This is a genomic window from Streptomyces monashensis (assembly GCF_001866665.1).
GTDB lineage: Bacteria > Actinomycetota > Actinomycetes > Streptomycetales > Streptomycetaceae > Streptomyces > Streptomyces monashensis.
In genome coordinates this window covers 1-57,671 of sequence record NZ_MLYO01000067.1, presented here as the reverse complement: position 1 = coordinate 57,671, position 57,671 = coordinate 1, and the positions used below count along the sequence as shown (strand labels likewise).

The 57,671-nt window shown below is 68.1% G+C and carries 48 protein-coding genes and 9 pseudogenes (1 of these 57 running past the window's edge); 28 read left to right on the top strand and 29 right to left on the bottom strand.

Going from position 1 to position 57,671, the window contains the following annotated elements:
• From BIV23_RS35665 to BIV23_RS35650, 4 genes and pseudogenes are all read left to right on the top strand, one after another.
• Nucleotides 1-137, top strand: the 3' portion of a protein-coding gene (locus BIV23_RS35665; protein WP_245790816.1) for an integrase core domain-containing protein. The gene continues 775 nt to the left of window position 1, outside the view; only the last 137 of its 912 coding nucleotides appear in the window; its start codon lies off the left edge, out of view; it ends in the stop codon at nt 135-137.
• 32 nt (nt 138-169) lie between these two features.
• A pseudogene (locus BIV23_RS52645) lies at nt 170-520 on the top strand (tyrosine-type recombinase/integrase); the annotation flags it as partial.
• 244 nt (nt 521-764) lie between these two features.
• Nucleotides 765-1,148 carry a hypothetical protein gene (locus tag BIV23_RS52640; RefSeq protein ID WP_245790808.1) on the top strand — a complete coding sequence of 128 codons (384 nt, stop codon included), beginning with the start codon at nt 765-767 and terminating at the stop codon, nt 1,146-1,148.
• Entirely contained in the window at nt 1,145-1,732 is a 588-nt protein-coding gene (locus BIV23_RS35650; protein WP_071385107.1) for a DUF6262 family protein, read from the top strand. The genes BIV23_RS52640 and BIV23_RS35650 overlap by 4 nt, the downstream gene beginning before the upstream one ends.
• 85 nt (nt 1,733-1,817) lie before the next feature.
• Here the strand turns inward: BIV23_RS35650 and BIV23_RS53385 are convergent, their stop codons facing one another.
• On the bottom strand, nt 1,818-1,940 hold the full coding sequence (locus tag BIV23_RS53385; protein ID WP_281250192.1) for a hypothetical protein: 123 nt from the start codon (nt 1,938-1,940) through the stop codon (nt 1,818-1,820).
• Between the two features lie 52 nt (nt 1,941-1,992).
• Between BIV23_RS53385 and BIV23_RS35645 the strand changes: the two genes are divergently transcribed.
• A complete protein-coding gene (locus BIV23_RS35645) occupies nt 1,993-4,110 on the top strand; it encodes a WD40 repeat domain-containing serine/threonine protein kinase (protein WP_071385106.1) in 2,118 nt (705 codons plus the stop codon).
• Between the two features lie 295 nt (nt 4,111-4,405).
• On the opposite strand, the gene BIV23_RS35640 is transcribed toward BIV23_RS35645, so the two are convergent.
• The 5 genes and pseudogenes from BIV23_RS35640 to BIV23_RS52635 all read right to left on the bottom strand — a co-directional run bounded on the left by BIV23_RS35640 (nt 4,406) and on the right by BIV23_RS52635 (nt 8,543).
• Complete coding sequence (locus tag BIV23_RS35640) at nt 4,406-5,647, bottom strand: hypothetical protein (protein ID WP_143079180.1); 1,242 nt, start codon at nt 5,645-5,647, stop codon at nt 4,406-4,408.
• Nucleotides 5,648-5,952: 305 nt separating this feature from the next.
• Nucleotides 5,953-6,329 (bottom strand): annotated as a pseudogene (locus tag BIV23_RS54130) (IS1634 family transposase); the annotation flags it as partial.
• Between the two features lie 70 nt (nt 6,330-6,399).
• A pseudogene (locus tag BIV23_RS47425) lies at nt 6,400-6,600 on the bottom strand (trypsin-like serine protease); the annotation flags it as partial.
• 361 nt (nt 6,601-6,961) lie between these two features.
• On the bottom strand, nt 6,962-7,681 hold the full coding sequence (locus BIV23_RS35630; protein WP_143079179.1) for a hypothetical protein: 720 nt from the start codon (nt 7,679-7,681) through the stop codon (nt 6,962-6,964).
• 520 nt (nt 7,682-8,201) lie between these two features.
• On the bottom strand, nt 8,202-8,543 hold the full coding sequence (locus tag BIV23_RS52635) for a hypothetical protein (protein ID WP_245790807.1): 342 nt from the start codon (nt 8,541-8,543) through the stop codon (nt 8,202-8,204).
• Between the two features lie 669 nt (nt 8,544-9,212).
• Here BIV23_RS52635 and BIV23_RS53380 point away from each other — a divergent pair.
• Entirely contained in the window at nt 9,213-9,338 is a 126-nt protein-coding gene (locus tag BIV23_RS53380; protein WP_281250190.1) for a hypothetical protein, read from the top strand.
• Nucleotides 9,339-9,503: 165 nt separating this feature from the next.
• Here BIV23_RS53380 and BIV23_RS35620 read toward each other — a convergent pair whose 3' ends face one another.
• On the bottom strand, nt 9,504-10,034 hold the full coding sequence (locus BIV23_RS35620; RefSeq protein ID WP_071385101.1) for a hypothetical protein: 531 nt from the start codon (nt 10,032-10,034) through the stop codon (nt 9,504-9,506).
• Nucleotides 10,035-10,802: 768 nt separating this feature from the next.
• Between BIV23_RS35620 and BIV23_RS50785 the strand changes: the two genes are divergently transcribed.
• A complete protein-coding gene (locus tag BIV23_RS50785; RefSeq protein WP_177240152.1) occupies nt 10,803-11,249 on the top strand; it encodes a glycoside hydrolase family 75 protein in 447 nt (148 codons plus the stop codon).
• A gap of 390 nt (nt 11,250-11,639) precedes the next feature.
• Nucleotides 11,640-12,233, top strand: coding sequence for a cadmium resistance transporter (locus BIV23_RS35610; protein ID WP_079173619.1), 594 nt, complete (start codon nt 11,640-11,642; stop codon nt 12,231-12,233).
• Nucleotides 12,234-12,291: 58 nt separating this feature from the next.
• On the opposite strand, the gene BIV23_RS35605 is transcribed toward BIV23_RS35610, so the two are convergent.
• From BIV23_RS35605 to BIV23_RS53375, 3 genes and pseudogenes are all read right to left on the bottom strand, one after another.
• Nucleotides 12,292-14,064: a DUF1003 domain-containing protein gene (locus BIV23_RS35605; protein ID WP_071385099.1), complete on the bottom strand. Its 1,773-nt coding sequence runs from the start codon at nt 14,062-14,064 to the stop codon at nt 12,292-12,294.
• 355 nt (nt 14,065-14,419) lie between these two features.
• Nucleotides 14,420-14,530: pseudogene (locus BIV23_RS52630) on the bottom strand (IS5/IS1182 family transposase); the annotation flags it as partial.
• Nucleotides 14,531-14,722: 192 nt separating this feature from the next.
• On the bottom strand, nt 14,723-14,857 hold the full coding sequence (locus BIV23_RS53375; protein ID WP_281250194.1) for a hypothetical protein: 135 nt from the start codon (nt 14,855-14,857) through the stop codon (nt 14,723-14,725).
• Between BIV23_RS53375 and BIV23_RS35600 the strand changes: the two genes are divergently transcribed.
• On the top strand, nt 14,823-18,020 hold the full coding sequence (locus BIV23_RS35600) for a GH92 family glycosyl hydrolase (protein WP_245790815.1): 3,198 nt from the start codon (nt 14,823-14,825) through the stop codon (nt 18,018-18,020). The genes BIV23_RS53375 and BIV23_RS35600 overlap by 35 nt on opposite strands.
• Nucleotides 18,021-18,417: 397 nt before the next feature.
• Here BIV23_RS35600 and BIV23_RS35595 read toward each other — a convergent pair whose 3' ends face one another.
• The gene (locus BIV23_RS35595) at nt 18,418-18,783 is read right to left on the bottom strand and encodes an ArsR/SmtB family transcription factor (protein WP_071385098.1); all 366 of its coding nucleotides are present in this window, start codon (nt 18,781-18,783) and stop codon (nt 18,418-18,420) included.
• A 554-nt stretch (nt 18,784-19,337) separates the two neighbouring features.
• On the opposite strand from BIV23_RS35595, the gene BIV23_RS49880 reads away from it, so the two are divergent.
• From BIV23_RS49880 to mgtA, 3 genes are all read left to right on the top strand, one after another.
• On the top strand, nt 19,338-19,607 hold the full coding sequence (locus tag BIV23_RS49880; protein ID WP_143079178.1) for a hypothetical protein: 270 nt from the start codon (nt 19,338-19,340) through the stop codon (nt 19,605-19,607).
• A 539-nt stretch (nt 19,608-20,146) separates the two neighbouring features.
• A complete protein-coding gene (locus BIV23_RS35590; protein WP_071385097.1) occupies nt 20,147-20,509 on the top strand; it encodes an ArsR/SmtB family transcription factor in 363 nt (120 codons plus the stop codon).
• On the top strand, nt 20,502-23,159 hold the full coding sequence (gene mgtA, locus BIV23_RS35585) for a magnesium-translocating P-type ATPase (RefSeq protein WP_071385096.1): 2,658 nt from the start codon (nt 20,502-20,504) through the stop codon (nt 23,157-23,159). Before BIV23_RS35590 ends, mgtA begins: the two co-directional genes overlap by 8 nt.
• Before the next feature lie 28 nt (nt 23,160-23,187).
• Here the strand turns inward: mgtA and BIV23_RS35580 are convergent, their stop codons facing one another.
• A complete protein-coding gene (locus BIV23_RS35580) occupies nt 23,188-23,607 on the bottom strand; it encodes a Sec-independent protein translocase subunit TatB (RefSeq protein WP_143079177.1) in 420 nt (139 codons plus the stop codon).
• Between the two features lie 260 nt (nt 23,608-23,867).
• Here BIV23_RS35580 and BIV23_RS35575 point away from each other — a divergent pair, with 260 nt between their 5' ends.
• From BIV23_RS35575 to BIV23_RS35560, 4 genes are all read left to right on the top strand, one after another.
• The gene (locus tag BIV23_RS35575; protein WP_071385095.1) at nt 23,868-25,238 is read left to right on the top strand and encodes a hypothetical protein; all 1,371 of its coding nucleotides are present in this window, start codon (nt 23,868-23,870) and stop codon (nt 25,236-25,238) included.
• Nucleotides 25,239-25,444: 206 nt separating this feature from the next.
• On the top strand, nt 25,445-27,133 hold the full coding sequence (locus BIV23_RS35570; RefSeq protein ID WP_177240151.1) for an LCP family protein: 1,689 nt from the start codon (nt 25,445-25,447) through the stop codon (nt 27,131-27,133).
• A 225-nt stretch (nt 27,134-27,358) separates the two neighbouring features.
• A complete protein-coding gene (locus BIV23_RS35565; protein WP_071385093.1) occupies nt 27,359-27,577 on the top strand; it encodes a cold shock domain-containing protein in 219 nt (72 codons plus the stop codon).
• Nucleotides 27,578-27,856: 279 nt separating this feature from the next.
• Nucleotides 27,857-28,243 (top strand): ArsR/SmtB family transcription factor, encoded by a 387-nt coding sequence (locus BIV23_RS35560; protein ID WP_071385092.1) that lies wholly within the window; start codon nt 27,857-27,859, stop codon nt 28,241-28,243.
• Between the two features lie 212 nt (nt 28,244-28,455).
• On the opposite strand, the gene BIV23_RS35555 is transcribed toward BIV23_RS35560, so the two are convergent.
• On the bottom strand, nt 28,456-30,072 hold the full coding sequence (locus tag BIV23_RS35555; RefSeq protein ID WP_071385091.1) for an LCP family protein: 1,617 nt from the start codon (nt 30,070-30,072) through the stop codon (nt 28,456-28,458).
• Nucleotides 30,065-30,592: a DUF6542 domain-containing protein gene (locus BIV23_RS53675; RefSeq protein WP_342746399.1), complete on the bottom strand. Its 528-nt coding sequence runs from the start codon at nt 30,590-30,592 to the stop codon at nt 30,065-30,067. Before BIV23_RS53675 ends, BIV23_RS35555 begins: the two co-directional genes overlap by 8 nt.
• 546 nt (nt 30,593-31,138) lie before the next feature.
• Here BIV23_RS53675 and BIV23_RS50780 point away from each other — a divergent pair.
• Together BIV23_RS50780 and BIV23_RS35545 are read left to right on the top strand one after the other, a co-directional pair.
• Complete coding sequence (locus BIV23_RS50780; RefSeq protein WP_177240147.1) at nt 31,139-31,312, top strand: hypothetical protein; 174 nt, start codon at nt 31,139-31,141, stop codon at nt 31,310-31,312.
• Nucleotides 31,309-31,524, top strand: coding sequence for an IS5 family transposase (locus BIV23_RS35545; protein WP_071385089.1), 216 nt, complete (start codon nt 31,309-31,311; stop codon nt 31,522-31,524). The genes BIV23_RS50780 and BIV23_RS35545 overlap by 4 nt, the downstream gene beginning before the upstream one ends.
• Here BIV23_RS35545 and BIV23_RS35540 read toward each other — a convergent pair.
• Together BIV23_RS35540 and BIV23_RS35535 are read right to left on the bottom strand one after the other, a co-directional pair.
• On the bottom strand, nt 31,517-31,846 hold the full coding sequence (locus tag BIV23_RS35540) for a DUF6193 family natural product biosynthesis protein (protein ID WP_079173617.1): 330 nt from the start codon (nt 31,844-31,846) through the stop codon (nt 31,517-31,519). The genes BIV23_RS35545 and BIV23_RS35540 overlap by 8 nt on opposite strands.
• 26 nt (nt 31,847-31,872) lie before the next feature.
• A complete protein-coding gene (locus BIV23_RS35535; protein WP_071385087.1) occupies nt 31,873-32,463 on the bottom strand; it encodes a hypothetical protein in 591 nt (196 codons plus the stop codon).
• 26 nt (nt 32,464-32,489) lie between these two features.
• On the opposite strand from BIV23_RS35535, the gene BIV23_RS50775 reads away from it, so the two are divergent.
• The 4 genes from BIV23_RS50775 (at nt 32,490) to BIV23_RS35520 (ending at nt 38,816) form a co-directional block, all read left to right on the top strand.
• Complete coding sequence (locus BIV23_RS50775; RefSeq protein WP_177240150.1) at nt 32,490-33,230, top strand: hypothetical protein; 741 nt, start codon at nt 32,490-32,492, stop codon at nt 33,228-33,230.
• Nucleotides 33,231-33,655: 425 nt separating this feature from the next.
• The gene (locus tag BIV23_RS53370) at nt 33,656-36,397 is read left to right on the top strand and encodes a PKD domain-containing protein (RefSeq protein WP_079173616.1); all 2,742 of its coding nucleotides are present in this window, start codon (nt 33,656-33,658) and stop codon (nt 36,395-36,397) included.
• A 77-nt stretch (nt 36,398-36,474) separates the two neighbouring features.
• A complete protein-coding gene (locus BIV23_RS35525; protein ID WP_071385086.1) occupies nt 36,475-37,437 on the top strand; it encodes an ABC transporter ATP-binding protein in 963 nt (320 codons plus the stop codon).
• A complete protein-coding gene (locus tag BIV23_RS35520) occupies nt 37,434-38,816 on the top strand; it encodes an ABC-2 family transporter permease (protein WP_071385085.1) in 1,383 nt (460 codons plus the stop codon). The genes BIV23_RS35525 and BIV23_RS35520 overlap by 4 nt, the downstream gene beginning before the upstream one ends.
• Here the strand turns inward: BIV23_RS35520 and BIV23_RS50765 are convergent.
• From BIV23_RS50765 to BIV23_RS52610, 3 genes and pseudogenes are all read right to left on the bottom strand, one after another.
• Entirely contained in the window at nt 38,810-38,950 is a 141-nt protein-coding gene (locus BIV23_RS50765) for a hypothetical protein (RefSeq protein ID WP_177240149.1), read from the bottom strand. The genes BIV23_RS35520 and BIV23_RS50765 overlap by 7 nt on opposite strands.
• Nucleotides 38,951-39,350: 400 nt before the next feature.
• Nucleotides 39,351-40,202 (bottom strand): YVTN family beta-propeller repeat protein, encoded by an 852-nt coding sequence (locus BIV23_RS52615; RefSeq protein ID WP_245790812.1) that lies wholly within the window; start codon nt 40,200-40,202, stop codon nt 39,351-39,353.
• Nucleotides 40,203-40,463: 261 nt separating this feature from the next.
• Nucleotides 40,464-41,864 (bottom strand): annotated as a pseudogene (locus BIV23_RS52610) (alkaline phosphatase family protein); the annotation flags it as partial.
• Between the two features lie 1,605 nt (nt 41,865-43,469).
• Between BIV23_RS52610 and BIV23_RS35505 the strand changes: the two are divergent.
• The 3 genes from BIV23_RS35505 to BIV23_RS35495 all read left to right on the top strand — a co-directional run bounded on the left by BIV23_RS35505 (nt 43,470) and on the right by BIV23_RS35495 (nt 45,639).
• Nucleotides 43,470-43,967, top strand: a complete 498-nt coding sequence (locus tag BIV23_RS35505) for a DinB family protein (RefSeq protein WP_071385083.1) — start codon at nt 43,470-43,472, stop codon at nt 43,965-43,967.
• A gap of 295 nt (nt 43,968-44,262) precedes the next feature.
• Nucleotides 44,263-44,730 carry a MarR family winged helix-turn-helix transcriptional regulator gene (locus tag BIV23_RS35500; protein WP_071385082.1) on the top strand — a complete coding sequence of 156 codons (468 nt, stop codon included), beginning with the start codon at nt 44,263-44,265 and terminating at the stop codon, nt 44,728-44,730.
• 144 nt (nt 44,731-44,874) lie between these two features.
• Nucleotides 44,875-45,639, top strand: a complete 765-nt coding sequence (locus tag BIV23_RS35495; RefSeq protein ID WP_071385081.1) for an SDR family NAD(P)-dependent oxidoreductase — start codon at nt 44,875-44,877, stop codon at nt 45,637-45,639.
• A gap of 135 nt (nt 45,640-45,774) precedes the next feature.
• Here BIV23_RS35495 and BIV23_RS54125 read toward each other — a convergent pair.
• The 4 genes and pseudogenes from BIV23_RS54125 to BIV23_RS53365 form a co-directional block, all read right to left on the bottom strand.
• Nucleotides 45,775-46,486 (bottom strand): annotated as a pseudogene (locus BIV23_RS54125) (UTRA domain-containing protein); the annotation flags it as partial.
• Nucleotides 46,420-47,796 (bottom strand): IS1380 family transposase, encoded by a 1,377-nt coding sequence (locus tag BIV23_RS35490; protein ID WP_071385080.1) that lies wholly within the window; start codon nt 47,794-47,796, stop codon nt 46,420-46,422. The pseudogene BIV23_RS54125 and the gene BIV23_RS35490, both read right to left, overlap by 67 nt.
• A gap of 126 nt (nt 47,797-47,922) precedes the next feature.
• On the bottom strand, nt 47,923-48,858 hold the full coding sequence (locus BIV23_RS35485; RefSeq protein WP_071385079.1) for a hypothetical protein: 936 nt from the start codon (nt 48,856-48,858) through the stop codon (nt 47,923-47,925).
• Between the two features lie 252 nt (nt 48,859-49,110).
• Nucleotides 49,111-49,233 carry a hypothetical protein gene (locus BIV23_RS53365; RefSeq protein WP_281250189.1) on the bottom strand — a complete coding sequence of 41 codons (123 nt, stop codon included), beginning with the start codon at nt 49,231-49,233 and terminating at the stop codon, nt 49,111-49,113.
• A 320-nt stretch (nt 49,234-49,553) separates the two neighbouring features.
• Between BIV23_RS53365 and BIV23_RS50755 the strand changes: the two genes are divergently transcribed.
• Together BIV23_RS50755 and BIV23_RS49865 are read left to right on the top strand one after the other, a co-directional pair.
• Nucleotides 49,554-50,312, top strand: coding sequence for a hypothetical protein (locus BIV23_RS50755; RefSeq protein WP_071385078.1), 759 nt, complete (start codon nt 49,554-49,556; stop codon nt 50,310-50,312).
• A gap of 1,019 nt (nt 50,313-51,331) precedes the next feature.
• Nucleotides 51,332-51,763 carry a hypothetical protein gene (locus tag BIV23_RS49865; RefSeq protein WP_143079175.1) on the top strand — a complete coding sequence of 144 codons (432 nt, stop codon included), beginning with the start codon at nt 51,332-51,334 and terminating at the stop codon, nt 51,761-51,763.
• Nucleotides 51,764-52,380: 617 nt separating this feature from the next.
• Here BIV23_RS49865 and BIV23_RS47390 read toward each other — a convergent pair.
• The 6 genes and pseudogenes from BIV23_RS47390 to BIV23_RS35460 all read right to left on the bottom strand — a co-directional run.
• A pseudogene (locus BIV23_RS47390) lies at nt 52,381-52,524 on the bottom strand (TerD family protein); the annotation flags it as partial.
• Nucleotides 52,525-52,587: 63 nt separating this feature from the next.
• Nucleotides 52,588-53,304, bottom strand: coding sequence for a hypothetical protein (locus BIV23_RS35475; protein ID WP_071385077.1), 717 nt, complete (start codon nt 53,302-53,304; stop codon nt 52,588-52,590).
• A gap of 359 nt (nt 53,305-53,663) precedes the next feature.
• Complete coding sequence (locus tag BIV23_RS52600) at nt 53,664-54,314, bottom strand: LCP family protein (protein ID WP_245790810.1); 651 nt, start codon at nt 54,312-54,314, stop codon at nt 53,664-53,666.
• Between the two features lie 21 nt (nt 54,315-54,335).
• A pseudogene (locus BIV23_RS52595) lies at nt 54,336-54,923 on the bottom strand (LCP family protein); the annotation flags it as partial.
• Nucleotides 54,924-55,179: 256 nt separating this feature from the next.
• Nucleotides 55,180-55,521 (bottom strand): hypothetical protein, encoded by a 342-nt coding sequence (locus tag BIV23_RS53360; protein WP_143079174.1) that lies wholly within the window; start codon nt 55,519-55,521, stop codon nt 55,180-55,182.
• A gap of 655 nt (nt 55,522-56,176) precedes the next feature.
• On the bottom strand, nt 56,177-56,962 hold the full coding sequence (locus tag BIV23_RS35460; RefSeq protein WP_079173615.1) for a DUF1345 domain-containing protein: 786 nt from the start codon (nt 56,960-56,962) through the stop codon (nt 56,177-56,179).
• A gap of 147 nt (nt 56,963-57,109) precedes the next feature.
• Here BIV23_RS35460 and BIV23_RS35455 point away from each other — a divergent pair.
• Nucleotides 57,110-57,493: pseudogene (locus tag BIV23_RS35455) on the top strand (FtsW/RodA/SpoVE family cell cycle protein); the annotation flags it as partial.
• Nucleotides 57,494-57,671 lie beyond the last annotated feature (178 nt).

Here is a 57,671-nt window from a genome sequence, read left to right as displayed (position 1 = left end):
ACCGAGCGCTGAAACAAGCCGCACCGCTCCGACCACAAGCCGAACCGATAAACGTGCCAGCGCAGGTCAGGCACCTGGAGGTCCGCCGACGAGACCGACTCGGCGGAACCCTTCACGAGTACCAACATGCCTCCTGAGCAGGCCGGATGATTAATCGGCACCCGCAGGGCTGCCCCTGCCCTGGCACGACCAGACCAAGGTCGGCAACCTGAACGCGGCCGTCCGCATCCCCGACCACCTCCTTCACCGGCTCGAAGAACGCCGCCAAAAGACCCTGACCCACTTCGCCGAACGTCACGCTGGCCGCCCGCCCACTGCTGCTGAGCGCGCTCACCTGGCCCTGTTCCCCACCGACATCCTCAACCCCGACGGCCGCCGCGCCCTGTCCTACACCTGGTTCCACACCGGCTTCCGCGCCTGGATCGCCGGCCTCGACCTCGGCGGACACTACGTCGCCCACCAGGCCCGGCACACCCTGGCCACCCGGCTGCTGCGGCACGGCGCGACCCTGACTCACATCCGCCGCTACCTCGGCCAGGTCTCCGACCGCATGGCCGAGCACTACGTCCACCTGACCCAGTCGGACCTGGACAACGTCCTCCAGCACGTGTGGGTCGCCGGACCCGGCACCGCCCGTCCCGGCGACCTCCTCACCAGCGACACAACACCACTCACCCGCGAGCAGGCCCACGCCCTGGCCATCGACCTGTCCCGCCGCAGCACTCCCGCCGAGGGCGGGTTCTGCACCTTCCAGCCCGTCGTCTATGGAGGCGCCTGCCCCTGGAACCTCGACTGCCACAATTGCGACAAGTTCGTCCTCTCCGGCGCCGACCTCCGTTACTGGCGGCGCAAACGAGAGCAGTGGCGGCTGCTGGCCGAGGGCGCCCGACGACGCCACCGCCGACTACCTCCACCGCTACTTCGAACCCACCGCCCGCGCCATCGACGGCCTGGAGAAGGCCCTGGCCGGCCTCGGTCTCCTCGACGACGCTCTCGCCCTGGACCTGTGCAAACCCCAGGACTACTTCCACCGCGTGTGGTCCACCGCCTTCCGCGCCGCCGACCTCGCCGACGCCGCACAGGACAGCGGCGAGGACAGCGACACGTACACAACCGAGGACACCGGCCCCGAACAGGACGTCGCATGAACACCGCCGCCATCCCCGAACCTCGCACCGCTGCGGCCCTGGCAGCCCGCCGCCGCAAGACCGAGACCGCCCTCCACCGCGTCCACGAGGCCGTCACTCGTCTCCGGCGTGAGAAAGCCCCGGTCAGCGTCGCCGCCGTCGCCCGCCGCGCGAACGTCTCACGCACCTTCCTCTACGACAACCCCGAGGCCAGGACTGCGGTTGCCCCCGCCATGGCAGAGGCTGGTGAACGCCGATCCCAGATGCTCGCCGAGCAGGGCGACGAGCGCGAAGCGACGTGGCGCGAACGCGCACTGAACGCGGAAGACGCGTTGAAGGCTGCCCAGACAGAGATCCTCACCCGGCGCACCCGGATCGGCGAACTCCTTGGCCAAATACGCGACTTGGAAACCGAGTGGAGCGAGGCGGCCATCCAGCGGATCACCACCGAGAACACCGCGCTCAAGCAGCGAGTCCGCCAGCTCATCGCCGACAACCGCACCCTGGACGAGCGGCTCCAGGCCGCCCGCTCCAACCTTCGCTTCCAAGACCGCCGCGTCGCCGACCTCGAAACCCGCATTGCCGATGGGCGCAGCTCTCCTTGAGTGGTCATGACCACCCGGCGAGTGTGAGGACGTTGTGAGAGCGGAGGTATTGGGTGCATATGGGTTCGCGCCGGCATGGTAGCCATTACGCGTCGAAGTTGCCGTTCCAGACCAGGGTGCGGAGTTTGACGAGGGCCTCGGCTCCGGTGACGTCCATACGGTCTTTGACCAGGCGCTGGCCGGGGGCCGTGGTACAGGTGATCGTCACGCTGCACAATGGCCTCTGCAACGCGGGCAGTTGACTACGGCAGGGGGGAATCGTGCGGGCGGGGGACCATCTCTCCGGTAGGTACAGGCTGAACGTGCGGCTTGGGCACGGTGGCATGGGCGAGGTGTGGCGAGCATTCGACACCGAGCTCGGCCGCCCGGTCGCGGTGAAGGTGTTGCTGCAGTTCCACGCCACGCATGAGGAGCTACAGCGGTTTCGGCGCGAGGCGTCGATCGGCGCCCGGCTCAAGCATCCCGGTATCACGGTCGTGTACGACGTCGGGCAGCACGAGAACCGGCAGTTCATCGTCATGGAGCTGCTGGAAGGGATGGACCTTTCCCAGCTCCTGGCCCGCTCGCCCGGCGGTCTGCCGGTGGCCGAGGCGGTCGGTCTCGCGCTGCAGACCGCAGAGGCGCTGGCCGCCGCACACGGCGGAAAAGTGGTGCACCGCGACCTCAAGCCTGGCAACCTCTTCCTGCAGGACGACGGCCGGATCAAGATCTGCGACTTCGGGATCGCCCGGGCCGCGGACACCACCGGCAGTATCACGGTCACCGACCGGCTGGTCGGCACTCCGGCCTACATGGCGCCGGAGCAATGGCGCGGCGAGCACGTCGACGCGAAGTGCGACCAGTACGCACTCGGCTGCGTGCTGCACGCCCTACTGGCCGGCACCCCGCCGTTCCCCGTCTCCGAGCAACCCTGGGTTTTGATGCACCGGCACCTGGAGGAAACACCGCCCGCTTTGCACAGGCTACGAAACGACGTGCCGGCGGAGATCGCCGAGCTGGTTACTGCGCTCCTAGCCAAGCACCCGGACGCTCGGCCGGACGCGGCCAGCACCGCCCAGCGCCTGCACTCGATCCAGCGGCATGCGCCTGGACCGGACTCGACCTCCACCCGGGATGCAACGCCACCCAGCCGTGGCCCCGCACCAGCATCAGAGGACCCGACCACACCGGTCACCGCCACCGCGCCCAACCACGACACCGCGCCCGCCCCCACCCAGCCCATCGTCCCGCCGCTCGCGCCCGCAGCCCTTCGCCACCGCCCACGCCGCCGCGCCCTCATCCTCGGCTCACTGGCCACGGCATCGGCCGGGACACTCGCCGCACTGGGACTGACACTCGCCGACAGCGCGGGCACCCCCAAGAAAGGCGGCAGCCCGAGCCCGGGCCCGAGCCGGCACCCGGCCAGTAGCCCCGGCAGCCCCGTGACGCTCCGAGGCGGCGGCAATGCGGTCGTGCGTTCAGTGGCGTTCAGCCCGGACGGCAACACCCTGGCGAGCGCCGACGACGACGGCGAGGCCAGGCTGTGGAACGTGGCCACCAAAACGTTGGCCAAGACCTTCACGCACAAGCCCGTGAACCCATGGCCTAAATCACTCGCTCAGGTCACCGCTTTCAACCCCGCCTTCTCGACGGCCTTGTCCGTGGCGTTCAGCCCGGACGGGGCCAGATTGGCCGTCGGCAACGGTGACGGGACGGTCAGCGTGTGGAACGTCGCCACCGGCGCCGAAACCACACTCCCGTACCTCGATCCTGTCGAGTGGAACGGCTCCGTCGCTTACGTGGCGTTCCATCCGAGCGGCGGGATGCTGGCAGCGAGCTACGACGCCCCTGCCTTCAGGTTGTGGAATCTGTCCACCCGGACGGCCGGCACGCCGCTGACCACCGGCGATACCTCTTGGATCTCAACTCTGGCGTTCAGCCCTTCTGGCACCGTCCTGGCGACCAGTTCCGGCAACGGCAATCCCGGGAACACCACCAGCGACGGACGGCTTCAACTGTGGGACGTCCCCTCCCGCTCGAACATCGCCACTCTCGCCCGGACCAATTCCACGTTGCACTCCCTGGCATTCAGTTCCGACGGGAAGAGGCTGGCGAACCTTCGCTCCGACGGGACACTCACGCTCTGGGACGTATCGGCCCGCAGGAGCACGGCCACCCTCGCCGGCCCCGGCTCCGAGATAACGTGCATCGCGCCCGGCCCAGGCACCCTCCTCGCCAGCGGAACCAAAGACGGCGCTGTCAATGTGTGGAACACCGCCAACAGCGGGAGCACCGCTGCCGTCACCACCGACACCACAAGCAACTGCATCGCCTTTAGCCCGGACGGCAAGACCTTAGCCAGCGGGGGCACGAACCTCACGATGTGGACGATGACGTAAGGCAACCCTCGGACCGGTCGTGAGTGGCGCAACGGCCGGCCCGAGGGGCGTAAGAAGCGTCCGAGGCCACCCGTGAATGCCGTGCGGATGGCCTCGGGCCGGCCCGTCAACAGCCCATGCGCGATACTGCGAGGGTCCTCTCGGCGGCCTCGCGGTATCGCGCGAGTGCCTCAGTGGTGACAGTGCCTCCAGGAGCGGTGGCGGGGCGCGGGTATCCCGCGGGGGCGAGTCCTCCCGTGAGATGCCCACGAGGCCACTCACGAGGGCCGTTGGCAGGGGTAAGAGGATGTGCCGCTTAATCGGCGGCGCGGGCCGACCGGCGCCGGATGACGGCATAGAGCCCGCCGCCGACCGCGAGCAGGACCGCGGCGGCCCCGGCGATGGCCAGCGGGTCACCGGCACCCGTCCGCGCGAGAGCCCCGGACGGTGAAGGGTCCGTACCCTGGGCGGATGTGCCGTTCGCACCAGCGCCGCTGGTGCTGGTCGAACCGTCGTTGGAGGTGCCCGTGGTGCTGCCGCCCGTCGAGCCGCTGCCGGTCGTACCACCGGTGGTGCTGCCGCCGGTCGAGCCGCCGGTGCCCTGGCCGTTGCCGCCCTGGTAGCGGTCGTTCGTGAACAGCAGGCCCTTGGGGCTGCTCAGCTGCAGGAACGTGCTGATCCGACCGGACTTCAGGTCGAGGCTGCCGAGCACGCCCTTGAGGGAGTCCGAGTCGCCCGGGACGGAGGTGAAGGCCTGGCCCGGGGCGAAGTAACCCGTGATGGCGAGGATTTTGTTCGCTTTGCTGTCGACGACGTAGAGGGTGCCGGTCGTGGTGGTGGCGAAGGCGGTGTCGTCGACCTGGGTGTTGAGGTTCAGCACCGAGGGGACGTGGCCCCGGCCGATGTAGATCTGCTGCTTGTCGCCCTGGCTGTCGAGGAGGAGGTCGCCGCCGGCGCCGGGGACGACCGCGGGCACCTTCTCGCTGGAGTCGGGGTCGGAGAGGTTGAGCTTGCTGCTCTTGCCCGTCACGCGGTCGGCGGCGGTGGAGTTGTCGTTCAGCACCGGGGTCAGGGCGATCGTTCCCTCCTTGCCCGCGGCGCCCTGTGTGAACCTGCCGGTGTAGAGGGCGGGCTTGCTGTAGGTGGTGCCGTTGGCGTCGGCCGCGGGGGCTGAGGCCGTGAAGTAGATCTTGCCGTCGGCGGAGAGGGCGCTGTCGGTGCCACCGCCGTGGGTGAGCCCGGTGTAGGCGTAGTGGTGCACCTGCTCGGCGGCCGAGCGGGACGGCGCGATGGTGTAGGCGCTGGAGTTCCCGTCCTCGTTGACCGTGGCGATGACGCGGTCACCTTCGGGGTCCGCGCCCAGGCCGTCGACCTTGCCGGTCAGCGGCCAGGAGGCGACGACCTGGCCAGAGAGCGTGTACTCGTAGACCGTGCTCTTGGTGGCACCGCTCGGCGCGGGCTTGCCGTCGGAGCCCACACCGTTCTGGTACGCGACGAAGAGGTGGCCGCCGAGACGGGCGATGTCGTCCGGGCTGCTCTGGCCCGACGGCCCGGTCACGAACTGGTGGACAGTGAAGCCGGAAGGAGCGGAGGCCTGCGGGGTAGCCGGCGCCGCGTATGCGGGCAGCGGGCCCGCCATTCCGACGGCGGCCAGGGTGGCGGATATGGCGAGGGCACGACGAATGGACAGGTAGACGTTCCTAGGGCTGGCCGGAATCGAGCCTTCGCAGTCTGCGTGCGCGCTATGGCGCCCAGGCAACCGCTCGGCGAACAGTGAGTGCCTCAAGGAAGACCCGACCGCGCTCCGGCCGTGCGGTTCCAAGCGGCGGGCAGCGGCGTCCCGTCGCCTCAGGCGCATCCCGGCCGTATTCGCTCGTCGAGGCGGTGGTAGACCGGCCGCAGGTCGAGGGGGATTTCATCGTGCGGAAGGCGCGTTCGGCTTCCAGCAAGTTCTTGTAACCGAGCGCGACGTCCTCGGCGGACGGGTCCGGGGCGCTGGTGGCCAGCAGGTACTTGCCGTCGAGGCGGATCTCGGCGGTGGCCTTGGCGGCGTCGATGGACAGCCGCCCGGTGGTCGGGTGCTGCTTGAGCCAGCGACCGAGGGCAGGATGGTCGCGCAGCGCGTACTCGGCCTTGCGGTGCGGGGCGTCCGAAGGAGCCGCGGGGCGTTTGCCGGTCTTGGCCGCCTTGGCCTTCGCCCTGGCCGTGCCGGCCTCCCGGGCGGTCTTGATGTGCGTCAGCGGCGCCGGCCCCCGGACGGGTATCGGGGGGCCGGTTCATGCCGAGGGGCGGGGCCGCTCGGCCCGTGGGTCAGCCGATCTGCGCGCCGTATGCCGCAAGGGCGGCCGGGACGGGCTGGAAGAAGGTCTGGCCGCCGTTGGTGCAGTCGCCGCTGCCACCGGAGGTAAGGCCGAGGGCGCTCTCGCCGTCGAAGAGGGCGCCGCCGCTGTCGCCGGGCTCGGCGCAGACGTCGGTCTGGATCAGTCCGCTGACCGTGCCTTCCTGGTAATGATCGGGAAGCCGGTCCAGGACCGTCGACAACGTGGTCAGGTCAGGCAGTTCGGCGAGTGGACAGGGCAAGTCGACGTCCTCGCAGCGGCGTTGCAGGACATCGATCTGGGAGGTTGACACGCGAACGCGCCCCCTGTTCGTGATCAAAGGCTTCGACAACCTTGATCACCGGGGGCGCGTTCGTCGCCTCTGGCCCGGACACCTGGGACCGCCTCAGTACGAACGCGCTGATCAGTCCATCTCGCGGGAACCATCAGTCGGGGTGAAGCGCCCGCCAGGCATTGTCACGCGCCCGTGACCAGCACATGTGCAGGGAAACTGCAGTTTCGGTCTGCAGAGTTGGCGGTGGTGATCTCGGGTTTCACGGGGTTAGTTGTTTGGCGATCCTCAGGAGTTCGGCTTCATGCAGGTCCCGATCCGTGGTGCTCACGATGAATGTGTAGGTCCCGTTCGTCGATGTCACGGTGTTATTGGAGTCCGGGGTGGGCCGACCGATCCACCCGTGGATGGACTCTGGAGTGCCAGCCGCACTTACTGTGAGCTTTCCGGCGATTTGCGTGATACTCAACGACGCCTTCTTCGAGGTGCGGTGGTAGAAACGGGTCCAGACGGGCCCTGAATTCCGGTCACGCATGAAGAAAGGGGACAGCAGCTCGTGCTGGCTGGAGTCGCTCCACTGCACGTCAGTTGTCGGCGAATAGCCTGGTGGGAGATATTGCGGATTGGCCAGCCGCTTCTGGTCGAGAGGGGCAATGGTCCAGCCGTTACTGCCGTCTACCAGCCGTCGTGTCCCCAGCGGCGACTGCAGCTTCGTGGTGATCTGCTCGTCGACGGTGTCGCACTGAGGCCGGAGATCGATATCGCTTTCCTTCAGAACCAAGGCAACGGAATCGCGGGATTCGCTTGCCACCAGGAGAGGCGGGTCCTGCTGGCATGGGGCCCGGCTGTTCAGGGCGGTGATGGTACGGCCGTCACCACTCACCAGTACTTCACCCAAGAGCCCCTCCCCATGCCTGCGGTCCTTCATGATCCATTCAGTGACAGCAACGGCGAGAGCAACGCATACGGCAACGGCCAACATGATGCGCAGGGTCCGGTGGAACCTTATCGGGATCACGGTCGCGCTCCAAGGTGGGCTAGCCAGCTCCCTGGCTTCATTCGATCGGTCATGTAATCGTCGGGGCGACACTCCGCCCTTGCATCGCACGGGTTCAACGGGCCCGTCCAAGCCGAGAGAGTAGGGGATGGTTCACCAAAGTGCTTCTCCTCTGACCAGGCCGTACGGGTTGCGATGAGCGTAGTGTGGCTCACCGCAGCGGGATTTTCCGTCTCGCACATGCCCCCGACTGCCATCCGCGCGTGACATCAATGACGGAACCCCAAGGCGGATCCCGGTGACCGTCCGCATACTGAGGAAGGCAAGGATTCGCTCCGAAGTCCAAGAGCCCACCCGGCCCACGAGGGGCGGGGCGTCTTTTGCACTCTGGTCACTTCCGAGCCATCGCGGGGTCGTCTCAGGCGTACCAAGGCCGACAGAGACCGGCGACCCGACCTGATGCCCTGTCCGAGCCGAGTGGCAGAGTCCTGTGTGCACAGGGCTGCTACCATCCAGCCGGGGGTTCTACGGCGACGACCTGAATGCGGTCACTGAACTTCGCGCCCAGTTCGCGCTTGGCCTGCTGCAGGTCGCCGTTAACACCGACCTCCACGACCCCACGGGTGAATCCGAGCTCATCCCCTCCGCTGCTGACCCTGACGATGCGGTAACCGGTGGTGTTCCCCATAAGCGGCACCACGCGGTCGTGCGTCGCCCGTATCTCCTTCCTGGATCGCGGTGCGTCGTGGAGATCGACGTGCACCCCCAGTCCGAGCTTTGCGAGGGCAGCATCGAAGCGCGAGTCCGTTTTGCGATAGACGATGAGGCGGTCTCCGGCAGTGTCCACCTCCGTTCCCGTATAGGTGTCCGGGAAGGAGGCACCCAGTTGTTCGATGGAGTCCGCGGCCTGATGGAGTGCCGCCTCGTTAGCCGGCCCGGCTTTACCCGTGGACGGGTGGGCAACGGGGCTGGGGCCAGTAGACGGGGTGCCGCTCCGCGGAAGTCCGGACGGTGTGGCGGACACCATGCCCGTAGGGGCGCCGGAGGACTGCCGGCTGTGCTGCTCGCAGGCAGCAGTGAGCAGGACGGCGGTCGCGGTCACTTGATCCTGGTGTTGTCGATGCGGAGCTTGCCAGGCGGGACCCGGTTGCCTCGTCCGACGGCAGCCTGCCGAAGTGGGTACCCACCAGCCGAAGGGGCCTGTCGGGCTAGCTCCTGGGCAGACGACACTACGGCCCGTGCAAGGCCCTGTTCGAGTGCGTCAAGAGCTTGGCGAGCCCGCGATGCGCTCGAACAGGATCCTGCCGCACCAGCTGAGCACGATGAAGCAAGCAGTTACGACGATGCGATCTGTTGCGCAGCTCGGCCGGGCGCCCCGGGCAGTTTCCGCGCCGATGGCAGAAGAATTCCCTGCTGATTGCCATGATGAGGCCAGGACCATGACAGGGCTGGCGCACTCTTGACGTACACCAAACACAGCAGAGATCTGCGACTTGAAAGGCTGTAGGTGCCTGGGATGAACCACCCCCACGACATGGCCGCTCCGCTACTGGCCGGCGGAGGGCTCCGGATCGTGCTCGTCGTCGCGATCGTGGGCATCGCGGCGACCGCGGTGCTGTTGCTGCGCGGTTACCGCAAGTAGAGGTGTCTTCGCTCAGGCTCTGCATGGCAGAGCCTGCCCATTGTCAGCAACTGAGTTGCTGATGCCGTCCGACCTGTTGCCGACGCTCCAGCAGCCGGAATACGGCTGAACTCGATGCCCCCGTCGCCCGGTCCGGCTCGCGGCGAGAGCCTCCGGGACGAGGGGTCAGCTCAGGCCGACGGCCTGGAGGGCGGTGGTCCAGTCGGTGGCGATGGCCTGCTGTGCCGGGGCGAGCTGGATCGTTCCCGCGCAGACCGCCTGGTACAGCTTGTACTCGACGGTGTCCTTGTCAGCGGAGGTGTAGCCGCCGACGTCGTAGCGGGGTTCGGGCCACAGGTTCTGCTCGCTGGTCGGGTTGCCGCCCAGCGACAGGGGTATGAGGTGGTCTTCCTCGTAGTCGGCGGTGCTGGTGTCGCTGTAGCCGTACTCGGCGATCTGCTTCACCTTCAGGGCGTTGGTGTAGCTCGTGGACGGGCGGATCGAGGAGCTGTAGCCCGAGACGCAGATCGTGGAGTCGATCGTGGACTGGCTGACCGCGGAGTTGAGCGCGCCGGGCTGGCAGGCGGCGTCCTGCAGCGGCAGGTAGGACTGCGAGCAACTGGCGGCCTGGGCGGTGCCGGTGGTGGTGACGATCAGGCCACCGGTGGCCAGGGCCACAGACGATACGACTACGGCGAGTTGGCGCATGCGGGACATGGGGACTCCCGGGTGGTCGAAGGGTCACTCCGACGGATCGTCAAAGTGTCAATGACATGACAACATCGGTATCGTCTATGCGAGTAGACCCGTGAAGTGAACAGCTCATTGCCGACGGGTAACTCTGACCGTCTATTGGCGACGAGTCACCTTCGAGTCCCGCCAGTCGACGCGCAGGTGGCGTTCTCCACCGCCCGGCTCGGCACGATGACCGAGCCGATCCGGCCGGAACGTCGAGGGCTTCAACGTTCCCCGGTGGCAGTTCATATGGAGGGTCTCGCCGACATCACGGGGCCGCAGGGGGCCACAGGGCGCCGTTGAAAACGGCAAGGATGCGAGGACTTGCTGCAACAGCCGCGGACGCCACTCCCACCTGTCGGGCATCGATGACCGATGAGCAACAGTCAGTTACCATCACGTACATCACAAAATGCAACAAAAGGTGTCTTCTCTTCAGAGAACAGGGCCCATCGTCGACACAGCACCAGTCAAGGGAGCAGCACGCCCATGCTCACTTCCCCTGCCCGTCACGTCGTCGCGGCCGCACTCGCTCTCGCCTCACTCGGTGCAACGAGCACACCCTCGGCCGCCTCGCACGCACAACCGCGCGCCGTCTTGGCCGCCGACGGATTGCCGTCCGCCCAGGACCTACTCGATGCAGCTCAGAGTTGCCGGCGGGTGTCCCACGGAACATTCCGGGCCTCCCTGCCCGGCCATGCTGACGTGCCTGTCTGTCGGGCCGGCAACGCGTACGTCTGGCGCTCCAGCATGAGTATCGACTGCGACGGGCGGACCGCCGCACAATGCAGCCGCAGCACCGACGGCGACGCCTTCGCGCCCGAGACCGCCGTTGACCAGTCCGACGGGCGGCCCTTCAACGCCGCAACCACGCCCTACGTCGTCCTTCCGCGACCGGACAACCCCACCTGGAGCTATCGCGACGCCGGCATCAGCCCGGGAGACGTGGCGGCCGTCATTTACAACGGACACGTCGAGTACGCCGTCTTCGCCGATGTCGGCCCCCGACAGCAGATCGGAGAAGCCTCCTACGCCACCGCTGCGGCCCTGGGTATCGACCCCGACCCCAGCAACGGCGGCACCCGCGGCGACGTCACCTACGTCCTCTTCCCCCACACCCGGCCCAACCCCGTCGAAAGTCACTATCAGGCCGTCCAGAGGGGGCGAGCAGCCGCCGCGCTACTGGTCAGCCGTTGAAAGCAAGGTGCTGGCTCAGCTTCGCCGCGGCGGCGGCGCGGCCGCAAGAGCGGTCCCCTGCTGGGCTGGTGGTCGGAGCGGCAGAAGGCGGGTGAGTACAGAGAACGCGGAATGCCTGGTGCCGGGGCGGAGTTCGCCGCGCCCGTCTCTCGGCGGCGGGCCACAGAAGTGTCTCGCCCCGAGCCCGGGCGCGACATCCTCGCGTCGGAGAGGGTGCAGGGCGGGTTGCCACCCAGCTGGCGCTGATCGCGGTGGTCACGGCTGATGGGAGCAGGAGGGCGAATCGGTGGCCGCCGACCTCTGGTTCGGGCCACACTTGTTCTCCGGTATCCGCGTCGTCGCGAGTAGGGGCAAGCTTCCGGGCCGGGCCCGTTGGAGGTGAGCGGCATCGTGGCAACCGTACTTACGGCGGCGGGGCTGTTCGCCGGGACCAACATCGACGATCTGGTGGTGTTGGCGGTGCTGTTCTCATCGGGCCGGGCCACCGGCGCGCTCAAGGCGTGGCAGGTCTGGGCTGGGCAGGCCACTGGATTCGCCGTCCTGGTCGGTGCCTCGGCGATTGCCGCGCTCGCCTTGGATGTTGTCCCCGGCATGTGGGTCGGCTTGCTCGGCCTCTTCCCTCTGGGTATGGGTGCTCTGGGTCTGGTCAAGGCCGGACGGGCCCGCCAGTCCGGCGAGCAGGTCTCCGCGGCGCCAGCCACCGGGCTGGTGTCGGTCAGTGCCCTCACCCTCATCAACGGAGCCGACAACCTGACCGTCTACCCCCCGGTCTTCCGCACTGTCGGCACGGATCCGGCCCTGATCACGATCACCGTTTTTGCTGCCGGGGTAGTGGTTTGGTGTTTGGTCGGCTCGTGGCTCGGAGGCCACGAGAACGTCATCGAGATCATCCGCCGCTGGGGACACTGGATCGTCCCGGCGGTCTTCGTCGCCATCGGTGTCACAATCCTGCTCGGTTCTGGCGCCCTCACTCATGTCCTCTGAACGCGTCGAGGCCTTGGCGGACCTGACGGTCCACGTGGTCGCGCTGCGGCACTCGCGATTACGACGGGATCTCCCCGAGCGCGAAAGCCGGTGTGAATCCTGGCCGACTCTGACTGTATTGACTGGATCGATCGGGTTGTGCGGCCTTGGCAACGGCTTCCATGGCTGCGGCCTCGTGGGGTGTGCGGGGTCGGGCGCCGAAGCCGAAGAAGCCGCCCTCATTGTTCGCGTCGGCGACAGCCGTGGCGATCTCCATCAGGAACGCGCGGAAGTCGGCCAGTTCCGCAGGCGCGGTCCGTGCGATGACGGCGGTGGCAGAGCGTATCGCGTGCAGTGCCGGCGCCTCGTAGTCGGCGTACTTGGTGCCCGCCTTGAGTCCGGTGTCGAACGTCGAGGTCGCGGCGAGTTCGCGAATGAGGCGCCGGGGATGGGTGAAGCCGGCTTCCCTCAACAGATGGACCAGTGCGTCGATCTCCTCGGGGTCGACATCGCCCTCGGCGAGCGACACCAGGACCCCTGAGGCCATCAGCGCCCTCTGCAACAACGCCCATTCCTCAGCGGTGAAGTCCGACTCGCCCGCCCCGTCGCTGCTTGTGCCGGTGCGGAGAATCTGGAAGCCGATGTCGGCCAGCACGGAAGGGAGGTACCTGACGGCTTCTACGGCCTGCGCCCGCTCCTGGTCGGACAGCTCATCCCACGGCACCAGGTCGCCCTGCTGGTCGTTGCCGTGTTGCCCGTGCAGCTGGTGCTCGTACTCGAGCCGGGCCAACACCCGGGACTCCCGATCGTCGAAGGTGACGATCGGGGCTGAGTCCTGTTCCGTCCCGGAGGCCGGGAACATCAGGCAGCCGATCGCGGTCAGCCGCTCGCCGACCTGCCGCGCTCGGTGACGGCCGGCCTGCCTCAACTCCTCCGGCAGCTCGTTCCAGGCGCGCAACGGGGGTCGTCCGCCCGGCTCTTCGTGCCCGTCGGTGGGCGCCTGTGTCCTGCTGTGATGGAGGGCTTGCGCGAGGTGCTCCGTGACCTGGGCGGAGGTGTAGTTCGTGAGGCTGTCGATGATGCGGTCCTGCACCACCAGGCGCTCCTTCATCCGGCGGCACTCGTGCAGGATGGCCTCGGCGTCCAGGAACGTCTGCTCGGAGCGGCGGTCGGCAGCCAAGCCCAGCACTTTCTGCCCCACCATGATCACAATCATGAAGATGAGCTGGGCGAAAGTGGACAGGAAGGTCATGAAGGCGAAGGGGTACGGATCGAAGCGTTGCAGGCCGGACTCGGCCATCCCGATCCATACCACCTGTGTTCCGACAGCAAAGTAGAAAGCGCCCATGCTGCCCAGCCGCTGCGTCAACCAGGCGGCGATCCGGCCGTTGAGGCCCACGACGTGGTCGATGGCCTGCGGCGCCGGCTGCACTCGATGCTTGTGGATCCAAGGGTGCGGACTCGATTCGAGCAGGCTCACGCCGCGGCCGAGCGCACGGTCATGTCGGTCCAGATGCTCCTGCAGGTCTGCCACCCGCGCAAAGATCGCCTCGGCGCTCTCATATGTCTGCACCGCCCGGCGGTCAGCGGCCACACCCAGCACACGCTGACCCACAAGGATCACCGCACACAGGACAAGCTGCACCACGTTGTTCAGGAACAGCAGAAACCCGAACGGGTACGGGTCGACCCGGTGCAGCGGGCCCCAGGTCGCCAGGGCCATCCACCCGCCAGAGACGATCAGCGCGAGATACAGGGCGGGCATCGAGCCCACACCCCGCGTCAGCGCGGCCGCGATAGCCCCGTTGACCCCCACCCGCTCGTCGGCAACCGTGACCGGCTGGCGCGACATGCCGGCCCCCCTTCCGGCTTCACTCACAGGCGCTCCCCGAGACAGATCCAAAGCTTGCGGCCGAAGCCGTCACCTGACGACGCACCGCCTGCAGGGCCGACCGGCCTCTGGACGCACCAGCCCGAATAGACGTAAGCACCTCAGCACAGCCACGCCTACCCATAATCACACCCGCATATGACTCTCCGTCACCTGAAGCAGGCCTTCTCGGTCGCGCGGCCCTGGCAGGATTCACCGCCGTACCCTTCCGGGCCGGGTGAACTTCGGTGATTTCAACGGGGAGTGCAGCCCGAGTTGCCGCATATCCCCCGCCGAAGGCGGCCGGTGAGAGCTGAGGCCACGCGAGGCACCGCCTTCATCGGGGCAGTCGGCGGTAGCAGGAGAGGGCGGCGGCTGGGCCGAAGTAGACCAGGCAGTTGCGGGGATGGCGCTCATAGCGGGGTAACAGGCGGCGATAGCCGGCCAGCCGACCATGCAGGACGCAACGACAGATCTTGACATGTCTCGAACAAAGTGACTAATCGTCACTGAAGACGTTGTCGCTTACCCAATGTCCCTCACCGCGCTGAACGTCCGGAAGTGCGGCCCATCCTGCGGGCTGTTCAGCCGGATTGCAGTCACCGCTCCAGGAAGGAGCCTCGGGCATGGCACACGGCCCTCACAGACGTTTCGCGTTTGCGTTCATCTCGGCCGTCGGAGCACTGAGCACGATCATCGCGGGTGCAGCAGTCAGTTCGGCGGCCGCGGCTTCCCCAAGGATCGCCCTGGTTGGGGATCCGGCGTCGCTGGTCAACCCGCTCCTCGGCACAGGTGATGGTGGTGCCGGCGGAAGCGTGAACAGCTTCCCGGGGCCGGATGTGCCCTTCGGGATGGTCCAGTTCGGTCCGGACACCTTCCCTCACCGGCAGGACGGCGGGGGCTACTACTACGGCGACAGTCAGATTCAGGGGTTCAGCCTGACCCACCTCGACGGTCCCGGATGCAAGGCGTTCGGCGATGTGCCGATCCTGCCGACGGTGGGCGCACTGCCGTCCCGTCCGGGCTCGGCGACCGTACCGTTCAGCCACTCGGCCGAATCCGCGTCGGCGGGATACTACGAGGTGCAGACCGGCTCACCGGCGGTGAAGACCGAGCTGACCGCCTCCGCGCGCAGCGCGCTCGGCCGCTTCACCTTCCCTGCCACGACACAGGCGAATCTACTGCTGAAGCTGGCCGGCTCGCAGGCCGGCAACTCGGCCACGGACGCCCAGGTGATCGGCGACAACGAGGTGCAGGGCACCGTCAGCAGCGGTCACTTCTGCGGCGGCCCGGACACCTACACCGTCAACATCGACATCACCTTCGACCACTCCTTCACCGCGCACGGCACCTGGACCGGCTCAACCATCACACCCGGCAGCCAGCGGGTGCGCGCCAAGGCCACCAAGCCCGCCGCCGTTCGCGACGGGAGCAAGGGTGGGGCCAGCCCCGCGCAGCCGCATCCGACCTACCAAGGTACGGCGCCGACCGGGCGGTCTCTCAAGTCGGCCGCCTCGGGACCGGATGGCGTCTACCTGACGTTCGATACCACCCAGAACCAGAAGGTTCAGGCCAAGGTAGGCATCTCCTTCGTGAGCACGGCCAACGCCGCCCGCAACGCGCACACCACGCCTGGCTTCGGCTTCGACGCCATGCATGCCGCAGCGGTCGCCGACTGGAACAAGGAGCTGTCCAGGATCCAGATCGGTGGAGGGGCAACGGCCCGGCAGCAGGTGTTCTACACGGCCTTGTACCACTCCCTGCTGCATCCGAACATCTTCTCGGACGCCAACGGGCAGTACATGGGCTTCGACAACAAGGTCCACACCATCCAGCCCGGGCACGTGCAGATGGCCAACTACTCCGGCTGGGACATCTACCGCTCCCAGGCCCAGCTCGAAGCCATGGTCGACCCGCAGGCGGCCTCCGATTCGGCGCAGTCGATGGTCAACGACGCCGCGCAGAACAACGGGATGCTGCCGAAGTGGGCGCTCGCGAACGGCGAGTCGTACGTGATGAACGGCGACCCTGCCGACGGCATCCTCGGCGGCTACTACGCCTTCGGCGCTCGGAACTTCGACACCAGGAGCGCCCTGTCCTACGCGCTGGCCGAGGCCGACAAGCCCAGCACCATCCGGCCAGGACTGAACTACTACACCTCGCTCGGCTACCTGCCCTCCGACGGCAGCTACGGCTGCTGCAACTTCTACGGCTCAGCCTCCACCACGCTCGAGTATGCGGGGGCCGATTTCGCGCTCGCCCGGTTCGCCTCCGCCCTGGGCGACAGGGCGGACGCCGACAGGCTCACCCGGCGATCGCAGAACTGGCAGAACCTGTTCAACCCGGCCACCGGCCTGATCCAGCCCAAGACCGCCTCCGGCACGTGGATGCCCGTCACCCCCACCACCCAGAGCAACTACGTCGAAGGCAACGCCTCCCAGTACCGGTGGGAGGTCGGCTGGAACGAGGCCGGGCTGTTCAACGCCCTGGGTGGCAACAAGGCCGTGAACCCGACCCTGGACACCTTCTGGACCCACCTCAACGACGGACCCGCCTCCCCCTACTCCTTCTGGGACAACCAGTTCGAGTACGCCTACCCCTGGAACTACGACTTCACCGGCCAGCCCTACAAGACACAAGCCCTGGTCCACCGCATCCGCACCCAGCTGTACCTGGACTCGCCCCAGCACAGCGAAGGCGACAACGACGACCTCGGCGCCACCGCCTCCATGGGCGTGCTGACCATGCTCGGCTTCTTCCCCGAGTACACCTCCACCGCCGACGTCACCCTCAACAGCCCCGAATTCCCCCTGGAGATCATCCACCTTGCAGGCGGGCACACCCTCACCTTCAACGCGCCCCATGCGTCCGCCAGCAACATCTACATCCAGTCGACGCGGCTGAACGGCAAGGCGTACACCAAGCCGTGGCTGCCCGGCTCAATCTTCACCACCGGCGCCACCGTCGCCGTCACCCTCGGCTCCACCCCCAACACCAGCTGGGGGGCCCGCCCGCAGGACGCACCCCCCTCCTACAGGCAGGGTGAACTGCCCGCACTGGGATACGTCTCCAGCCAGGCGGAGGTCATCCCTCCGCGCAGCAGCGCCAAGGTCGCCCTCGGGGCCCGCGAGGTCACCGGCAGCAGGCAGAGCGTCACCTTTAGCGCCACCGCATCCGGCGGGGTCACGGTCAGCCCCGACCACGGCACCCTGTCCACGGCTCCCGGATCGGACGGCACCGAGCCGATCACCCTCACCGCCGGCCCCGCCGAAGGCCGCTACCAGGTGACCTTCCGCATGAAGACCGCAGGCGGCACGAAGCTGCCCGACATCTCGATGAGCCTGGCAGTGGCCAGAGGGGGCGAGCTGTGGCCGTACGAGACCTACGAAGGCATCTACCCCGACGGCAGCACCTTCCGAAACGGCTTCAACGGCGGCGCCTTCGCCTACTCTCAGGACGCACTCACCGCGGCCGGCTCACCAAGCGGGGGCACGGTGACCTCGGACGGCATCACCTACACCTGGCCCATCACCGCGGCGGGCCGACCCGACCACATCACCATGGCCGGCCAGACCATCCCGCTCGACGCCCCCGCAGCAGCCACAACACTGGGACTGCTCGGCGCGGCCACCAACGCGCACGCATCCGGCGCCACCGGCCAGCTCACCATCCACTACACCGACGGCAGCACCTCCACCGCGACCATCGGCCTCTCCGACTGGACACTCGGCGCCGGAAAGTACCCGCCGATCCCCGGCGACACCGAGGCGATCACCACCCCGTACCGCGACACAAGCAGCGGCGGCAAGGACGCGACACCCGCCTACGTCTACGCCACTACCGCCCCGCTCGATCCGGGCAAGCAGGTCGCATCGATCACACTCCCGTCGATGACCGGGGGAACGGGCAGCCTGTTCGCCCTCGGCTACCGGAGCTGACCGCTCCGAAGAAAAATGCGATAGATCCACATAATTGGGCGACGGTGTCGGTTTCCGGTACGGCCTGCGTACCGGGAACCGAACAGAGATCCGTCCGCCCATGCTCTGCCGGTGCGGGACAACCCGGCCTCCGGCACCGGCAGCCCCGCTCCCTGTTCGTTGTGGCCACCATCCCGTTCTGCTCGCTTGCGGCGGCAGCCTCAGGCTGTCCACCGCCCGCGGATACCACCGCGCAAGGCGCCGCGCGCCCCTACCGCAACCAGCCCTCTCTTCCCATATGCCGCGTCAGTGGCGTCCCCTGCCATCGCCGGAGCAGCCGTTTCAGAACCGCCGGGTTGTGCCTACCGCTGTGGCGAACGGGGCCCGACTACTGGCGTTCAGATCTGACGCCGTGCGGTCACCCGGTGGCGTATGCCAGCCGCGAGCCTGGGTGCAGTAACGTCTCTGCGGAGCGTGCGGCAAGCTGGCCGAACATCACGTGGATGACGGTGACGATCTCCCGGTCGTCGACGTAGTAGACCTGCCGCCGACCGTCACGCCGGGAGCGGACGAGGCCGGCGCGCCTCAGCCTCGACAGGTGTTGGCTGACCGCGGGCAGTGCTCCGCCCACCCGGGCGGCGAGATGACTGACGTCGCTCTCACCCTGGGCCAGGACCCACATGATGTGCAGCCGGGCCGGTGAGGCGAGCAGCCAGGACGCCGCAGCGGCCGCCGCCAGTACTTCGGCAGGCGGGTCCTGAAAGCCCTCGGCGCTCGCCGCCACCGTTCTCTCCCTCTCACGCACACGTTGCAGCCGACGGATGCACGTTCACCCAGTGAAGGCGTCGAGGTCGGACGACCGCGGCGCACTCGATGCATACCCCCTTGGGGTCGGCCTGAACAGCCCGCGGTGCTGCGTGGTGCTGCCGTCTCGCGTTGTCGTCGAAGTGCGGATCGGCCGGGGTGCTCAGTGCGACACCGTGGCCAACGAGCGTGTCTCTTTCGCCAGGTGACTGCGACGGCACCGCGGGCCGACCGTCCGATCGGGGCCCGAAGACCGGCCGTACGACCAAGACACCGTCGGCAGCGGACGCGTCACCTCGCTCCGTGATCGGTCACTCCGTCGGCGAACTGGACCTCACTCCGGAAGCTATCGGCGCAGCCGAACCCGTGAGGGTCGACCGCAGACTGCCGGAACAGACATGCGCCGTAGCGGAGTTGGCCGACTGCTTCGACGGCGCGACCTGACACAGCGCGCGGGCCGAACCCCGAAAAAGAATCATCAGTTGCGCAATAATGAAATCGTCGCTTGAACGGAGCCAGGGGGAGGACCGGACCATGCGAGATACATCCACAGCTGAGCGCCTGCTCGAAGAACTGGCGAAGGGGTGCCCGTCACCTCCCCCGGACGACCAGGTCCAGCTCACCTACCGGCCGGTGGCCGTGGACGACCAGGCCGGATGGTCGTGCCCCGGCGCCATCACCGCATGGTGGACCAACCTGGACGGCGCCATCCTGTGCCGCCTGCGCCTGTCCGGTGTCCCGAGGCCACGCTGGGTGGTCTACGACCCCGACCGGATCGCCCTGCTGGTCCAGGACGGCACCTGACGGTCCCGGGCGGCAAAAAGGTTGCCGCGTAACACAACAGTCGAAGTCAGCCTGAGGCGCGAGACGCCTTCTGGGGGAGGAAGAACATCCATGGCGTACCGAGACGTTCAACGGCGCGACGCGAATCTCCGGCTGGGAGCCGTTGTAGCCGAGATCGAAGGGCTCTATAAGGCTCTGCTGAAGACCACGTCTCCCGGACGGGTCGGCGGCTGCGGGCCGAACTTGGTCACGGGGAGCCGCCACTGTGAGGGAGACGTGGGGTCCCCTCGGCGGAATGGATGGGAAACGGGTCACGGCAAGCCGGCCGTGACCCGTTCTCCCGTCTCACGAGCACCCCTAGTGGCAGGCAATCGAGGCGCAGCCAAAGGTCACCGACCTGCGTCGTGCTGCGCTTCCACTCCGGTACCCGTCAGGGAAAGCGAGGAGGCGTGGGCACCGCGTTTCCACCTCGTTCCGGTACCGGGCGGCGCGCGGCGGCTCATGCCTACACTGGGCGGACGCGGGTTGCGGGGCTGTGATGCGGCGGACGGGAGAGGACTGTGAGGCACGTCGTCGGGGGCTTGGAGGACCCGTCCGCCGAGGTACTGGCTGACGTGGCCGCCGCCTTCGGGCTGCTGGCGTCCCCGGCACGGCTGCACATCATGTGGGCCCTGTCCGAGGGCGAGAGCGATGTGAGCCATCTCGCGAACCGGGTGGGCGGCGCCCTGCCCGCGGTCAGTCAGCACCTGTCCAAGCTGAAGCTAGCGGGTCTCGTCCGCTCCCGCCGAGAGGGACGGCGGCAGGTCTACTACCTCGGCGACCCTGACGTCGTCACCGTCGTCCGCCTCATGGTCGGCCAGCTGGCCCTGCGCACCGAGGGCTCGCTCGCACCGGTGGGCCTGCGCCAGGGGACCAGTGCTTAGGACCGCAGACTGGGGAGAGGGCGCTGAGTCGTCGTTTTCCGGAGTCGCTCCCGGACCATGGGAGGCCGGTGCTTCCGGAACGGATGTTCTGGAGCCGGACGCTGCGACCGCACTGCAGGTGCTGCGGCGGCTGGACAGCGGACCGCGCGGGTTGACGGAGGACGAGGCCACACTTCGCCTGGCCCGATTCGGGGCGAACACGCTTCCGGCCCGGAAGAACGCCTCCTGGCCACGCCTCGGTGTGCGCAGCCTGCGCGAACCGTTCACCGCGGTGCTGCTCTGCCTCGGCCTGGTCTCCGCCGCCATGTTCGCCTGGTCCACCGCCTCCGTGATCCTCGCCCTGGTCGCTGCCAGCAGCGTGCTCCGGGCTTCGGGCGAGTACCGCGCCGACCGGTCGATGGCCCAGCTGCGCGAGCTGGTCGCCACCACCTCCACGGTGCTGCGTCGTGCTCACGACCACGCCGCACCGGTGGCCCATGAGATTCCGGTGGAGGACCTGGTCCCCGGCGACATCATCAAGCTTGGCGCGGGCGACCTGGTCCCGGCCGATGTACGGCTGCTGCGCGCGCGGGGGCTGACCGTGCACCAGGCGGTGCTGACCGGCGAGTCCGCCCCTGTCGCGAAGTACGCGGCGGACCTCTCCCGACCGGCCGGGACCGCGGTGTTCGAGCAGCCGCAAATGTGTTTCCAGGGCAGCAGCGTCGCCTCCGGCAGCGGCACGGCGGTCGTCGTGGAGACGGGCGGGCGGACCCGGTTCGCGGCCGCACACGGGCGCAGGGTCGGTCAGCGAGAGGCGAGTGCCTTCGACCGGTCGGTGCGCAGCATCTCGTGGATCCTGATCCGGTTCATGCTGCTGACCCCGCCGCTGGTGCTGATGGCCAACGCCGCGCTGCGCGACCGCGGCCTGGAGACACTGCCGTTCGCGGTCGCCGTGGCCGTGGGGCTGACACCGGAGATGCTGCCGGTCGTCGTCACCACCTGCCTGGCGCGCGGGGCGGCGCTGCTGGCGCGCGCCCACGGAGTGATCGTCAAACGGCTCCCGGCGCTGCACGACCTGGGCGCCGTCGACGTACTGTGCCTGGACAAGACGGGCACCCTCACCCAGGACCGGCCGGTCGTCGAACAGGGCCTGGACGCGGCCGGCGGCACCGATCCCGACGTGGTGCGCTGGGCGGCCGTCAACGCCTGGTGGACCCTCCAGCTCGCCGAACTGCCCGAGCCCGACGCCCTGGACGAGGCAGTCCTGGACGCGGTGGACGAGGACGACCTCATGGCGTATGACGGGGTGGCGGCGCTGCCCTTCGATCCCGTGCGCCGTCTGTCCACCGCTGTCGTCCGAATACCCGGCCGCCTCGGCACGCACACGCTCGTCGTCAAGGGGGCCGTGGAGGCCGTACTGGAACGCTGCGCCCTGGAGCCGGACGAGCACGAACGGCTGACAACACTCGCGGCCCGGGCGGCACGCGCCGGCCTGCGGGTGCTGGCGGTCGCCACCGTCGAACGTCCGGTTCGCCTGCGCGACTACTCCCCGGCCGACGAGCGCGGACTGGAATTCCGCGGCTTCGTCACCCTGCGCGACGCCCTCGCGCCCACCGCCGCGCCCGCCCTCACCGCGCTCGCCGAACGCGGCGTCACGATCAAGATCCTCACCGGCGACCACCCCGGCACCGCCGCCCGCGCCTGCCACGACCTGAGTATCCCGCTCGCCCCGGACCAGGTCCTCACCACCGACCGCATCGACGGCCTGACCGACGCCGAACTGGCGGAACTGGCCGCCCGTACGACGGTCTTCGCCCGCTGCACCCCGGAGCACAAGGCGCGGATCACGGCCGCGCTGCGCACCGGCGGGCACACGGTGGGCTTCCTCGGGGACGGCGTCAACGACCTGCCCGCGCTGCGCGCCGCCGACGTCGGCATCGCCCCCCGCGACGCCGCCGACGTGGCCCGGGAGGGCGCCGACGTGGTCCTCGCGGAGAAGGACCTCACCGCGATCGACCATGCCATCACCGCGGGCCGTCGGAGCGCCGGCAACATCGCCACCTATCTGCGCATCACCCTGTCGTCGAACCTCGGCAACGTGATCGCGATGCTCGCCGCGGGCCTGCTGCTGCCCTTCCTGCCGATGCTCCCGGCTCAGGTGCTGGTGCAGAACCTGTGCTTCGACACGGTGCAGCTCGCCTTCGCCTACGACCACCCCCACCTGTCGATGCTGCGTCGCCCGACGATGCTCGATCCCCGCTCGATCCTCCGTTTCATCATGGGGTTCGGCGTCCTCAACGCCACCGCCGACCTGGCGACCTTCGCCATCCTGACCCTCGCCCTCCACCGCCCGGGAACGAGCGACGACGGGGCGGTCTTCCACTCCGGCTGGTTCACCGAGAACCTGATCACCCAGGGCCTGGCGATGGTGCTCCTGCGCGTCGGCCACCGCCTCTTTCAGGACCGCGCGCCCGGCCCGGTCGGCTGGACCGCGGCCGCCCTGGCGGTCATCGGCATGGTGCTCCAGCCGTCACCACTCGGCCCGCTGCTCGGTCTGACCGCCCTCCCGCTGGAGTACTACCTCCTCCTCGCGGGCGTCCTGGCGCTGTATACCGCCGCACTCCTGCCGACCCGGGCACGTTACGAGCGGAGGCTCGGCAGCCAGGGGTGAGCGTCTTGCGGTCTTGCCTGTCGCAGCGTCAAGTGGCGTCGGGATCGAATGCAGGATGTGTGGCCGGATCGGCCGGCGTCTCCTCGGACGGGGACACGCTGATTCTGGCCGGCGGTTCCGATCGGCCGGCATTCCCCGCGTCGCGTACAGCGTCGGCGAGGTCCGACAGCTCCGCGCTCGGGTCCAGGGCGGCACGGATCTCGTCGATCCCGAGGTTGTCGCCGTCGAGGACGTGCTTGCGGATGAACGTCTTGGGGTGCAGGTCCTCGAACTCGAACTTGTTTAGCTCCGGGCCGAGTTCGGAGCGGATCTCCTCCTTGGCGCTGTCGGAGAACTCCCGCACCTTGCGCAGGAATCCGACCACGCTCTGGATGACCTCGGGCAGCTTGGTCCGGACCGAAGAGCAGAACCACGAGGATCGCCAGCGTGAGGAGGTCCATAGGCTCACGTCGGGGAACATCCGATGCCCTCGCCCTTCGTCTCCGTCGGTCCGCCCCGCCGCGGAAATTTAGAAGTTGCGCAGATGATGGAAGCTCCGGGCTTCGGTGCGCTTTGAGCCGCCCTCTCGACGTGGCGTGCATCACGGGGGCTTGATGTCAGGGCAGCCAGCCGCTTTCCAAAGCCTTGATACTTTAGCGATTGCGCAAGTGAGCGAATGGCTGCTGCGGTGGCAGCCGCCCGCCCTCACTCTCCAAGGAGGTCGTCTTCATGCCTGCTTCGTCACGGGCCCGCCCTGTCCGCGGCCTGTTCGTGCTGGCCGCAGTCACGGTGCTGGGACTTTCGGTGTCGGTTCCCGGTGCTTCCGCAGCCACAGGTACCGGCACGGGGGTGGTGGCGGAGGCGTTCAGGAAGGGCCCGGTGTACGTCGACCCGCGGGCCCAGGACCAGTTGCCGAAGGCCGCGGCCGACAAGCTGGCCGCGAAGATCGAGGATGCCGACAAGCCGGTCTTCGTTGCCGTGCTGCCCGAGTCCGCCGATTACCCGCAGGCGTCCCTGATGCGGGATCTGCGGTCGCTGACCGGCATCACCGGCGTGTACGCCGTCCGCCTCGGGACGCTGTTCAACGCCAAGGCCGACCATCAGGTGATGTCACCGGGCGCCGTGGCCAATCTGAGCGGCGCGGTGCAGCGCGCCGACGCCTCGAACACGGAGGCGCAGCTGAACACCTTCGTCGACCAGGCCGTCCAGCAGGCCAGGGGACACGCCCCGGCCTCGTGGGCGCAGGCCGGCGGAGGCGGCTTTGGCAGTGGCGGGCTGCTGGCCGGCGGTTTGATCGCGGCCGGGGCGGCCGGGGGCGGGTACGCGCTGTACCGGCGGGTGAAGAAGCGCCGGCAGGCGGAGCGCGTGGAGCTGGAGGCTTTGCGGGTGGTGGTGGACGAGGACATCACCGCCTTCGGCGAGGAGCTGGACCGGCTGGACTTCTCCCCGTCCGAGCCCGGCGCCACGGATGAGATGCGTGCCGACTACGGCTTTGCCCTGGACGCCTACGAGCGGGCCAAGGAGCAGATGGCCGCTGCCGCCCGGCCGCAGGACGTGCGGTCTGTGACCGCCGCGCTGGCCGACGGCCGCTTCGCGCTGGCCACCCTCACCGCGCGCCGCACCGGGGCGCCGCTGCCGCAGAAGCGCCTGCCCTGCTTCTTCGACCCACGGCACGGCCCGTCGGTCAGCGACGTCAACTGGTTCCCGCCCGGGGGCGGATTCCGCATGGTCCCGGCCTGCGCCGAGGACGCCGTCCGCGTCAGCCAGGGCCAGCAGCCCATGACCCGCATGGTCCACACCGATGCGGGCGCCCAGCCCTACTGGAACGCCGGCCCCGCCTATGCCCCGTGGGCGGGCGGCTATTTCGGCGGGGCAGGCGCGGTGGTCGGCGGGCTGCTCGCCGGGACCCTGCTGGGCAGCCTGCTCAGTGCATCCTCCGCCTCCGCCGACTCCGGCGACGTCTTCTCGTCCGCTCCGGATCTGCCGGAGGGCGGCGACTTCTCCGGTGCGGACTTCAGCGCCTCCGACTTCTCGGGCGGCTTCGGCGGCGACTTCGGGTCGGACGGCGGGGGCGATTTCGGCGGCGGCAACTGGGGGTGACCCTGCACTTCACGCCGCCGTGAACCCTCCTTGACACCGCTCACCCTGTGAATCCGGGCAGGTTGGATGGTGAACAGGCTATTCGTTTGCTAGGTTGCGCAACTATGCAACAGAGGTGAAGCCCCGCTTCGCCCGACGGATACGGCCGTGCTCGCCCGCCGCATGCCCGAGGGACGGATGGGCCCGACCGTTCGTGGGAGTGGGAGATGAGTGACCTGCGGGACGACTCCGTAGGCCGGGCCACGCGCAACCGCGCCGGCCGGGTGCCCCGACAGCGCGCGGGCGAACCCGCCCGCGGCCGCTCGTCCGGCGGACGAGCGGCTTCCCGCGCGCAGGGACGCGCCCAGGCGCGGGGCCGAGCCAGGCCGGCCTCGCGGGGCAGGCGCGTGCTACGGATCAGCGGGATAGCCCTGGCGGTGATCCTTCTCGCTGCCGCCGGTGGCGGCTGGTGGCTCTACCAGCACCTCAACGGCAACATCCACAGCGTCTCGCTCGACGGCAAGGGCGGCAGCGAGAAGGCGGACGCCTTCGGCCGCACCCCGATCAACATCCTGGTCATCGGCTCGGACGGCCGCACCAGCGCGGAGGACTGCAAGCTCGGCGGCGGCTGTTCGCAGACCGGCGTGCAGTCCGGCAACGGGAACGCGGACGTGGAGATGATGGTGCACATAGCCGCCGATCGCTCCAACGCCACCGTGATGAGCATCCCCCGCGACACCATGACCAACGTCCCCGCCTGCACCGACCCCACGTCGAAGCAGAGCACGACCGGCTACTACGGCATGATCAACAGTGCCCTGTCGTACGGCCCGGCCTGCCAGGTCGCCACCATCCACCAGCTCACCGGCATCCCCATCGACCACTTCGTCAAGCTCGACTTCGCCGGCGTGGTCAGCATGTCCGACGCGGTCGGCGGGGTCTCGGTCTGCGTCAGCGACAACGTCTACGACACCTACTCCCACCTGAAGCTGGCCAAGGGCACCCACACCCTCCAGGGCGTCGCCGCCCTGGAATTCGTCCGCTCCCGACATGGCTTCGGCGACGGCAGCGACCTGGGCCGCACGTACGCCCAGCACATGTTCCTCAGCTCGATGCTCCGCAAGTTCAAGAGTGCGGGCACGCTGACCGACCCTACTGCGGTCTACGGGCTCGCCGACGCCGCCACCAAGGCACTCACCGTCGACACGGGTCTCGGCAGCATCAGCAAACTGATCGGCCTGGCCTCGGACGTCGACAAGGTGCCCACCAAGCGGATCACCTTCACCACCATGCAGACAGGCCCGGATCCGAACAACAACGAGCGACTCGTCGTGGGGCAGGGCGCGAAGTCCCTGTTCGCGACGATCGCCAACGACCAGTCCCTGAGCGGTGGCTCGGACAGGAAGCCGACTACGGGCCCTGCCTCTCCGACGCCGGTCAACACCGCCCAGATCGCGGTGAAGGTCGAGAACGGCACCGGCATCGGCGGCCGTGCCTCCGACATCGCCACCGCCCTCACCGGCAAGGGCTTCGGCTCGGGCACGACGGCCAACGCACCCGGCGCGACGACTACCACCCTTACCTACGGCCCTGGCGAGAAGCCGCAGGCCCAGGCGGTGGCCGGCACGCTCGGCCTGCCCTCCTCACACCTCAAGCAGGGCACCGGCACCGGTCTGACCCTGGTGATCGGCAGTGACTGGCCCAGCGGCACCACCTACGGCTCCGGCTCTGGCTCATCCTCGCCAGCCCCGGCCGACACCCATGCCGCAGTCTCCAACGCCCACGCCCAAACCGCTGACCAGTCCAAGACCTGTGCTCAGGTCAGCCCGTACAGGACTGTCTCCCTCAGTGGCGTCAGCATGACCCCGGCCCAGGCCTACGCAGCCGCGCGCAGCCAGCCCGACTCCGACGCGTGACCCGGGGCGAGCAGTTGACCCAGGAATTCGACGCGTCGGTACCGGCGGACCGGTTGCGGGAGTTCTTCGGGTGGTGGCGCTGGAAAACCGTCAGTGCGCTCTACGGGTACTTGAGAAGGCGCTTGGCCGTTCGCCTGGTGCGGAGTGCGCCCCATATGAGTGGGGAAAAGGATGTAACGGGGGCCAGTTGGCTACCCGGATGACGCCTGAAGGAGGCACGGGGGAGTGAGTGAGCGGGTCAGCGGTGTGGTCCGGTGGTTCAATCAGGTGAGGGGCTACGGCTACATCGACGGGGACGACGGCCGTGAGGCACGGGTGCGGCGCGAGGACATTGAAGGCGGCACGTTCGTTACCGAGGGCCTTCGCGTCACCTACGAGGTACGCGAGGGTGCCGCGGACGAACTGGAGGCCGTGCGTGTGCAGATAGCGGAGCATGTGCATTAAGGGGGTGATCCGCCTTGGCGCGCTTGCCGAGCGGGTGCTACTGGCGGCCGACTACGCGGACGGACGCCATTGACCGGACCCGGCTCCGATCCCACCCACCGTCGGGAGACTGCGAGCCTGATCTTGCGGAAGGGCGGCAGGTCGTCCATCTGGCGGAGCATTCCGCCTTCCGGCACAGGGGACCGACGGGCCGTGCGCCCCGGCGATACACGCACCGACGCCTACACTGGGTGTGTGTGCGTGTATCGACTGTGACCTGTGAAGCGGCGGGAGAGGACCATGACGGTTGACGTCGGTGGCCTTCAGGCTCCTCCCGCCGAAGCGGTAGCGCAGGCGGTCACCGCGTTCGGGCTGCTTGCTTCACGTTCCAGACTGCACATCATGTGGGCTTTGTCCCAGGGTGAGAGCGATGTCACCGGCCTGGCCGGCCGGGTGGACATGGCGCTGCCCGCGGTCAGTCAGCACCTGGCGAAGCTGAAGCTCGCCGGTCTCGTCGCCGCCCGCCCCGAGGGCCGACGGCAGGTCTACTACGTTGATGACCCCGACATTGCCGCCACCATCGGTGCGATGGTCGCACTGCTCGCCGCACGAGCAGAACAGAGGCCACTTCAGCCGTTGTCGCCGCTGGAATTCACCCTGGGGAGACCGGACCACAAGTCGGCATGACGTTCACCTGCGACGGCAGCGGACTGACGCTGGATGCTCGAACTTGACGTATGCCACGGGCGGCTGACGGAGTGCCTATTGTGTTGTCCACAGTGCAGGCACCGTTGGCCGCCCAGCGGGTACCGCGGTCGGAGAAGACCTCCGTTCGGCAGGCGGATGGACCTCGACACCATGCGCCTGCTTGGTGTGGGGCCCGTTGCCGGGGGCGCGGGTCAGTTGACGCAGGGGATACCGCCCATTTTCACCGAGTCGCCCGCGAAGGCCGTCGACGGAACGGGCGAGGGCTCGCTCCCCGGTGTCGTGACCTTGGTTCCGGAGGAGCCGGACGAGTTCGAGGCGGGCGGGGTGAAGTCCGTGCCGAGAGCGATCTGGACTCGGCCGGCGGGGACCGAGGGGCTGGCGACGGGTGCCGCGGTGCCCAGGCGGTCGGCGATCTGCCGGGCCGCCGCCTGCGCGCCGGAGCCGTAAACGATCGTTGTGCCGTGCCGCGTGGCAGCGTTGGACGTTCGCCCGGTGGTGTAGCCCAGAGCCGCAAGAGCTCGTAGTTCACCGGCTGCGGCGCCGGTTCTGCCGGAGCCGTTGAGGACATCCACGGTGGCGGGGGCGACAGACACGGCGGGGGACGGCTTCCCGGCCCTCGCGTCGTCGCTGGGCGAGGCAGACGCATCATGACCGATCATCGCCTGCACGATCGACCTTATCCGCTCAGGGTCGACGAGGTTGACCTCCTCGTTGTTGCGGTGGGCGAAACCGGCGATCGGCAGGGTGTGGAATTCCACTTTCCCTCCGGTGAGGTTGGTGGCCTGCTGGGCGAAGTCCAGCACGTTCAGCTTGCTGTCGATGACCAGGTCCTTCTTCACGACGCCGAACAGGCCCTGCAGCTTGCCGAGATCGCCGAACACCCCGTCGGTCTTCAGCTTGTGCGTGACGGAGGACAAGAACGCCTGCTGGCGGTGGGTGCGGTCGAGGTCGCCCATGAGGAGCCCGTGGCGTTGGCGTACGAAGGCCAGGGCCTGTTTGGGGTTCAGCTCCTGGAGTCCGGCGGGGAAGTTGGCACCGGAGTAGCGGTCGTGCACCGGGTGCTGGAGGCAGACCTGGATCGGCTGGACCACCTTGGCGATGTCATAGAAGCCCAGCAGGTTGACCTCGGCGAAGTGGTCGACCGGCACGTCGAGGAATTTCTGCACCGTGACCAGGGTGGCTTCCCGTCCGGCTTCCCTGCTCTGCGCTTCGAGGTCAGGGCCCTTGACGCCCTGAGCGCTCAGCCTGTCGTGCGCGCTGGTGTAGGCGTTGGCGTAGGCTTCCTTGATCTTGTAGTGGCCCTGGACGGTTCCGTCGCCGTTGAATGTCTGGACGTAGTCGTCGCGCGGGACGGAGAACGCTGTGACCTTCCCGCCGTCGGCGGGGATGTGCATCAGGATCAGGGTGTTGGTGTTGTAGTACCCGATGTCGCTCGATCCGGCGTGCAGCTGGTCCTGCACGAACTGCCTCGGTAGATCGTTGCCGTTCATGTCCTTGCGTGAGTCCAGGCCGATCAGTAGCAGGTTCACCGAGTTGTCCAGATGGCGTGGCGCCCCCTTGTTGGCTGCGTCCAGGGCGTCGGAGGTGTTCAGGCCTCCGTTGATCCAGGTGAAGGTGGCCCACGTGACCCCACTGGCCAGCAGAATTGCCGCCGAGGTCACTCCGACCGCGACCCGTCCGGCCTTCACCCACGGCGAGCGTCGGGCCGGCCTGCGGCCGCGCACCGTCCTGCCGCTCGTCGCGCCGTTGTGGCGCCGACCCGGCTCCGTCCTGCCCCGGCCCGCCCCGCTCCGGTGTACCTCAGGCACCGCTGCCCCTCCTGCTTCGCTGAGACCGGATCATGCGCACCACCAGCACAGCGATCACAGCAAGTTCAGCCCCTGCCATCGCCGGGAACGCGTCGATGCCCCAGTGCACCGCCGACGTGGTCAGCACCCTGTGGGCACTCACGCCCGTGACCTGCTCGGTGACGACGGTGACCGCCATCAACACCAGCGGCGGCGCACACAGAACCCACCAGGCGCCGGCCCGGGAACACATCCCCGCAGTCACGCCCCCCGCGATGACCGCAGTGAGCGCGAACGCCCATCCCGGTCCTGATGCGAGCTGTTCGTCCACGCCGGCACCGACAACTGGCAGACCCCACACGAGGAGTCCCGCCCGGCGCGGCCCTGCCGAGGGGACGCCGGGTCTACGACGTGACGACCCCGCCCGACGCGCGCGCGGGCCTGGCACACTGCGTGCTCCACGGGACGCCGCAGAAGACCTAACGTCGCTGCGGGAGAGATACGTGTCCTTGCCGGCAGCGGCGATGCGCTGGCCTGTCATCCGCATTCCTCGTCCGAATCCGCTGACGGTCGTGGTGGACCGGGTCCGACTCGCGTGCGCAGCGCGCCGCGACTCACGCCCTCGGTTTCCAAGACGTTCCGTACCCAATGAAGGTTGCACAGTTGCGCAATATTGCAAGCATGGAGGTTACGTCATGCGAGCGAACAGCAGCAATTCCTGCATGTCAGCGCCGCAGGAGACCTAGGGATGAGCATGCACAGCGGAGTGTGCAGCGACCCCCGGTAAGGACGAGGGAAGCCTGTGCAAGACAGGTGGTCCATTCCGGCGGCAGTCCTCCTTTAATCTGCCGTTATCACCCATCTGCACGCATATCGCGTAACTTCTGACACTACACGACAGGGCAGTCGGCAACATCTCGGCCAGGCTCAGCAACCCTGCGCCGACCGCTCGACAGGGTTGATCAAGCGGCTTCCGAGTTGACAGCTGAACAGGAAGCTGTTGCCGACACGGCAGGCGCCCCGGGCGGATCATCCGACACACCTGAAGACGGCCGGCTGCTCGTCCGGTCGACCCTCACTTCGGACCGTGGTGGCCGCGCAACAGGAGCCGGGCAATGAGCGGGAGGCCGACGAGCAGTGCGCCGAGGACGATCGACAGGAAGTGCGTGCCGAACGGCGCAGGGTCATGGCCGCCCGCAGCAACTGCGGAAAGGTGGTCTCGGTGGCGAAGAGCGCGCCCGCCGGTATCCGACCGATATGACCGATGAGCAGTGGGCTGTGGTGCGGGAGGCGATGCCGGTGCCAGCGTGGCTGGAGAGCCGCCGTGGCCGCCCGGAGTCCTACTGCCACCGGCAGATGATGGACGCGATCTTCTACCTGCTCGACGGCGGCATCAAGTGGCGGGCGATGCCAGCCGACTTCCCGCCCTTTATGTGGAATCAGATTCGTCAAGCCCGGAAAGTTGTCAGCTGAGCGGTTCGAGGATGTCGGGCTCGCCGTCCACGGCGGGGCCCCAGCCGTCTGGAAGGTGTGCGGCAGCGATTTCGACGGCCTCCTCGGCAGTGAAGGCTCCGCCGATCCGCTCCCGCCCGGAGCCTTGTGGTTCGTGCAGTCGTAGCACGCGAAACCGTTCGCCATCGAGGGGGAAGATCGAGGGCAGGTCCTGGGACCAGGGGAAGCGGGTGCATCGGCTGAACTGCAGCGATCCGTGGCTGACCATCGGGAAGAGGCTTCTGAGAGCAAGGTTGGCATAGGCCGCTTCGACGAGGTGCTTGTCTATGAGGTTCTCGTTCATCTCTCGAACCAGCTGCCAATGCGCTGCTACTGGGTCCTCAGTTGCCGTCCGGGATGTGCTGCTGTCGTCCATGCCCGGAGATTAGGACTCCCCGAGAGCGGGTTCGGCGCCTTCCCAGCCGACGTCACCTCGACGATCGGCAGCAGCCTTTCGGTGGCCGGGATGCCGAGCTGGCGTGGTGTCGGTCCGGCTGGGGTGGGGGCGTCGGTGAGTCGCCCCAGGAGTTGGTCCAGGGCGGCCTGGCCGTCGTCGACGGCGGCGCGTTCGTCATCGGTGAGGGGAATGTTGCCCAGCATCTGTTGGAGGTTGTCCTTCGCCTCCAGCAGTTGGCCCCTGCTGGAGTTCTTCTGGGTGTAGAAGTCGCAGCGCGCGCAGGCCATCCCGTGCTGACACTGCTCGAAGAAGGTGTAAGTGCACCAGCCGTGGCCCCGGTCGTAGTACTGCCAGGGTTCGCCGCTTGCGGCGGCGCCGGAGGCGACGGCCTCGCGGTCGACGAGGACCTCGATGGTGCGGACGTTCCGGGCGAAGTATCCGGCGTCGTCGTAGGCCCTGGCCAGGGTGTGCGGGGTGATCTTCGCGTAGTGGGCGGTCGCTTCCTGCCGTAGCGGACCAGGCACAAGCCGAACTTGCCGAACTCCGTCCCGTGCGGATTGCGGCCGAAGTCGACGGCGTCCAGCATCCGCGTCTCGTTGCGCCGCAGCCCGTAGGCGTACGCGGGCTTGAACAGCACCGCGTCCCGGAAGTCGGGCAGCCAGCCCTTGCGGCCGCGGGCCCGGATGCGTTCCACCTGCTCGTCGGCATGGTCGAAGAACGCCTGCAACTCGGCCCGGGTGAAAGCCCGCTTGGCGGCGTCGGCCTTGTTGTCCTGGACGTGCACGGCAGTGTTCCACTCGTGCACGACCTGCACCGGGTAGATGCCGAACCGTTCTTCGCAGGTGGCCGTCCACTCATAGAGCGGGTCGGTGACGAAGTGGCAGAAGGATCGGACGGCCTCGGAGTAGGAGCGGATCGTCGACCGCGCGAGATCACGCAGAGTCCGCAGGTCACCGAGCCACTCGTCCACCATCGCCGGCGTCCACTGCCAGGGGAAGGCGTTGACGTACGTGGCGAACGCCTTCACCGTGTTCTCCCGGCCCTCAACCGTCGAGCGGGCCAGGTTCCGGGCCAGCTGCTGATTGGCGAACCCTTCCAGCATCGCGTCGAAGACCTGCTCCTCCGGCCGCAGCAGCGCGACCCCGCCCACCAGTTGAAGCCTCGCCGCACCCGGCGCCACGACATCGATCCTCACCGGTCCACCACCCTCCGTCGCTCGCGTTGGATGCGAGAAAGCCGCATCGGATGCGAGTCGGCGGGCGGTCCGCTGGTCGGTCAGTCGTACGAGTGACACCGGCTGGCGATCAGGCACCGTGAGTCGCTACCGTCGCTCGCGTCGCCCCAGCCCAACACCGCTGGTCACACAGGGGTACCCCGCACCAGGCGGCGATGAAGCTCAAACCGTCGCGAGTTCGCATCCGATGCAATTGGCGGCAGTTTCTACATCGGTACAGCCGTTGGCGCTGAGGTTGATCACGGTTCTGGGCCGGGAGGCGTAGCTGCCAAAGGGTGACCGGGATGCATGCAGAGAGGCGGTGCGCGCGATGACGCGGGCGTGTCGGCTCGCGGGGGACGCAGGCAAACATTGCGTGGCGAGTAAACTGGATCACGCCGACTGGCTTGTCGTGCCCCTGACTTATCGCCACAATCCCGTATGGCTCCATTCAGCGCGCGTAGATTCGCGCGCCCTCGCGCGCCTCCGACACGGGAGTGCCAATGAAGAGATCGAAGAAGTTACTGCTGCCCGGTGTCGCCAGCCTCGCCCTGCTGTTCGGCGGGGTGGAGAGCGTGGCTCACGGCGTCGGGATCGCTGACGCCGCCCACCACGCGACGGGTGTCGGCTCGTGCACGCTGAAGGGGTACAACCCGGCGACGACCCCCCCGAACGCCAAGAACATGCCGCTCGGCAAGCGTCCGATGACGTACAAGCCGGACGACTTCGACTGCTCCGGCGCGAAGTTCGCCGCGCCCGGCGTGGAGTTCGCGAAGTTCCCGCAGCCCAAGAACTTCAAGATCACCGACAAGAGCGTCGTACAGACGGTCGGTGGCCATCAGACGATCACAGGGAAGCCCGCAGCGGCGGTGAATCCGCTGGCGCCGTACTTCCCGCCGTTTCAGCACTTCGTGATCATCTATCGCGAGAACCACACCTTCGACGACTACCTCGGCGACTGCGCGACAACGATCGCCGCCGGCTGCAACGGCCAGGTGGAGAGCACCAACCACATGAGCTCCGTTCCGGACCTGCACCAGTTGGCCAAGACCTACTCGCTGTCCGACTCGTACAGCACCGGCGTCCAGCCGCCGTCCGGCCCCAACCACTGGTTCCTGTTCTCGGGGCAGTCCTCGTCCAGCAGCCAGCAGCAGTCCTACCCGTCGAACGGCACCCAGTTCGACCGGTTCCTGCAGAGCGACCAGGGCCCCACGGACGAGGGCACCAGTGCCTGCACCGCTCCGTCCGGCACCAGCAGCGGCACCAGCCCGTACTCGATGATCGTGAACGGTGACATCTACTGGATGCTCAACAGTGGCAGCGGCTACTGGAAGAACCCGGCCGACGGCAAGATCGAGGTCCTGCCGCCCAACCGTCCGGGCACGACCATCCCCGAAGAGCTGCACACCAACGAGTACACCTGCAACAACCAGAGCATCCCCGACAGCACCGTCTCCGGCGACTACCTCAACTTCGTCAACCAGTACGGGATGCCGGCCTACAACTACGTCGAACTCTTCAATGACCACCCCGGCACGTACCAGGACATCGCCGGGAACGACACCGCGACGAACAACATCGTCAGCTCCATCATGAGCAACCCGACGTACAAGAACAACACGCTGATCGTCGTCACCGAGGACGACACCCAGAACGGCAGCAACGGCCCGGACCACGTCAGCAACACCTACCGCGTGCCGCTGCTCGTCATCGGGAACCCGGCCTACGTCAAGCAACACTACGTCTCGCACGTGGCGTATACGACGGCCAACGTCCTCGCGGCGATGGAGCGCACGATGGAGAACGTGCACTCCGGCGTCATCGACCCGAACAACAACCTGGGCGCGTCCACGTTCCCGATGACGACCGCGGACCAGGCCGCGCTCGGCGACCCGCTGGAGGACTTCTGGGTCCAGGGCGCGACCCCCCTGTCCGCGAGCGCCAAGGGCTCGCCGACCACCGGCAACGCGCCGCTGACGGAGAACTTCACCGGCTCGGCGACCGGCGGCACGGCCCCGTACACATACAGCTGGAACTTCGGTGACGGGTCGACCAGCACGTCGCAGAACCCGAGCCACACCTACAGCACCGCGGGCACCTACACCGCGACACTGACCGTCACCGACAGCGCCTCGCCCGCCAACACCGCGACCTCGCAGGTGACGACCACGGTCAGCGCCGTCGGCAACCCGCTGGCCGTAAGTGCCTCGGCCACCCCGACCTCCGGCCAGGTGCCACTGAACGTCGCCTTCACCGGCACGGCCACCGGCGGCACCCCGGCGTACAGCTACAGCTGGAACTTCGGTGACGGGTCGACCAGCACCTCGCAGAACCCGAGCCACACCTACAGCACCGCGGGCACCTACACCGCGACACTGACCGTCACCGACAGCGCCTCGCCCGCCAACACGGCATCCTCGACGGTGACCGTCACAGCCGACCCGATTGCCGCGACGCCACCGGGTGCGCCCACCGGCCTGACGGGGACCGCAGGAACCGGACAGGTCTCGCTCAGCTGGACGCCACCGGCCAGCACCGGCGGCGAGAACATCACCTCGTACAAGGTCTACCGCGGCACCTCCAGCGGCACCGAGTCGCTGCTGACCAGCGGCGGCTGCAGCGGACTGGGCGCGGTGACCTCGTGCACCGACACCGGGCTCACCACCGGGCAGACCTACTACTACAGGGTCACCGCGGTGAACGGCGTGGGCGAGGGGGCACAGAGCAACGAGGCGTCCGCCACCCCCACCGGAAGCACCGGCTGCCAGGCGAAGCAGCTGCTGGGCAACCCCGGCTTCGAGAACGGCAGCTCCAACCCCGCTCCGTGGACCGCGTCCTCCGGCGTGATCAACAACTCCTCCTCCGAGCCGCCGCACTCCGGCAGCTGGGACACGTGGCTGGACGGCTACGGGACCACCCACACCGACACCCTGTCGCAGACGGTGACTCTGCCGAAGGGCTGCACCTCGGAGCAGCTGAGCTTCTGGCTCCACGTGGACACGGCGGAGACCTCGACCACGACCGCCTACGACACGCTCAAGGTGCAGGTGCTCAACAGCTCCGGCACGGTGCTGGGCACCCTGCACACCTACTCCAACCTCGACCGCATCACCGGATTCGCGCAGCACACCTTCGACCTCTCCCCCTACGCGGGCCAGACGGTCACGCTCAAGTTCACCGGCGCGGAGGACTACGAGTACCAGACCTCCTTCGTGCTCGACGACACCGCGATCAACGTGCAGTGACCAGCGCCACTCGGTAACGGCCCCCGTTCCCCCAGCGGGACGGGGGCCCACTTGCTCGCCAGCTGAGGAAGGAACGGATGGACACGACGATCGCAGTGAGGGGCCACGGCATCACCAAGGTCTTCGGTGACGTCGTCGCGCTCGACCATGTCGATGTAAGCGTCGCGCAGGGTCAGATTTACGGCCTGGTCGGCCCGAACGGTGCCGGAAAGACCACGCTGCTGGGCCTGATGCTGGGCCTGGCCGTCGCCGACGAGGGGGATCTGGAGATCCTCGGCACTTCAGTGGGCCGTGGGCTGCCGGCGCCTGACGGTGTCTCCGGATTCGTCGACGGACCCGGCCTCTACCCCACTCTCACCGCGAAGCAGAACCTCGCGACGCTGCTTTCGCTGCAGCCTGATGACTCGCTCGCCGGTGACGTCGGCGATGCTCTGGAACAGGTCGGACTCACCGAGGCCGGCGATCAGAAGGTCCGCGGCTTCTCCCTGGGCATGCGCCAACGACTGGGACTGGCCGCGGCCTTGCTGACCAAACCGCGCCTGCTCGTGCTCGACGAGCCGTCCAACGGCCTGGACCCGGCGGGCAAGAGGCAGGTGCACCAGGTCCTGCGCCGGCTCGCGGCCCAGGGCGTCACGGTCGTCCTGTCCAGCCATCGGATGGACGATCTGGAGGCGCTGTGTTCCGAGGTCACCATCCTGGCCAAGGGGCATGTGGTGTTCTCCGGCCCGCCCAAGAAACTCACCGATGACAACCACGAACTCGACTACCGGCTGCGCGCCCTGGATCCGTCCGCCGCGCACGCTGTCGCGGCCGCAACGCCCGGCGTTCGCGTCGTCCAGGACTCCGACGCCGTGGCGCGACCGGACAACGACGTGATCGTCGTACGCGCGCGGACGGCTGCTCTGGACGAACTCCTGGCGCGGATCGTGCGCGCGAACATCCCCGTGCGCGAACTCGCGCCCGTCGTCTCGCCGCTGGAAGCAGCCTTTCTCTCCCTGACGGACCAGCCCGCCCTCACCGGGCAGGAGGCCGACCAATGACCACGCCCCTCACCGACGCCCCCGCGGCCGGAGCCGGGGCCGCGCTGAAGCCCGGGACGGCCGGCAGACGCCCGGTTCCGGTGGTCCGGATCCTGCGGATGGAGCTGGTCAAGCAGTTCTCCGCCTGGCGGGTGCGCCTGCTGGTGCTGCTGTGCTGGCTCGGTCCAGGCCTGCTGGTGTTCGCGATCGACCAGCAGAACACCCTGCCGTCCGATACCCTCTTCGGCCGGTGGATGCACGCCACCGGCTGGGCCGGATCGTTGGTGGTGCTCGGCGTCGCCGGCACATGGGCCCTGCCGCTGGTCACGTCCGTGGTCGCCGGCGACGTCTTCGCCTGCGAGGACCGGCTGGGCACCTGGCGCCACCTGATCATCGCCGTCCGCTCGCACCGGCGGATCTTCGCGGCCAAGGCGATCGCCAGCGTCACCGTGACCGGACTGCTGGTAGCTGGCCTGGCCGTCTCCAGCATGCTCGGCGGACTGCTCGCGGAGGGGAACCAGCCGCTGGTCGGCCTGGACGGCCACCTGCTCACCGGCGGGGACGCGGTCGGCAAGGTCCTGCTGGCGTGGGTCTGCGTGCTGGCGCCGACGCTTGCCCTGGCCGCCATCGGGCTGCTCGGGTCGGTGGCCCTGGGCCGATCCCCGATGGGCCTGCTGCTGCCTATGATCGCCGCCCTCGGGATGCAGACAGCGCAGATGCTGCCGCTGCCGGTCACGGTGCGCCTGGCACTGCCCGGTTACACCTTCATCTCCTGGAACGGCCTATTCACCGATCCCCAGCAGCTGGGGCCGTTGCTGATCGGCATCGGGGTCAGCCTGGTGTGGGCGGTCGTGGCGACGGCACTGGCCTGTCTGCTCTTCCTGCGCCGGGACTTCACCAACCTCAACAACGACGGCGCCGGACGCAGGGCGCTGACCTTGGGCGTCCTCCCGCTGGCGGGCGTGCTGGCCGCGACGGTCGGTGCCGTCGCCGTCGGGACGGGGGCGGGCGGCTCCGGCATCACCCAGGACAAGGTGCAACGCTCGGTGGCCACGGTCTTCTCCCACCTCTACCCGTCCCAGCAAGCACAGATGCACCAGCCGGCGGTCACCGCAGCGCAACTGCAGACCACAGCGGCCTGCGACAAGAGCGAGGGGCTCGGAGCGCAGGCAGGGCCGGGGAACGACTGGCGCTGCACCGTCTCCTGGAACGTCCCCGGTTACAACGTCACCGCCCAGGCCATCTACCAGGTCGATGTCACCCCCACCGGGCGCTACATCGCCGACGGGGACGGACCGGTGCAGGTGAACGGGTACTTCCTGATCATCAATGCCGGCAAGCCGACCCCCAACCCCCTGTGGCAGTTCGACGGCAACGTCGACCTGATCTCCGATCACTGAGTCAACTGGTCACCGAGCCAGCCGGGCGCGAGAGCCGACCGGGTCTCGCGACCCAGCCTGCCCGCTTCCACCGCCGCGACGGCAGGCTCGGTACCGCGTCCGGCGCGCAGCAGCGAGGCGGCGGGGTTCGGCACCGGCGAGATCAGGCCCGGGTCCCAGTTGCCGATGGCCCGCCGCCCTACTGATCTCTTCGGATTGGTGGCGGCTGGGCACGGAGGTCGTGAGGGGCTTTACACCGCTGGTTCCTCGCGTCCACCTTCCCGTCTCGCTTGCCGGACCCGCACCGTCCGGTAGTTCCGGTGCGTCCCGTCGTTGTCGGGGCTGCTCCCCACCAGACCCGGCCGACTCGCCGGGCCCAGCTACCCCCTGCTTCTGCCGTCTCGCTGCGACGGGACGACGGCGCGGGTCTCGCACCCGCACGCGGATCATCAGCGCCTCGTGGCGCACAGTCCCACACCTGCACACGAAACACAGCGCCTCACGGCGCAACTCGAAGACCAGCCACGCACCGAGCTCCGCCCGTACGACGCCGGGTCAGGCGACCACCACGCCGCTGGGGCCCGTGGACAGCCCCAGTTCGATGCGGGCGAGCACTCGCAGGCTGGTGGTGTCGATCGCGTCCACCGTGGCGCCGGCATTCGTGCATACCCAGACGGTGTCGACGGTCGTCGTGATGCCGGTCGGGATGTGGCCGACCCGGACGGTGCCGACCGCCTTCGCGGTCGCCGTGTCGAGGATGGTGACGGTGTCGTCGTTGGCGCCGCTGACCCAGGCCCGTGTTCCGTCCGGGCTCAGCGCGACCTGCCACGGAGTGCGGCCCACCCGGACCCGGGCGACGACGCGCAGCGAGGCGGTGTCGAGAACCGCGAGGGTGTCGCTTGACGAGCTGACCACGTAGACCCGCTTGCCGTCGGGGTGCACGGCCACACCGTTGGCCTTGGCCAGTTCGGGCAGCCGCCTACGCGTCATGCCGGTTTCCGCGTCGAGCACGGTCAGGCCGTCGTGGCAACTGACGTAGACGATCCGGCCGTCAGGGCTGACGGCGACGGAGCGCGGGGCAAGGCCGGTCTGCCAGGTCGTGGTGGCCTTGTCCGCGCCGGTGTCGATCACTGTGAGCGTCCGCGATCCGCCGACGCCGGTGTCCGGGCCGGTGTTGGCGACGTAGACAGTGCGGCCGTCCGGGGACGAGGCCACGCCGTGCGGGTAGAGGCCGACGTCGACGGTGCCGGTGATCGCGCCCTTGGTGGTGTCCAGCACGGAGACGTCGCCGGCGCCGGAGTTGGTCACGTACAGCTTTCCGGTCCCCGGAGCGGAAGCGATCCCATAGGGGTTGGCCCCGCAGGGGATGCTCGCGACCAGCCTCCGGGTGGTGGTGTCGATCACCATGATGGAATAGCTGACCAGTGCGGTCGCGTAGGCGTGGACGCCGCTTGTGGACCCGGTCTTCGGCACGGAGTCCTGGATGCCCGGGAAGTTCGAGCCCCGGATGCCGGCGCCGCGGGTGGGTGCGTCACCGGCGAAGTCGCCGCGGTGGGTGGTGGCGTTCTCCATCAACCGGCTCATGACGTATGGCCGCCGCCCCGCCAGGGGCTCCGTCTCGCGCGCGGTCACGGCGGGGCCGGCCGGAGTGGGCTCGGGACCGGTGGTCTCCTGGTGGGGCGGGGTCTGGTCCGCTCCGGGGAACGTGGCCCGCGGCAGGGTCCCCACCTCGTGCTCCGCCGTCCACAACTGGCCCTTGGTGGGCGGCAGGTGCGGGAAGAAACGCTTGCTGGGGAAGCCGAGCGCCGAGGTCAGGTCGCCGAACGTACGGCGGCGCCACTGACTGATGTTCTCCTCGCGCACTCCCGTGACCCGCTCCAGGAACCGCAGCACGGAGGTGTGATCAAAGGGCTCGCTGCACACGAAGCCGCCCTGAGTCCACGGCGAGACGATGATGCACGGCACCCGGATCCCCGCGCCGATCGGCACGCCGCGGACGAACTCGTCGGGTGTCCCGGCCGGCGGGACCGGCGGGATGACGTGGTCGAACAGGCCGTCGTTCTCGTCGTAGTTGAGGATGAAGACGGTCTTGCGCCACAGCTCGGGGTTGGCCGCGACCGCGTCCAGTTGCCGGGCGACGAAGTCGGCACCGGAGGCCGGCAGGTAGTCGGGGTGCTCGCACTGCGCGGCGGTCGGGATGATCCACGACACGGTAGGCAGCCGTCCGGCCAGGGCATCGCGGGCGAACTGGTCGGCGGGGCCGATGGTCAGGCCGTGCTCGTACAGAGGGTCGCCCTGCTCGGCGTCCTGGTACTGCTGGAAGAACTCCAGCGGGTTGCAGCCGTAATCGTCTTCCTCCTGGTAGACATGCCAGGACACGCCCGCCTTGGTGAGCCGCTCCGGGTAGGTGGTCCAGCGGAACGGCTCGGGGATGACGTTGCTGATGACCGGCCCGCCGGCCAGGCCGTTCGGGTCGATCGTGCCGGTCCAGTGGTAGAGCCGGTTGGGCCAGGTAGGGCCGAGCAGCGAGCAGTGGTAGGCGTCGCAGATGGTGAAGGACTCGGCGAGCGCGAACTGGAAGGGGATGTCGGCGCGCTCGTAGTAGCCCATGGTGAACGGGCCGTTGGCTTCGCCGTCCGCCTGGCGATGCGCTGGCACCCAGTTGTCCATCTGGCCGTGGTTCCAGGCCTCGTGCTGCACCGACCAGGCGTGGCTGGTGGACGGGATGGCCTGGGAGCTGGTGGTTCTGGTGTCGAGGTGGAACGGGAGAAGGTAGCCGTCCGGGTTTTCGGGGTCTGGCTGGTAGAACACCGGTCTACCGGTCGAGAGGATGGCCGCGTCCGGGTCGTCGAAACCCCGCACCCCACGCATGGTGCCGAAATAGTGGTCGAATGATCGGTTCTCCTGCATCAGGATCACGACGTGTTCGATGTCGTGGAGCGATCCCGGCCGCCGCGCCGTGTCGGCCATGGCCCGTTGCAGGTTGGGCGGGAGTAAGGACGCGGCAGCGGCGAGCCCGCCGAGGCCCAGTGCGGAGCCGAGGAGCCTGCGCCGGGACAGTTCAGCCATCGTCACCCCTGTACCGAAGATCGGGAACGCACGTCAGCACATCACATCGTCCCCAAGACACAGCAGGGGGTGACGCAGCTTGAGATATGTGGCGAAATCATGTCGCTGCGCGGCAAACGGAGTTAGGGCGCATATCGAAAGTATGTGCGGCTGTGGACGTGTCGCAGTCCTGGGGAGACAGAGTCACTTTCCTTCTTGTTGGAGTCGCCGATGGCCGTTCGCCGTGTCGTGCCCAACATCCAGTCGCAGGCCGGAGTCTCTATTCGAGCAGGGGCGGTTCAATCGCTCCATCGTGTCCCGGATGCCAATGGATCTCACCTCTTGGCACAATGCCCTGGTGCAGCCGCTGCCGGTTCCCTGCCCCGCCCTCCTGATCCCCGATGCCACCGGCACTGACGCCTTCCGCGACGTCTACCGCAATGCCATGGCGCACAACGTTGTGTTCGTCGCCATCGAATTCGAAAGACGCCGACGGTGGATCGTGAAGGCGGACACGCTCACCGCTGGCTCCCACCATGCTGTCACCACGACCTCAACGAGGCGGTCCGGGCCGCGATCACTCGCCTGGTCCAAAACCGCGAGGTCGACCTGGATGCCTACACGGGGCCGATCTACTTCATGATGCACGGCGTTCAGAGCGAAGAACGAGCCCGCGAACTCGCCGCCGCACTCCATGCCGCCCTGTACGGAGACCTGGAACCTTTGGCCCGCGCCGTCCCACCCACGCCCTGACTGGCATGCACTCAGCACCCGTAGCCCGCGAAGGCCACGCTACGAGTCAGTTCGTGATCACGTCACGCTGCCACGCCCTGCTCGCCGCACCCGCGTTTGGCCCCATCGAGCAGGGTTGGGTCAGCGGCGTCAAACCCTTTGGCTGTCCTGGTCGGCGAGCGTGGGCGGGAGGTCTCGGTGTCGGACGAGCAGGACGCACAGGGCCCCCGGTCACGGGCTGAGGAGGCCGGACCACGCGTAAGGCGCGGAGGGAAGAAGTACGCGCAGACGGCCGGCACGTCGGTGCCGCTGGTGGCTTCTCTGACCGCCCTGGTCATCTCCGTGTACCCCTGTCGGGGGCTTTGTGCGGAGTCGGGGCCGGGCCCCTGACGGGACCCGGGGCGTCGAGTGCCGGTCCAGGCCTGTCGGCCCCCCTGGCGAGGGTGGGGCGCAGCATGGGGACCACGGCCTGGCGGCCGCCACCTCCCACGGGCCCGTGCGACACCAATTCCCGGCGGGATCGGCTGTCGGCCGGTAGGGGCACGCCCCCTGCCGGGGGCTTCGTGGGCGGCGGGCGCCGCGCCCCTGACGGAGCCCGGGACGGTCAGGTGCGGGCCCGGGGCCGCCGGCCCCGGGGACGGGTGGGGCGGGGATGGGCGCGCCACGGCCCCGTGCCGCGTCTCCCGGGGGCAAAGGGGGGAGCCGCCCCGGGGCTGTGCACCACGGCGTCGGCCGACGGCGGGGCGGGGCGGAGCCACCACCGGACGCGCGCCAAGGCCGGACCCCACACTCCGAAGGCTCGAGGCGAACTGCCGAGCGGCAGCCGGTCATCGGCGGCGCAGGTCAGCCGCAGAGATCCCACTGCCGTGCGCCCCTCGCTGTCATGATGGTCCGATGGACAACCAGGAGAGGACCGAACCTCCGCGGGTGGCCGATGAGCACGCCACGCTGACCGGCTTCCTGCAGCGCCAGCGGGACACGCTGGCCATGGCATGTGCGGGGCTCACAGCCGAGCAGCTCAGGGAAAAGGCCGTGCGGCCCTCCGGCTTGTCGCTGCTCGGCCTCGTCCGGCACATGGCTGACGTCGAGCGGACCTGGTTCCGCAACGTGTTGAACGGCGAGCACAGTAACGTGCACTGGCCCCGAAGCGCCGGCGGCGCTTTCGACGTCGACACCGCAGACCCGTGCGAGGCGTTCGCGATCTGGCACGAGGAGTGCGCCCGATCCCGCGACATCGTGGATGCCGCCCAGTCCCCCGACGCCACCGGGCGGTACCGAGACGACGTCTTCTCTCTCCGCTACATCCTCACCCACATGATCGAGGAGTACGCGCGGCACAACGGCCACGCTGATCTCCTCCGCGAGCGCATCGACGGAATCGCCGAACAGTAAGTCCCGTACGTGATCCGTGAGCCGCCTTGGTGCGATGGGCCGCTCTACGGGCCGGCGGATGATCCGGCGAGGGTGGAGTTGTGTATCCGAGCGATGCCGAGCATGGCGGGTGGGCGCCGTCGCCCCCTGTGGCGGCAGTCGCCAAGGGCTACCGGGACTTCATGCGGGCGAAGGCAGGCTCGACGCGAGCACGTACCTGCTACGGACGCCGATCCGCAGGCTGGCTGCCGACCGTTCGACTACCCCCTCACGGCGTCACACCGGAAGCCGGACGGCCTGAGGGTACCGTCAATGCATGAACCGAGAGGACGAGACCGGGGCAGGCGCGCCGCCCACTCCGGGTACCGCGAACGCGATACTGAGTGATCTGTTGTGGGAGGTCTCGGCATATGTCGAGCTTCGGGGCGAAGCGGCGCTGGCGGATCTCCCCATCTCTACGGCCTCCAGCGGGATGTTGATGACCGTCTATGCCGAGCCAGGCGTCACCGTCGCCGAGATGGCTCGCCGCAAGCCCAAGTCCCCGCAGAGCATCAGCCAGATCGTCGCCCGCCTTGAAAAGCTAGGGCTGATCGAGCGGCGCCTGAAGAAGGGACGCGGCGTCGGCCTGCACCTCACCGACGAGGGCCGACACACGGCCGAGATGGCCTCCGAGCGCGAACGGGCGACGGATGATCAGCTCGTCGGGCTCCTCGGGAAGAGGCGCCACGAGACGCTGCGCCAGCTATTGGTCGAGAGCCGGGCCCTGCTCCGCTCCGCGGAATAGCCTCCGCACACTTCCACCGTCGGCACGCTGCACGGGAAGCTAGACACAAGATCTTACTATAGCAAGATCTTGTGCTAAGTTTCGCGGTATCCGTGGCACAGCCAACCGGGACGTGGCGCATACAGCGAAAGCGGGCGTGCCGTCGTGGTCCACGCGTCTCTTCTTGAGGTTCTCAGTCTCAGTGGCCGCCGCGCCGTGGTGACCGGAGCGGGCTCCGGTATCGGGCGTGCTGCCACGCTGGTCCTCCTCAAAGCCGGTGCTTCGGTCCTCGCCCTCGACATCGAGGAAGACGGGCTGACGAAAACGAGGGCCCTCGCGGCCAAAGCGGCGGTCAGGGAACCGGACGTGGGGCTCGTCGACGTCTCTGACGTCATGGCGGTCAACGCCGCCCTGGGCGCCGAGCGCTTCGACGTGGTCGTCAATTCCGCCGGCATCATGGCGCCCGACTCGCTCGAAGCAACCAGCAGCCGGGACTGGGACCGCGTACTGGCGGTGAACCTGGCCGGGTGCTTCAACATCCTCAAAGCCGCCGTTCCCCACATGAGCCGCCCTGGCAGCATCATCCAGATCTCCTCAATGATGGGCCACGGCGGACTCGCCTTCCCCGCCTACACCTCCACGAAGGGCGCGATCCTGGCCCTCACACGCCAACTCGCCGGCGAACTCGGACCGGAAGGCATCCGGGTCAACTCGATCAGCCCCGGCATGATCCTCACCGGCATGACACGGGTACACCTCTCCCGACCTGAGGGCCGCGATCACATCGCCGATCGCACTCCGCTGCGCACGGTCTGCGCACCGGAGGACATCGCGAACGCGGTGCTCTATCTCGCTGGCGACCTGTCCGCATTCGTCACCGGCGCGGACATTCTGGTCGACGGCGGGCTGGCATCTGTCATCAATCTGTGAGCGCGACAAGGCCGGTAGCCGCGTGTGGTGCGGATGCCGGTGGACGCAACAGTCTGCCATGACCTCAACGCTATCCGGGCCGCTCATGCTCGGGATTTCGACACACGTGCTGCCCGTGACTGCCCCACGCTTCCAGCGGTCGATCGGGATCTCGCACACGATCTCGCAGTGCGCGGCGGGCACGACGATGTCCGCCGTCTCCACAGGTCGCCCCTGGTCGCTGTAGTACGTCCGCCGGATGTGTGTGACGAGCGCAGCCTTCTGGATGCCCAGGTGTGACGCCTCCTCGGCAGTCGCCTGCCTCGGCTCTGGCCGCTCCACGGCGTAGCTGAGCGGCCATGCGGTTTACGACGCCCGCCCCGGCGCGCGGTCCTCTCTCCGGGAGGACGACGAGAATGCCGGCGGTGAGGTCGTACGGCTCCCAGCTCGTGGACAGTTGCACGGGCCTGCCGTCGGCCAGGAACTCGTACTTCGTGCGGTCGCACAGGTCGCCCTGGGAGATGCCGATGACTGCGCGCGGTGAAGCAGGACGAAAAGTGGCCCGGTCGCGTCGACGAAAGTCTCGGTAGTGCGGAGTTTTCGTATTCGCGGTGTCACACGGCTGGTTAGCCTCGATCTTGCGTGAGGGTCCGTCAGCTTGCTGACGGACCCTTTTGGCCTTCTGGGAGTTGTTGCCTCCGGCTGCGGGTATAGCGGTGGCCCGACTGTCGCGTCGGGTGGGCACCGGTTCCACGGTTCCGGAAGTGGGTTCGACTCGTCGGGGTGGGACGTCTTCACTGGTCAGCCGGGCTTCGGCTGGGCTTGGAGCCGCTCGAATGCGCTGGTGATCACGTCGGTCCAGGGCCAGTGGCGGGCGAGGCGGAGGTAGCGGCGGCGGCCGGTCGTCACGAGTTGGGCGGCGGCCGAGAACAGCCGCAACCTCAGTCGCTTGGGCTCCCACCGCCGGGGCTGGCCGGTAAGGGCCAGCATCGGCATCCAGGCCAGTAGGTCGAGCGCGATCTGGACGATCTCCAGCCAGACCTGGTTCTGTGCGGCCCGGTGGAGCGGGAGGTTGCGCAGGCCGGTGTCACGGGCAGCGCGGATGCGGTCCTCGGCCCGGGCGCGCTGCCGGTGCCGTAGCTCCAGCCGTGCGATCGGCGTCTGCTTCGTGTTGGTGGCAAAGCAGGTCAGCCGCATCCCATCGGCGTCGGTAAAACGCAACTGCGCGCCGGGATGCGGCCGTTCCTTGCGGACGATCAGCCTCATACCGCTCGGCCAGCCCTCGAGCACGTCGCCGGCAAGCTCGGCGACCCAGGCGCCGTGGCGGACCTCGCCGTCCGGCTCGACGGCTGGCGTCCAGGCCCGGGCGGGCACCTTGAGAACGGCCTGATAGACAGCATCGGTGATGGTCATCCCGACCGAATAGGACAGCCACCGGCCCCGCGCGGCAAGCCAGTCCAGGAAGTCGCGGGTGCCACCGCCGGAGTCGGTGCGGACCAGGGTCCGCCGTCCGCGCCGGTACTTCTTTGGCAGCTGGGCCAGGGCCAGGCGGGCGACGGCGATGTGGTCGGCGGCTGTGTTGCTGCCCGCATTCCCCGGCCGCAGCACGCCCGCGACCGGTTCTCCGGAGCCGGTGGCGCCGTGGTCGACGAACGCGAACAACGGGTGATGGCCGAACGTCTTCTTCCAGGTCGCGGCGGCATCCTCCTTCTCGGAGTGGGCGAGGACCAGCACTCCGTCGATGTCCACGACGACCTCGCCGCCCGCGTCCGGGGCCGCCTCGCCAGCCAACCGCCAGACGTGTTCGCGGACTTCGGACCGGGCCTGCCGGATGCCTTCCAGCGCACGCGGGCCGGCTGCGGCCAGTGCGTCGAGCAGGCGCGAGACGGTCGGGTCAGAGGCCACCGGCCCGAACACGGCAGGCTCGGCCCGCAGCATGCCGATGTCGGCGAGGCAATCCCCACCCAGCGCAACCGCCAGGGCCACATCCAGCAGGACTCTGCCAGGATCGTGCACCGCACGAGCCCTGCGCCACGGCGCGAGCGCCGCCGACATCGCCAAGTCCAGACCGCACCTGCGGACAGTCTCCACCAGCAGGACCGCGCCGGCCTGCGAGACCACCCCGGAGCCGCCACTCGATACCCGGATGCGCGGGAAGGACCCGCTACGCTTGCCCATCTGGAGAGTGCCCTTTGCTCGGCGACGTACAAGACCTTCGACAAGCCCTATCGTCCCAGCTCAGCGGCACTCTCTTCTATCCCGACCAACCGTCAGACAACCCACCGATTGAAGGCGTTCGACCAATCATCGGGCCTCTGTCAAGCGATGGGCCACCGCCTCGGCGAGCCGACGGGTGTCGGCGGTGAAGGTCTGCGCTGGGGCCCCGATACTGAGAAACACGTCCGGGCTGGTTGTCCGATGCCGAACCTCAATAACCAGCTCGACCGCGACGCACACGTCCAACAAGCGTCGGCTCAGCGACGGGTCTGCGGACAGTGCGGTTTCAGTCAGGCCAGCCAAGGCGCTCGGGCCGGTGACGGCCAGGCATCGTGCCACCCAGCGCGCGGCATCGAACTCCGCCGGTCCGCACACGCCTGCGGGGTCGATGAGCGCGAGTTCGCCCCCCGATCTCAGGAGATTGAACCCGACCGCATCACCGTGCAGCAGAACCGGCTCGATCGTCGGATCCTCAAGGACGTGCAACACGCCGTCGGGCGCGGGCAGTCCGGCCTCGTGCCAGACCCGTACGGCGTTATGAAGCTTGGGCCCGAGGAAGTCCTGCAAGCGCGCCACTCCAGCTGGCGGTGTCAGATGCGCCTGATGGAACAACCTGACGACCTGTTTCGTGGCTGCGGCCATCTCTGTGTGCGGCAGCCCGACGCCCGAGACCTTCCCCAGCAACAGGTGAGTGACATCTGGGGCATGGGCACCGACACCGTGGTCGAGGAGAGGAGCGCACGGCACCCGGTGTGCGGTCCAGACCGCCAACGTCGCGGCCTCCGCGTGCTGGGGTTCGCCGATCAGCTTCAGAACGGCGACAGATCCATCGCCCAGCCGGACCTCGCGGAGCACGTTGGGAGACAGTGGGCTCCCGACCATCGGGCCGAGGTCGGTCAACTCCAAGGCCGCCACGTAGGTAGGCAATGCCTCAGCGGCCCGCTCGAAGCAGGTCACCTTCTCCCGGCCTGTGGCCTTGAGAGCCTCTCGCCGGTCAGCGAGCCAGTCATCCAATGCCTGCACATGACATCCTCCGCACGCCTCGGGACCCGGTGCAAGGGATATTGATGCAGCACGACGGGCATCCAACTCGTTCTTCGCCCAGGAAGTGCAGGTGACTCAATCCGTTCACCAGCTCGGAAACGACGTATCATTCCAGGTCAAAGCACTTCCGCCGTCTTCCTGACGTCGTTCGCGAGCTCGGCTCGTGAAAGCGCGAGGTTAGCCACGGTGTCAGCGTCTGCTGCTCGTCAGATCACGCGTTCGACTGCCAGTTCACGGGGTTCCCACGCCCTCGGTGGTCATTGCCAGCAGGACCAGGGAATCGTGCTCGGTCGTGCCGGGCGGAGCCTGGTAGATCACCGTGCGCTGGCCATCGTCAGCGGGACTGAGCGCCACGATGGGGATGTTGGTGTCGTCGGGTTTTGGCGCTGCCGCTCCCTTAACACGGATCGGTCACGGCTTTCGTAGCGACACGCAGCAGACAAGGGGTGAGGAGGCGTCAGCAGATCATCCGGGAGGGCTAGTGGTCATTCAATACGCCTGGTCTTCGGGCCGCTTCACGCTCTGACGGGGCGGCAGACAGGCCCACATATATACCCCGGTCGGCCCCCTGACCAGATTCTTCCGATATGCACCTATATGACAGCTGTGAGTACGTTTGGTCGCAGTCGGCTGACGAGCCGATATCTCCGAGATATCCAGACAGGAGAAGCGACATGAAGCTCGCTCGTCCCACCATGGTGACCGCAGGTCTCTCGGCCGCCGCGGCGCTCGCCGTGACCGGCATCACCTACGCCTCGGCGGCCTCCGCCCAGGCACCCCAGGCGGCCCCGGCCGCCGCCTCGGCAGCGCCCTTCGGCGGCGACTCCGGACAGAACAAGGCCAACAACAACGAAGGGCAGGGCAAGGGCAACGAAGGCAAGGGCAACGAAGGCCGGCGCGAGGAAGGCAGGCGCCACGAGGAGCGCAGAGAGGAGGGCCGGATCCTGATCAACGAGCGCTCCTACTCCGCCCACCCCGGCGACTGCATCACCGTCGTCAGCGGCTTGGGCGCCAAGACCCTGAACATCCGCAACGACAGCCACAAGCGCGTGGAAGTCTTCCGCGGAGTCGTCTGCGACAACGGCGCCCCCATCGCCACCGTCGGCCCCTGGAGCTCCTCCGACGGCGTCTGCCCGAGGATCAAGGACGAGGACGAGAAGAAGAAGGGGGACGAGAACGAGAACTGCGAGGAGCGCGAGCACCACGAGAACGGCGAGCACGACGAGAATGGCAAGCACGAGGAGAAGGGCGAGCACCACGAGAAGATGGAGGACGGCGTGAAGGTCAAGAACGGAGTCATCGCCAGCTTCCGCGTGGTCTGCGACCACGACGACCGCGGTGACCGCGGTGAGGGCGGCGAAGAAGGCGGCCGGGGCGGCGAGGGCGGCTGGGGTGGCGAGGGCGGCTGGGGCGGCGAGGGCGGCTGGGACTGACCCCGAAGCCGAGCAGCCCCATACGGGGCCCCGGCCCGCCGCAATCGGGCCGGGGTACTCCCACCCCATTGTCCGACAACCTACGTGCCACACGCGCACCACCGGCCCGGAAACCAGGCGTTCGCCCCTGGTTCCCGGGCCGACGCTCTTTCCCCTGTTGGTCGATCCACCTGGAGATTTCCGCCCCGGACGCTTCCCGTGGGCACATCTGACCGCGCCCACGCCGCCCGTTTCTCTCCCGGCGTTTCCACCGCCCCGAACGGGTGAGAAAAGGCGGAAGCCTGGTCGGCCGCGTGTTCACCGCCGATGAGTCGAACCTAACCCGATGCCACATCGCTGTAGCGTCGATCGCGGCCAGGACAGCGTTCACCTCGCGAGATGCCCTGAGTACCGCTTCGGGGACGATCAATTGAGCCTCGGCGTAGCGATCCCGGTAGTCCCGCCGCGCCTCCTCAACCTGGGCGCGGTCGTCGTCGGTGTCGACACCGTCTCCCATGCGGTGGAGGGCGTCTTTCAGCATGGTGTGAAAGTGACGGGACGCACGGTTCATAGCCTGTACGCAGCGCGCCGCTCCTCAAAGACCCGTCTTCCCTCCTCAGCCTGTCTCTCTTCCGCCCGCTGGCGCTTCGTCGTCCAAGTCGTGATCACTGGCGCCAGGAGCGTGCCGAGCACTCCAACGACGGCAGTGACCATGGCGGCAGTCGTGTAACCCATGCGTGCCCAGAGACGTGACGGCTGCCCTGGCTCGCACAGGGAGGATTCACCTCGTCGACACCTTGGAAACATGGTCATTTTTGTCAGAATTTGCGAGTTATTTCGCGTCATGTCAGCCTTGAAGCGAGGGGTGGGCAGGGACTGGAAGCCCAACAGTGAGAAGGAGCTGCCATGCGAACTCATGTGAGAGGGGCTGTAGTTGTGGCAGTAGCGGTGCCCGTCCTGGCGCTCAGCGGAGCGGCCGGAATCGCTACCGCGCAACACTCCGCTGATGTGAGCACGCACGCCACTCCAGCCAAACCCAAGTGCCATTGGGTGAAGGGGCACTGGGAAGACAAGGGAAAGGGTCAGCACAAAGAGCACGTCTGGGTCCAAGGCCACAAGGTCTGCACGTCGACAGGAACGGCCAAGCCGACGAAGAAGCCCTCACCGACTGCTTCGGTGACCAAGCCGAACAAGCCGTCGCCGACAATGACCATGACGAAGACTGCGTCCCCATCGCCGACAATGACGATGACGAAGAAGCCGTCGCCGACAATGACGATGACGAAGACTGGGTCGCCGTCGCCGACTATGACGATGACTCGGTAGCCGTCGCCATCGCCGACTGCTCCAACGGCACTCTCCTCGTAATCGAGGAAGGCAGCAGCCTCAGACCAATGGGAAACCGCTGGCCTGGGGCGCTTTCGTGCCTGCCGTGGACTACTGTGACTAGAATTGAAGGGCCGGGTCTCTGACCTGCGGCCGTGATATCGGTCAATGCTGCGACCTGTGACTTAGCTTCCGCGCAGCGGCCACTCCAAGTGAGGGCTGAGCACCTCGAGACTCGACTCGAAGTCGCCCGAAATGAGCCGTGAACAAGGCGATTGGGCCGACAGTCCGGGGCCATGCAAGAGGCTGCGCTCCGACTGATGGAGCTATTGTCCCCGTCCCACCGCGGACGTCGCGGTGCTGTCGGTGGACGTGACTATCGAGATAGTGCGCGTTGACGCGCGATGCGCCGCGACTGGCGTCGCTTGTCCGGGATGCGGCGCCTGGTCGACCGTGGTTCACAGCTCCTGCCTGCGCTTTCCCACCGACGTACCGAGCGCCGGACGAAGGGGCGTACCCCAGCTGCGAGTTCGGCGGTGCCGGTGCCGGAACTCCACGTGTCCGCGCCGGACTTTCGTGGAGGAGGTATCCGGTCTACTCCTTTTCGGTGGGTATGGCTGCTGGTAGCGGGGCAGTTGCGGATGCTCGGGGGCGGGTGATGGGTCATGATGCTGAAGGCACGGGCGGGGTGTGCCTCCTTCCCGCGGACCGCGAGGGCAGCAGCCAGCTGCGGCTTGGTGCGGAAAGCCGGAACCGAGCGGCCGCACAGCAGCGCGGAGGCGTCCAGGTCGTAGTCGGCACCCGTGGTGGTGCGTACGGCCCAGCCGAGACCGACGGTTACGGCCGTCAGTCCCGGCGCCTCCTTGCTCAGTGAGACATTGCCGCCCTTGGCCAGGGTCACGCCCATGAGATGTCCTCCTGTGATGATGGTGGTGGGGCTGCCGCCGCTGCGGCATTCCTTGGCTGGGTGCTACCGCAGTTGCGGAGGTGTGGGGCCGGTGAAGCCCGGACTGCCAAGGTCGCCGCCGTCGGTGCCTGCCCCGCCGGCGGCTGCCTCCTGAGCGGAACGGACGACTTCCTCTGCCATGTGCGCCCGCTCCAGGAGGCCGAGGAGGAACGGCATCATGCCGCGCTCCAGCAGCGCCACCTGCCACGTATCCCATGCCTGACGCACGCGCGGATCCCTGTCACCGGGATCCGCCTCACCCGCCGACGACCGGTTGTGCGCCGCAGCGACCAACAGCCATATGAGATCGACAACGCCGGATCCCATGGCCAAGACGGAGGCGACCGCGCCTGCGGTGACCAGGTCATCGCCGATGCGCCGGGCTTGATCCAGAGCACGCAGTCCGTACCCGGACACCAGGAACACGGCCCCCGCCATGGCCGAGAGGCTCGGCACGAACACGGCCAGCACCGGCAGGATCCCGCCTGCCGAACGTGCGGCAGCGCCTTCATCATGCTTGGCGGACGCTTCCTTCAGCTCAAGGTAGTCCTGGTACTCGACTCCGGCTGTGGCCGTGATCGTTTCTCGTGCCGCCACCGCACGGGCGCGGAGGTCTTCACGGCCGGCCCTCCCTGCGTGGCGGCGCAGCGCCTGGCTCACTTCCGGGGAGTCCAGGGCTCGGTCCAGGATCCGTTCGAAGACGGCCTCGCCGCCTGCCGGTAAACGGTCGGACGTGGACATGTGTTGCTCCCCGCTGGAAGTGAAGAGGGTCCCGGAGATGGCAGGCAAACCTGAAGGGAGGTGCCGCACCGTCTTCTGGGACCGACGCGATGGGCGTCGTAATGGTTCTCTAATTGCGCAACTGTGAAACCTTATTCAAGCACGAACGACGGGCCGCCGGACAAGAGGCGCGACCGGGGTTGGACACGGGGAGCTGTCGGGCCACTGAGCAGATGCATCGACCAGGGCCGCCGAGCTCCGAGCCTCCGTCCGCCATGACGTACACGAGCCCGGCTTTCAGTTCCTCATCCGACCGCACTGGATCCACTCACGCGAGTCACACCGGTGTCGCCATGCGGGCGTCCGACACCCGAGGCGGCTCAGTTGACGCACGGCACACCGCCCGCCTTCACGGCCGGGCCGGATTCGTCCGCTGTTGCCGTGTTCGACGCGGAAGCGGTCGGCGTCGGAGTGGGCGCTGCCTGGCCGGGATGCGTGTAGTCCTCGCCGAGGGTGACGACGACGTGGCCTGCGGAGACGGCGGGGCTGGACATGGCGGTGCCGGCGTGGAGTCGGCCGGCGATATGCTGGGCCGCCTGCTGTGCCCCGGCGCCGTAGCGGACGGTGGTCGCGGGCTGCGTGGCGGTGTTGCCCGTCGTACCGGCTGTGTAGCCGAGTTTGACAAGGGAGGACAGGGCCTCGGAGGCGAGTCCCCGACCGCCGTTGCCGTTGATGACATCCACGGTGGCGAGTGCGGCCGCGGTAGTGCCCGAGGCCACGAGGGACGGGGCGCCGGCCGTTCCGAAGGCTTGCTGCACGATCGACTTGATCTTCTCCGGATCCACGAGGTTGACGTCCTCGCGGTTGCGGATTCCGAAGCCCTCGATGGGCAGGGTGTGGAACACGACGTTGCCGCCGGTGAGATCCGGGGCTTGCTGCGCGAAGTCGAGCACGTTCCAGCTGCTGTCCAGGACGACGTCCTTCTTCACGACGTCGAACAGCCCTTGAAGTTTGGACGGGCTGCCCCACACGCCCTCGGTCTTGAGCTGATGCGTGACCGTGGAGATGAACGCCTGCTGCCGACGCGTACGGTCCAGGTCCCCGGCGTCCAGCCCGTGCCGCTGCCGTACGAAGGCCAGCGCCTGACGGGCGTTCTACTGCTGCACCCCGGCGGGGAAGTCGGCACCCGAGTACCGGTCCTTGACCGGGTGCTTGAGGCAGACCGCGATGGGCTGCAGGACCTTGGCGATGTCGTAGAAGCCGAGGAGGTTGACCTCGGCGAAGTGGTCGATGGGCACCCCGGTGAACTGCTGCACCGTTGCCAGCGTCGCCTCCCGCCCGGCCTCACGGCTCTTCGCCTCCAGATCCGCGCCCTTGACTCCCTGTGCGTAGTACTTGTCGTGGGCCGTGGTGTACGCGTTGGCGTACGCCTCCTTGATCTTGAAGTGGCCCTGTACCGAGCCGTCGCCGTTCAGCGTCTGTACGTAGTCGTCACGCGGGATGGAGAACGCCTGCACCTTGCCGCCGTTCGCGGGGATGTGCATGAGGATCAGGGTGTTGGTGTTGTAGTACCCGATGTCGCTCGACCCTGCGTGCAGCTCGGTCTGCACGAACTGCCGTGGCAGATCCTTGCCGTTCATGTCCTTGCGCGAGTCGAGACCTATGAGCAGCAGGTTGACCGAGTTGTCCAGATGCCGGGGCGCCCTGCCGCGGACCGCGTCGAGCGCGTCGGAGGTGGTCAGGCCGTGCGTCAGGGATCGGTACGCGTACCAGGTGGCACCGCAGCCGAGCAGCAGAGCCGCCGAAACCACCCACGTCGCCGCACGCAGTACGAAGAGCCAGGGAGCCCTGCCTCCGCGTCGGGCAGCGGCCGGGTGCGGACGGTGTCGCATGTTCTCAGGCACGATCCCTCCGCTTCATCCCGGACCGGAGCGCGGCTGCTGCCAGCGCCACGACGACCACCGCGCACTCGGCCGCGGCCATGGCCGGGAACACCGCCACGGCCCACCGCACCAGCCGCGTGGCCAGCGGACCACGCGACGTCAGTACCGCCCCCGCCGTGACAACGGCCACAGCCAGGGCCGGCAGCGGTGCCACCGACCCCAGGCTGCGGCGACGAACGGCCGCCAGGGCCCCGAGCAAGGCTCCCGCCGTCGCTCCGGCCGCCACGCCCCAGCCGGGCTCCTGGCCGACCAGGGCGTCCACTCCGTCCCCCAGGAGCAGCGGGCCCAACAGCATCGCTGCGATGACCCCTGCCCCGGGTCGACGTACGGGGGGTGCGTCGCCCCTGCCCCGCTGCGAGCGTCGCGCACGGGGCGCTCCGACGGACGGTGCCCGCTCTCCGGCCCGGCCCTGCGGGACCACCCGACCGTTCGTCACAGAGCGGTGCTGCCCCTGCGCGCCGATGGCGCAGGTGACGCGTTCCTGCTGATGGCGCATACGCTCGCTCTCGCTCATCTCGACGCGGGGCAACACGGCTGATTCCGGATTTTCCCCCGACTGCTACCAGTGAGACGAAGAAGGAGCCCGAATAGTTGCACAGTCGCGCAAGTGGGCAAGTGTGGGAGCTGAGTGGTCCCCGTAGGTGTCGGACGATGAAGGGCGCGACCGCGCCCGGAACCGAGCGACCTCGTCGGCAATGACGTGCACGGGACGGCGACGATGGCCGTGCTCCGGCTGGCAGGGGCCGCGATCCATGCAGCCCGGCGTTACTCAGAGTGCGGGATGCACGTATTGATCGCAGGACTGAGACTGTGCCGGTACTCCCGCTCGAGTGCATGCGAGAACGACGGGCCTGGTGAACACGTTCAGAATCGCGGAGGGGGTGTTTTCCAGAGTCGGGCATCCTGCGGCGGGCGTTTCCGCGATCGCGTGTGCCCCATTCCGTCCGGGGTTACTGCAGGACCCCGACCGCGCGCGAGATGATCAGCGCCAGGGTCAGCAGCGAGATCGTTGACTGTGTCGCCATCAGCAGTTTCGCCCACCGGGACAGCGGCATGGTGTCGGTGGGGCTGAAGGCGGTGGCGTTGGTGAGAGCGACGTAGAGGTAGTCCATGTACTGCGGCTCCCAGTCCTCGGGTGCGATGCCCTCCTGTTGCATCTGAGGGAAGAGGAAGTCCGGGTGCTGGTGCGTGCCCAGGGCGCGGGCCACCGGGCCGCCCCGGTCCCACTCCCAGTACCAGAGGCTGAAGGCGATGACGTTGGTCAGCCAGATGCCGCCGCCGGTCGTCAGCAGGGCCGCGGCATTGGAGCCCTCGGTGCCGTGCAGCAGGTCGCGTACCAGGATGACGGCCGACCAGCCGTTGGCGAGGCTGACCGCGGCGGCCAGCAGCACGCCCAGTGCGCGCAGCAGACGGGAGCGATGCTCGATCCGCCGGTGCGGGTGGGCTATCCACAGCGCCGCCATCATGACCAGCTCCAGGGCGGGCAGCAGCCAGTGCGGGTGGATGCTGAGTCGTGCAGGAAGCGCCCACTGCACCCAGACGGCGACCAGCAGCGCCGCCATCACAGCCCAGCGTTGCTCGCCCTGGGTGCGCCGCTGCCACGCGGGACGCTCGGACTCGGATACCTGATCGGCCGGAGCGAGCAGGCCCTCGATCCGTTCCATCCGGATGTGCAGCAGCTCGGTCCAGTGCTCGGGGCCAGGGCGCTGCGGGTTCGAGGTGTCATGGGTGGTCACGGGCCCATTCTCACCAGATGCTTGCTGCATTACGCAAGTATGCAACTTTTCTGTTCGTGCGGGAGTCCAAGCGCGCGGCGCCTGCAACCGGCTGCCCGGTGGCAGGCACGGGTCCGAAGCTCGTCCGATGCCTCATTGGGGAAGTGCGAGCGGCAGACCGACTTCGTCTTCACGGTCGCCGGCGAGGAGCTGGGCTTCGCCGGCGGCATCCTGATCATCGGCCTGATCGGGGTCATCCTGTGGCGGGCCTGCCGGATCGCGCGCGAGGCGACCGAGCTGTACAGCACGATCGTCGCCGCCGGGATCGTCGCCTGGTTCTCGTTCCAGTCCTTCGAGAACATCGGCATGGCCCTCGGCGTCATGCCGGTGGCCGGCATCCCGCTGCCGTTCGCCTCCTACGGCGGCTCGTCCATGTTCGCCGTGTGGGTGGCCGTGGGACTCCTCCAGTCCGTCAAGGTCCAATGGTCCGTGCAGGCTCAGCTCAGCGCCACCGCCAGCGTCCCGGTCCGCCCGGGATCAGGTGCGGTGTGAGACCGGTCGCCACCGCCCGCGCCTTGCGGCGCCCCTTCCCGCGTGCCGCCACGTCGACCCTGCTCTTACCCGCCCTCGGCTACAGTTCAGTTGCGTTGTTGCGCAACCGTATAACCGGTTGGCCGAGTCCCCGAGCGGGATTCAAGGGGGTGGACCCGATCGAGGGGGAAGGCATGAC

Coding starts and splice junctions, on each gene's coding strand:
- BIV23_RS52640 (WP_245790808.1), top strand. CDS start 765: ATGGAGGCGCCTGCCCCTGGAACCTCGACTGCCACAATTGCGACAAGT.
- BIV23_RS35650 (WP_071385107.1), top strand. CDS start 1,145: ATGAACACCGCCGCCATCCCCGAACCTCGCACCGCTGCGGCCCTGGCA.
- BIV23_RS35630 (WP_143079179.1), bottom strand. CDS start 7,681: ATGTTGGCCGTTGCCGTATGCGTTGCTCTCGCCGTTGCTGTCACTGAA.
- BIV23_RS53380 (WP_281250190.1), top strand. CDS start 9,213: ATGAACCACCCCCACGACATGGCCGCTCCGCTACTGGCCGGCGGAGGG.
- BIV23_RS35620 (WP_071385101.1), bottom strand. CDS start 10,034: ATGTCCCGCATGCGCCAACTCGCCGTAGTCGTATCGTCTGTGGCCCTG.
- BIV23_RS50785 (WP_177240152.1), top strand. CDS start 10,803: ATGAGTATCGACTGCGACGGGCGGACCGCCGCACAATGCAGCCGCAGC.
- BIV23_RS35605 (WP_071385099.1), bottom strand. CDS start 14,064: ATGTCGCGCCAGCCGGTCACGGTTGCCGACGAGCGGGTGGGGGTCAAC.
- BIV23_RS49880 (WP_143079178.1), top strand. CDS start 19,338: ATGCGAGATACATCCACAGCTGAGCGCCTGCTCGAAGAACTGGCGAAG.
- BIV23_RS35575 (WP_071385095.1), top strand. CDS start 23,868: ATGCCTGCTTCGTCACGGGCCCGCCCTGTCCGCGGCCTGTTCGTGCTG.
- BIV23_RS35570 (WP_177240151.1), top strand. CDS start 25,445: ATGAGTGACCTGCGGGACGACTCCGTAGGCCGGGCCACGCGCAACCGC.
- BIV23_RS35560 (WP_071385092.1), top strand. CDS start 27,857: ATGACGGTTGACGTCGGTGGCCTTCAGGCTCCTCCCGCCGAAGCGGTA.
- BIV23_RS53675 (WP_342746399.1), bottom strand. CDS start 30,592: ATGACAGGCCAGCGCATCGCCGCTGCCGGCAAGGACACGTATCTCTCC.
- BIV23_RS35545 (WP_071385089.1), top strand. CDS start 31,309: ATGACCGATGAGCAGTGGGCTGTGGTGCGGGAGGCGATGCCGGTGCCA.
- BIV23_RS35540 (WP_079173617.1), bottom strand. CDS start 31,846: ATGAACGAGAACCTCATAGACAAGCACCTCGTCGAAGCGGCCTATGCC.
- BIV23_RS53370 (WP_079173616.1), top strand. CDS start 33,656: ATGAAGAGATCGAAGAAGTTACTGCTGCCCGGTGTCGCCAGCCTCGCC.
- BIV23_RS35525 (WP_071385086.1), top strand. CDS start 36,475: ATGGACACGACGATCGCAGTGAGGGGCCACGGCATCACCAAGGTCTTC.
- BIV23_RS35520 (WP_071385085.1), top strand. CDS start 37,434: ATGACCACGCCCCTCACCGACGCCCCCGCGGCCGGAGCCGGGGCCGCG.
- BIV23_RS52615 (WP_245790812.1), bottom strand. CDS start 40,202: ATGGTGATCGACACCACCACCCGGAGGCTGGTCGCGAGCATCCCCTGC.
- BIV23_RS35505 (WP_071385083.1), top strand. CDS start 43,470: ATGGACAACCAGGAGAGGACCGAACCTCCGCGGGTGGCCGATGAGCAC.
- BIV23_RS35500 (WP_071385082.1), top strand. CDS start 44,263: ATGAACCGAGAGGACGAGACCGGGGCAGGCGCGCCGCCCACTCCGGGT.
- BIV23_RS35490 (WP_071385080.1), bottom strand. CDS start 47,796: ATGGGCAAGCGTAGCGGGTCCTTCCCGCGCATCCGGGTATCGAGTGGC.
- BIV23_RS50755 (WP_071385078.1), top strand. CDS start 49,554: ATGAAGCTCGCTCGTCCCACCATGGTGACCGCAGGTCTCTCGGCCGCC.
- BIV23_RS35475 (WP_071385077.1), bottom strand. CDS start 53,304: ATGTCCACGTCCGACCGTTTACCGGCAGGCGGCGAGGCCGTCTTCGAA.
- BIV23_RS53360 (WP_143079174.1), bottom strand. CDS start 55,521: ATGCTGTTGGGCCCGCTGCTCCTGGGGGACGGAGTGGACGCCCTGGTC.